The organism is Sulfuricurvum sp. (assembly GCF_028681615.1).
In the GTDB taxonomy this organism is placed as follows: Bacteria; Campylobacterota; Campylobacteria; order Campylobacterales; family Sulfurimonadaceae; genus Sulfuricurvum.
Genome location: NZ_JAQUHV010000011.1, coordinates 1 through 57,671 on the forward strand (window position 1 = coordinate 1; position 57,671 = coordinate 57,671).

The 57,671-nt window shown below is 45.4% G+C and carries 49 protein-coding genes (1 of these 49 running past the window's edge); 27 read left to right on the plus strand and 22 right to left on the minus strand.

Annotated elements, in window-relative coordinates; genetic code table 11:
* The 6 genes from PHE37_RS09990 to PHE37_RS10015 form a co-directional block, all read left to right on the plus strand.
* A partial coding sequence (locus PHE37_RS09990; RefSeq protein WP_366881163.1) for an HD domain-containing phosphohydrolase occupies positions 1-221 on the plus strand: 221 nt, incomplete at its 5' end.
* A 46-nt stretch (positions 222-267) separates the two neighbouring features.
* Positions 268-672, plus strand: a complete 405-nt coding sequence (locus PHE37_RS09995; protein ID WP_299995566.1) for an Rrf2 family transcriptional regulator — start codon at positions 268-270, stop codon at positions 670-672.
* Positions 673-726: 54 nt separating this feature from the next.
* Positions 727-2,862, plus strand: a complete 2,136-nt coding sequence (gene flhA, locus PHE37_RS10000) for a flagellar biosynthesis protein FlhA (protein WP_299995596.1) — start codon at positions 727-729, stop codon at positions 2,860-2,862.
* 7 nt (positions 2,863-2,869) lie between these two features.
* Positions 2,870-3,946: a phosphoesterase gene (locus PHE37_RS10005; protein ID WP_299995568.1), complete on the plus strand. Its 1,077-nt coding sequence runs from the start codon at positions 2,870-2,872 to the stop codon at positions 3,944-3,946.
* Positions 3,947-3,957: 11 nt separating this feature from the next.
* Positions 3,958-5,790: an ABC-F family ATP-binding cassette domain-containing protein gene (locus tag PHE37_RS10010; protein WP_299995570.1), complete on the plus strand. Its 1,833-nt coding sequence runs from the start codon at positions 3,958-3,960 to the stop codon at positions 5,788-5,790.
* The gene (locus tag PHE37_RS10015; RefSeq protein WP_299995572.1) at positions 5,780-6,484 is read left to right on the plus strand and encodes a 16S rRNA pseudouridine(516) synthase; all 705 of its coding nucleotides are present in this window, start codon (positions 5,780-5,782) and stop codon (positions 6,482-6,484) included. Before PHE37_RS10010 ends, PHE37_RS10015 begins: the two co-directional genes overlap by 11 nt.
* Here the strand turns inward: PHE37_RS10015 and PHE37_RS10020 are convergent.
* On the minus strand, positions 6,481-7,080 hold the full coding sequence (locus PHE37_RS10020) for a pentapeptide repeat-containing protein (RefSeq protein WP_299995574.1): 600 nt from the start codon (positions 7,078-7,080) through the stop codon (positions 6,481-6,483). The two genes, PHE37_RS10015 and PHE37_RS10020, sit on opposite strands and share 4 nt — an antisense overlap.
* 101 nt (positions 7,081-7,181) lie before the next feature.
* On the opposite strand from PHE37_RS10020, the gene PHE37_RS10025 reads away from it, so the two are divergent.
* A complete protein-coding gene (locus PHE37_RS10025; RefSeq protein WP_299995576.1) occupies positions 7,182-8,249 on the plus strand; it encodes a hypothetical protein in 1,068 nt (355 codons plus the stop codon).
* Between the two features lie 5 nt (positions 8,250-8,254).
* Here the strand turns inward: PHE37_RS10025 and PHE37_RS10030 are convergent, their stop codons facing one another.
* Genes PHE37_RS10030 through PHE37_RS10050 form a run of 5 tightly spaced genes read right to left on the minus strand, consistent with a single transcriptional unit; the run spans position 8,255 to position 16,277 of the window.
* A complete protein-coding gene (locus PHE37_RS10030; protein WP_300008557.1) occupies positions 8,255-10,552 on the minus strand; it encodes a heavy metal translocating P-type ATPase in 2,298 nt (765 codons plus the stop codon).
* 10 nt (positions 10,553-10,562) lie between these two features.
* On the minus strand, positions 10,563-13,682 hold the full coding sequence (locus tag PHE37_RS10035) for a CusA/CzcA family heavy metal efflux RND transporter (protein WP_299995580.1): 3,120 nt from the start codon (positions 13,680-13,682) through the stop codon (positions 10,563-10,565).
* Positions 13,683-13,691: 9 nt separating this feature from the next.
* Positions 13,692-14,690: an efflux RND transporter periplasmic adaptor subunit gene (locus PHE37_RS10040; RefSeq protein ID WP_299995582.1), complete on the minus strand. Its 999-nt coding sequence runs from the start codon at positions 14,688-14,690 to the stop codon at positions 13,692-13,694.
* A complete protein-coding gene (locus PHE37_RS10045) occupies positions 14,687-15,886 on the minus strand; it encodes a TolC family protein (protein WP_299995584.1) in 1,200 nt (399 codons plus the stop codon). The genes PHE37_RS10040 and PHE37_RS10045 overlap by 4 nt, the downstream gene beginning before the upstream one ends.
* Before the next feature lie 10 nt (positions 15,887-15,896).
* On the minus strand, positions 15,897-16,277 hold the full coding sequence (locus tag PHE37_RS10050; RefSeq protein ID WP_300008559.1) for a FixH family protein: 381 nt from the start codon (positions 16,275-16,277) through the stop codon (positions 15,897-15,899).
* 115 nt (positions 16,278-16,392) lie between these two features.
* On the opposite strand from PHE37_RS10050, the gene PHE37_RS10055 reads away from it, so the two are divergent.
* Positions 16,393-17,067: a TIGR01621 family pseudouridine synthase gene (locus PHE37_RS10055; RefSeq protein ID WP_299995588.1), complete on the plus strand. Its 675-nt coding sequence runs from the start codon at positions 16,393-16,395 to the stop codon at positions 17,065-17,067.
* The gene (locus PHE37_RS10060; protein ID WP_299995590.1) at positions 17,064-17,987 is read left to right on the plus strand and encodes a methyltransferase domain-containing protein; all 924 of its coding nucleotides are present in this window, start codon (positions 17,064-17,066) and stop codon (positions 17,985-17,987) included. The genes PHE37_RS10055 and PHE37_RS10060 overlap by 4 nt, the downstream gene beginning before the upstream one ends.
* A gap of 2 nt (positions 17,988-17,989) precedes the next feature.
* On the opposite strand, the gene PHE37_RS10065 is transcribed toward PHE37_RS10060, so the two are convergent.
* Positions 17,990-18,310, minus strand: a complete 321-nt coding sequence (locus tag PHE37_RS10065) for a hypothetical protein (protein WP_299995592.1) — start codon at positions 18,308-18,310, stop codon at positions 17,990-17,992.
* A 119-nt stretch (positions 18,311-18,429) separates the two neighbouring features.
* On the opposite strand from PHE37_RS10065, the gene PHE37_RS10070 reads away from it, so the two are divergent.
* Together PHE37_RS10070 and PHE37_RS10075 are read left to right on the plus strand one after the other, a co-directional pair.
* Positions 18,430-20,559, plus strand: coding sequence for a WD40 repeat domain-containing protein (locus PHE37_RS10070; RefSeq protein ID WP_300008561.1), 2,130 nt, complete (start codon positions 18,430-18,432; stop codon positions 20,557-20,559).
* A gap of 82 nt (positions 20,560-20,641) precedes the next feature.
* Positions 20,642-21,301: a lytic transglycosylase domain-containing protein gene (locus PHE37_RS10075; protein WP_299997192.1), complete on the plus strand. Its 660-nt coding sequence runs from the start codon at positions 20,642-20,644 to the stop codon at positions 21,299-21,301.
* A 38-nt stretch (positions 21,302-21,339) separates the two neighbouring features.
* Here PHE37_RS10075 and PHE37_RS10080 read toward each other — a convergent pair whose 3' ends face one another.
* Both PHE37_RS10080 and PHE37_RS10085 read right to left on the minus strand, forming a co-directional pair.
* Positions 21,340-21,903 carry an outer membrane beta-barrel protein gene (locus tag PHE37_RS10080; RefSeq protein ID WP_299997190.1) on the minus strand — a complete coding sequence of 188 codons (564 nt, stop codon included), beginning with the start codon at positions 21,901-21,903 and terminating at the stop codon, positions 21,340-21,342.
* Positions 21,904-22,069: 166 nt separating this feature from the next.
* Positions 22,070-22,777 carry a YebC/PmpR family DNA-binding transcriptional regulator gene (locus tag PHE37_RS10085; RefSeq protein WP_299997188.1) on the minus strand — a complete coding sequence of 236 codons (708 nt, stop codon included), beginning with the start codon at positions 22,775-22,777 and terminating at the stop codon, positions 22,070-22,072.
* A 164-nt stretch (positions 22,778-22,941) separates the two neighbouring features.
* Here PHE37_RS10085 and PHE37_RS10090 point away from each other — a divergent pair, with 164 nt between their 5' ends.
* Entirely contained in the window at positions 22,942-26,001 is a 3,060-nt protein-coding gene (locus tag PHE37_RS10090; RefSeq protein ID WP_299997186.1) for an EAL domain-containing protein, read from the plus strand.
* A gap of 18 nt (positions 26,002-26,019) precedes the next feature.
* On the opposite strand, the gene PHE37_RS10095 is transcribed toward PHE37_RS10090, so the two are convergent.
* The 10 genes from PHE37_RS10095 to PHE37_RS10140 all read right to left on the minus strand — a co-directional run bounded on the left by PHE37_RS10095 (position 26,020) and on the right by PHE37_RS10140 (position 37,297).
* Positions 26,020-26,742 carry an ATP-binding protein gene (locus PHE37_RS10095; protein WP_299997184.1) on the minus strand — a complete coding sequence of 241 codons (723 nt, stop codon included), beginning with the start codon at positions 26,740-26,742 and terminating at the stop codon, positions 26,020-26,022.
* Between the two features lie 99 nt (positions 26,743-26,841).
* A complete protein-coding gene (locus PHE37_RS10100) occupies positions 26,842-27,369 on the minus strand; it encodes a YaeQ family protein (RefSeq protein WP_299997182.1) in 528 nt (175 codons plus the stop codon).
* A 111-nt stretch (positions 27,370-27,480) separates the two neighbouring features.
* The gene (acs, locus tag PHE37_RS10105; RefSeq protein WP_300008563.1) at positions 27,481-29,439 is read right to left on the minus strand and encodes an acetate--CoA ligase; all 1,959 of its coding nucleotides are present in this window, start codon (positions 29,437-29,439) and stop codon (positions 27,481-27,483) included.
* Between the two features lie 12 nt (positions 29,440-29,451).
* Positions 29,452-30,066 carry a 3'-5' exonuclease gene (locus PHE37_RS10110; RefSeq protein WP_299993444.1) on the minus strand — a complete coding sequence of 205 codons (615 nt, stop codon included), beginning with the start codon at positions 30,064-30,066 and terminating at the stop codon, positions 29,452-29,454.
* Positions 30,066-31,889, minus strand: a complete 1,824-nt coding sequence (locus tag PHE37_RS10115; RefSeq protein ID WP_299993445.1) for a putative nucleotidyltransferase substrate binding domain-containing protein — start codon at positions 31,887-31,889, stop codon at positions 30,066-30,068. The genes PHE37_RS10110 and PHE37_RS10115 overlap by 1 nt, the downstream gene beginning before the upstream one ends.
* A gap of 102 nt (positions 31,890-31,991) precedes the next feature.
* Positions 31,992-33,650 (minus strand): cation acetate symporter, encoded by a 1,659-nt coding sequence (locus PHE37_RS10120; protein WP_299993447.1) that lies wholly within the window; start codon positions 33,648-33,650, stop codon positions 31,992-31,994.
* Entirely contained in the window at positions 33,650-33,964 is a 315-nt protein-coding gene (locus PHE37_RS10125; RefSeq protein WP_299993448.1) for a DUF485 domain-containing protein, read from the minus strand. Before PHE37_RS10125 ends, PHE37_RS10120 begins: the two co-directional genes overlap by 1 nt.
* A gap of 13 nt (positions 33,965-33,977) precedes the next feature.
* Positions 33,978-35,294, minus strand: a complete 1,317-nt coding sequence (locus tag PHE37_RS10130; RefSeq protein ID WP_299993449.1) for an OprD family outer membrane porin — start codon at positions 35,292-35,294, stop codon at positions 33,978-33,980.
* 133 nt (positions 35,295-35,427) lie between these two features.
* Complete coding sequence (locus PHE37_RS10135) at positions 35,428-36,093, minus strand: response regulator transcription factor (protein ID WP_299993451.1); 666 nt, start codon at positions 36,091-36,093, stop codon at positions 35,428-35,430.
* Positions 36,074-37,297: a HAMP domain-containing sensor histidine kinase gene (locus PHE37_RS10140; protein ID WP_299993452.1), complete on the minus strand. Its 1,224-nt coding sequence runs from the start codon at positions 37,295-37,297 to the stop codon at positions 36,074-36,076. Before PHE37_RS10140 ends, PHE37_RS10135 begins: the two co-directional genes overlap by 20 nt.
* A 116-nt stretch (positions 37,298-37,413) precedes the next feature.
* Here PHE37_RS10140 and PHE37_RS10145 point away from each other — a divergent pair, with 116 nt between their 5' ends.
* The 3 genes from PHE37_RS10145 (at position 37,414) to PHE37_RS10155 (ending at position 40,670) form a co-directional block, all read left to right on the plus strand.
* A complete protein-coding gene (locus PHE37_RS10145) occupies positions 37,414-37,920 on the plus strand; it encodes a peptidylprolyl isomerase (protein ID WP_299993453.1) in 507 nt (168 codons plus the stop codon).
* 3 nt (positions 37,921-37,923) lie between these two features.
* The gene (locus tag PHE37_RS10150) at positions 37,924-39,003 is read left to right on the plus strand and encodes an epoxyqueuosine reductase QueH (protein WP_299993454.1); all 1,080 of its coding nucleotides are present in this window, start codon (positions 37,924-37,926) and stop codon (positions 39,001-39,003) included.
* A 68-nt stretch (positions 39,004-39,071) separates the two neighbouring features.
* The gene (locus tag PHE37_RS10155; RefSeq protein ID WP_299993456.1) at positions 39,072-40,670 is read left to right on the plus strand and encodes a cation:proton antiporter; all 1,599 of its coding nucleotides are present in this window, start codon (positions 39,072-39,074) and stop codon (positions 40,668-40,670) included.
* A gap of 27 nt (positions 40,671-40,697) precedes the next feature.
* On the opposite strand, the gene PHE37_RS10160 is transcribed toward PHE37_RS10155, so the two are convergent.
* Entirely contained in the window at positions 40,698-42,011 is a 1,314-nt protein-coding gene (locus tag PHE37_RS10160) for a sensor domain-containing diguanylate cyclase (protein ID WP_299993457.1), read from the minus strand.
* 232 nt (positions 42,012-42,243) lie between these two features.
* Between PHE37_RS10160 and fabZ the strand changes: the two genes are divergently transcribed.
* The 9 genes from fabZ to PHE37_RS10205 all read left to right on the plus strand — a co-directional run bounded on the left by fabZ (position 42,244) and on the right by PHE37_RS10205 (position 52,023).
* A complete protein-coding gene (gene fabZ, locus PHE37_RS10165; protein ID WP_299993458.1) occupies positions 42,244-42,687 on the plus strand; it encodes a 3-hydroxyacyl-ACP dehydratase FabZ in 444 nt (147 codons plus the stop codon).
* Between the two features lie 5 nt (positions 42,688-42,692).
* Entirely contained in the window at positions 42,693-43,478 is a 786-nt protein-coding gene (lpxA, locus tag PHE37_RS10170; protein WP_299993459.1) for an acyl-ACP--UDP-N-acetylglucosamine O-acyltransferase, read from the plus strand.
* On the plus strand, positions 43,475-44,707 hold the full coding sequence (gene clpX / locus PHE37_RS10175) for an ATP-dependent Clp protease ATP-binding subunit ClpX (protein WP_300008565.1): 1,233 nt from the start codon (positions 43,475-43,477) through the stop codon (positions 44,705-44,707). Before lpxA ends, clpX begins: the two co-directional genes overlap by 4 nt.
* Before the next feature lie 8 nt (positions 44,708-44,715).
* Entirely contained in the window at positions 44,716-45,753 is a 1,038-nt protein-coding gene (locus PHE37_RS10180; RefSeq protein ID WP_300008567.1) for a rod shape-determining protein, read from the plus strand.
* Complete coding sequence (gene mreC, locus PHE37_RS10185; RefSeq protein WP_299993462.1) at positions 45,746-46,507, plus strand: rod shape-determining protein MreC; 762 nt, start codon at positions 45,746-45,748, stop codon at positions 46,505-46,507. The genes PHE37_RS10180 and mreC overlap by 8 nt, the downstream gene beginning before the upstream one ends.
* Before the next feature lie 66 nt (positions 46,508-46,573).
* Positions 46,574-49,822 carry a carbamoyl-phosphate synthase large subunit gene (carB, locus tag PHE37_RS10190; protein ID WP_299993463.1) on the plus strand — a complete coding sequence of 1,083 codons (3,249 nt, stop codon included), beginning with the start codon at positions 46,574-46,576 and terminating at the stop codon, positions 49,820-49,822.
* A 3-nt stretch (positions 49,823-49,825) separates the two neighbouring features.
* Positions 49,826-50,254 carry a Sua5/YciO/YrdC/YwlC family protein gene (locus PHE37_RS10195; RefSeq protein WP_299993464.1) on the plus strand — a complete coding sequence of 143 codons (429 nt, stop codon included), beginning with the start codon at positions 49,826-49,828 and terminating at the stop codon, positions 50,252-50,254.
* Between the two features lie 12 nt (positions 50,255-50,266).
* Positions 50,267-50,842, plus strand: coding sequence for a hypothetical protein (locus PHE37_RS10200; RefSeq protein WP_299993465.1), 576 nt, complete (start codon positions 50,267-50,269; stop codon positions 50,840-50,842).
* Positions 50,843-50,844: 2 nt separating this feature from the next.
* A complete protein-coding gene (locus PHE37_RS10205; protein ID WP_299993466.1) occupies positions 50,845-52,023 on the plus strand; it encodes a glutathionylspermidine synthase family protein in 1,179 nt (392 codons plus the stop codon).
* Here PHE37_RS10205 and PHE37_RS10210 read toward each other — a convergent pair.
* Entirely contained in the window at positions 52,015-53,937 is a 1,923-nt protein-coding gene (locus tag PHE37_RS10210; protein WP_299993467.1) for an EAL domain-containing protein, read from the minus strand. The two genes, PHE37_RS10205 and PHE37_RS10210, sit on opposite strands and share 9 nt — an antisense overlap.
* A gap of 173 nt (positions 53,938-54,110) precedes the next feature.
* Between PHE37_RS10210 and PHE37_RS10215 the strand changes: the two genes are divergently transcribed.
* From PHE37_RS10215 to PHE37_RS10225, 3 genes are read left to right on the plus strand one after another with little or no spacing between them, the layout of a single operon-like run.
* Positions 54,111-54,653 (plus strand): GNAT family N-acyltransferase, encoded by a 543-nt coding sequence (locus PHE37_RS10215; RefSeq protein WP_299993468.1) that lies wholly within the window; start codon positions 54,111-54,113, stop codon positions 54,651-54,653.
* 13 nt (positions 54,654-54,666) lie between these two features.
* Entirely contained in the window at positions 54,667-56,727 is a 2,061-nt protein-coding gene (locus tag PHE37_RS10220; protein ID WP_299993469.1) for a TonB-dependent receptor, read from the plus strand.
* The gene (locus PHE37_RS10225) at positions 56,724-57,257 is read left to right on the plus strand and encodes a YfiR/HmsC family protein (RefSeq protein ID WP_299993470.1); all 534 of its coding nucleotides are present in this window, start codon (positions 56,724-56,726) and stop codon (positions 57,255-57,257) included. The genes PHE37_RS10220 and PHE37_RS10225 overlap by 4 nt, the downstream gene beginning before the upstream one ends.
* Before the next feature lie 3 nt (positions 57,258-57,260).
* On the opposite strand, the gene PHE37_RS10230 is transcribed toward PHE37_RS10225, so the two are convergent.
* Positions 57,261-57,671, minus strand: partial view of an ABC transporter permease gene (locus tag PHE37_RS10230; RefSeq protein ID WP_299993471.1) — the 3' portion only. It continues 384 nt past the right edge of the window; only the last 411 of its 795 coding nucleotides appear in the window; its start codon lies beyond the right edge, outside the window — the gene reads right to left on this strand; it ends in the stop codon at positions 57,261-57,263.

The window sequence follows — 57,671 nt, forward strand, 5'->3', positions numbered from 1 at the left end:
GAGAAGCAATTCATATTTTTGGCCGTATCGTAGCATTTGCAGATGTACTCGATGCTATCAGTAGTACACGAGCTTATAAAAAAGGATGGCCACTAAATGATATATTTGCCCATATTAAATCTGAACGTGGAAAACATTTTGATCCTAAAATCGTTGATCTTTTTTTCGATAACTTTTCCCTCTTTCTGGATATCAAAGAAAAGCACGAAAATCCCCTTTAATGTAGATTTGGCTATAATATTTTCCAATGTAGAGAAGGAGTAAACCATGTTGATGACCCGTGCCAGCGAATATGCCTTATTATCGCTCATCGTTTTGGCAAAAGCGGGTCATGCTCTCGATGCAGATACCCTCTCCAAAGAGCTCAACATTTCCAAAAGCTTTTTAGCCAAAATTCTCCAGTCCCTCGCACGTCAGGGAATCCTCAACTCCTATAAAGGGGTCAACGGGGGATTTGAACTCGCCCGTAAAAGCAGCGAAATCACCGTCCTCGAAGTGATGGAGGCCGCAGAGGGAAAAAGTCCCGCCGTATTCAGCTGTTCCCCGTCTCAGGATGACTGCCCCTCCAATAAAGCGATGAGTTGCGGACTCTGGCCGTTTTTAAACCGATTACAGGGAAAAGTGGATGCGTTTTTAGGCATTCTTACCCTTGAAGCCATTTTAGAAGAGTGATGCTTGGCAAAAGCAAAAAATAAAACACCCGATGTAAAATCGGTATTATCGGCTATTTTCGCCTCACGTGACCTCAGTGTCGTCTTTTTTGTTATGGCGATTTTGGCCATCATTATCGTCCCGTTGCCCAGCGCCCTGCTCGACCTGCTTCTCGCGGTCGTTATCGCCCTTTCGGTCCTCATCTTACTGATTTCTCTTTATATCCCGAAACCGACCGATTTGACGACGTTTCCGACACTGCTACTGGTCATCACCCTCTTTAGGCTCTCGCTGAACATCGCGACAACGCGTATGATTCTCAGCCACGGGCACGAAGGGCCTCAGGCCGTCAGTGACATCATCACCAGTTTCGGAAATTTCGTCGTCGGAGGGAACTACGTTATCGGGGTGATCGTCTTTAGTATCTTGGTTTTAATCAACTTTATGGTTGTAACCAAAGGGTCAAACCGCGTCGCCGAAGTCGCGGCACGTTTTACGCTCGATGCGATGCCCGGAAAACAGATGGCCATCGATGCCGATCTCAACAGCGGTCTGATCGATGAAAAACAGGCTAAATCACGCCGTGCCGAAATTTTGCAGGATGCCAATTTCTACGGAGCGATGGACGGGTCGGGAAAATTCATCAAAGGGGATGCGATTGCAGGGATCATCATTACGATGATCAATATTATCGGCGGATTTTTAATCGGGATTTTTCAGTTCAATCTCGATGTTTCCGCAAGTGCACAGACCTATACGATTCTGACCATCGGGGACGGTCTCGTCTCCCAAATCCCGGCTCTCATAATCTCTACCGCTACCGGTATTATGATTACCCGCGCATCCAATGATGAAGGAAACTTTGCCGAAGGAAGTATCAAGCAGCTGATGGGGAATGCCCGTATCATGATTATCGTCGGATTTATCATGATCATGTTTGCGGCGGTTCCCGGTCTTCCTACCATTTCGATGGGATTTGTCGGATTGGTATTTGCCGGATTGGGATACGCTCTTCACAAATACGAAAAAGGGGACCTCGTCCTCACCTCTGCCCCTCTTGTTAAGAAAAAAGGGATACCGGGGGCCGAGGCAGACACCGAAGAGGGTGCCGCACAGAGTGCACCGCGTAAAAAATCCAACGAAGAGATCGCCAAAGAGGAAGAAGCCGCACTCGAAGATATCCTCAAAATCGAGATGCTCGAACTCACCCTCGGCTATCAGCTTATCCGTCTCGCCGACAGCGCACAGGGGGGAGATTTATTGGAACGTATCCGCAGTATGCGCCGCAAAATCGCCTCCGATTTCGGATTTTTAATGCCTCAGGTACGTATCCGTGACAATCTCCATCTCAAACCTACCCAATACGAAATCCTCTTGAAGGGAGTCAATATCGGAGACGGCATGATCCAGCCCGACCGATATCTGGCAATGGACAGCGGGATGGCCATCGGAGAGATTCAGGGAGAGCCGACGAAAGAGCCTGCCTTCGGGTTGGATGCTTTCTGGATCGCACCGGAGCTAAAAGACGATGCGATTATCAACGGGTACACCGTCGTCGACCCGGCAACGGTTATCTCGACGCATATGAGCGAACTGGTCAAAAAACACGCCGAAGAGCTCCTCACAAGGCAAGAGACTCAAACCCTTATCGAAAAGATCAAAGGAGACTATCCGGTTGTCGTGGACGACCTGCTCAAAGTCGCCAATATCGGTTTGATTCAACGGGTGTTCAAAGCATTGCTGCATGAGCGGATCCCTCTTAAGGATATGATTACGATTTTAGAGACGATGGCCGATGTCGCCGAATACACGAAAAGCGTCGATATCATCACAGAACACGTCCGTGCCAAACTTTCACGTATTATCACGCAGCTTTACACCAGTCCCGACGGGTCGATAAAACTCTTGACCTTTGATACGATGAGCGAACAGCGCATGCTGGAAAAATCCCAAGAGCGCGACGGAGTACGTCAGCTTTTACTGAATGTAGGCGAGATCAACGGACTTATCCAAGCCACCAGCTTAAAAGCAACCGAAATTCTCCAAAAAGGGATATCTCCGATCATTATTATCGTCGATCCGAAACTTCGCCGCCCGTTAGCCGAAATTTACGAGCGGTTCAGCCTCGATATCGTCACCCTCTCCCATGCCGAAATCGATTCGAACGCCAAATTCGAAGTTCTCGGTTCCATCACTTTAGACACCAAATAGGATAGACATGAAAAAAACCATTTACCACCTCTCGCATATCGATCTAGACGGCTACAGCTGTCAGCTTGTCATGGCGCAAACGCAACACACGATGATCAGCTACAACGCTAACTACGGTGCCGAAGTGATGGATCGTCTCGAAGAGATAATCGATGCCCTCAAAAAAACAAAGCAAACGGCAACCATCCTCATCAGCGACCTTAACCTCTATCCTGATGAAGCACGATGGCTTAACAATGAGGTCAACCGCCTCAATGAAGGGGGTTGGAATATCACGATCACCCTTCTCGATCATCACGGCAGCGGAAAGGATACGGCGGCACAGTATCCGTGGTATTATCTGGATACCGAGCGATGTGCGACGAAAATCGTTTACGAATACGCGATGGAGCATTACGGGTTGAGCGGCGGCGGGTGGCTTGAGGCATTCGTCAAAGTCGTCAATGCCGTCGATCTGTGGCATCAGGACGAAAAAGATGATTTTGAGTACGGAAAAGTATGTATGCGCCTCATTTCTGACGCCAAAGAGCTCAGCCGCGTTATGTTCGCGGATGAAGACCGTGCCTACAAACTCGCCATGCTCGAACATGCCGCTACCATGCGATATCTACCCAATGCCAACATCGTTCTCGATGAAGCACTCCATAAAATGAAAAAAGATTTTTTCAAAGACGGCGTAGACGACACCCTCGACAACCTCTCGACCAAATACATCGTTGAGCTGCTGGGAACCAAACGTTCTCAAATGACGATCTATTACAAAGGATGGCGCGGATTTTTGAGCTACGGCCTGGGCAATACTTCGATCATCGGAAACGGCTTTGTCACCGCATACCCGGATTATGATTTTATCGTCGATGTCGGTACGCGAGGGACCATGAGCCTTCGCGGACACGATCAGGTCGATGTTGCGATGATGGCGGGCGAATGGGTCGGCGGCGGTGGACATCCCAATGCGGCCGGAGGACGTATCAACGGCTTTAAAGAGCAGTTTCGTTACGACAAAGTAAAACGTCAAATGGAAGATTTGCTCGCAAACAAAGAGGCAATGCCCGGTAAACTTCCTCATAAAATAGAGGAATAAGCACCACTCTCATGATTCAAATCAACAATCTCACCAAAAGCTACGGGACACGTGTCCTGTTTGAAAACCTCTCGCTTAAACTGAATGCCGGAAATAAAGTCGGATTCGTCGGACGCAACGGGACGGGAAAATCGACCCTTTTTAAAATCATCCTCGGCGAAGAGCCTTATGACAGCGGCGAAATCATCATCCCGAAAAACTACCGTATCGGAACGCTGCGCCAGCACCTCCACTTCACCCATAAAACCGTCCGTGAAGAGTGTGCCTCCGTTCTCACAGGGGATATGGAGCATGAGGTCTATCGGGTCGAAAAGATCCTCTTCGGTCTGGGATTTACGCAAGACGATTTGGAAAAAGATCCTCTCAGTTTTTCGGGAGGATATCAGATACGCCTCAACCTCGTCAAACTCCTCGTCACCGAGCCAAATCTGCTCCTCCTCGATGAACCGACCAACTACCTCGATATCGTCTCTCTGCGCTGGCTGGCGTCGTTTATCCGATCTTTCGAGGGGGAGGTCATCCTCATCACCCATGATCGCGATTTCATGGACTCGGTCACGACCCATACGATGGGATTGCGCCGACGATGTGTCAGTATTATCAAAGGGGATACCCGCAAGTATTACGCCAATCAGGCGCTGGAAGATGAACTTTACGTCAAGACCAAGATCAACCACGACAAGAAACGTGCCGAGCTGGAAGATTTCGTCGCCCGCAACAAAGCCCGTGCATCCACAGCAACCCTCGCACAATCCAAGCAAAAAGAGCTGGATAAAATGGGTATCATGGAAGATTTGGAGGGGGAGAAAGACCTCTCCTTTTCATTCTCCTACAAACCCACCCCCGCCAAAGTCATCATGCAGGTCAAAGATTTATCTTTCGGATATACACCGGACGAGCTACTCTTTCGTAATATCTCCTTTGCGCTGGAGGCGAAAAAATGCCTCGCCATCATCGGGAAAAACGGTAAGGGTAAATCAACCCTTCTCAACACCCTTGCAGGGGTTTTGACACCGAGCGGCGAGATCATTTCTCACCCCTCTACCGCTATCGCCCATTTCGGTCAAACGAACATCGACCGTCTCGACAAAAACCGCACGATCACCGAAGAGATTCAAAGTGCCGACAATACCCTGCAAAATGTCCGTATCCGCGGTATCTGCGGAACGATGATGTTCAGTGGCGACGATGCCGACAAAAAGATCAGCATCCTCTCAGGGGGAGAACGCAGCCGTGTCATGCTGGGCAAAATCATCGCTACCCCTGCCAACCTCCTCTTCCTCGATGAGCCGACCAACCACCTTGATATGCAATCGATCGATTCGCTCTGCGACGCGCTGAAGCGGTTTGAGGGTTCCGTCGTCATCGTCACCCACTCCGAGATGCTGCTTCGCGAGCTTGCCGATCAGCTCATCATCTTCCGTGAGGGGAACGCGGAGTTTTTCGACGGCGGATACGATGAGTTTTTGGAGAAAATCGGATGGGACGAAGAGATCACCGACGCCCCTAAACCCGCCAAAGTGACCCAAAACGTCAATAAAAAAGAGAACAAACAGCAGCGTTCCGCATTGATTCAGGAGCGCTCCAAACTCCTCAGCCCGCTTAAAAAAGAGGTGGATCATTGTGAGGGGACGATCATGAAGCTCGAAGAGAAGCTCAAAGCCTCTCATGAACTTCTAACGACCTATTCGAATCAGGGAGAGACCTCCAAACTCCTCGAACTCTCCAAGCAGGTAGGCGAGGATGAGAAGATGATCGAAGAGCTGTTCGAGCGGCTCGAGATCGCGAGTGATGAGATCACACGGATCGAAGCCGAATATGAGGAAAAGTTGAGTGAGTTCTAAACTCCGTCTGGACAAGCTCCTCTCCTCACTGGGCTACTGCACCCGCAAGGATGTTGCGATGCTGCTGCGGGAGGGGATCATCACCCATACCCTCAACCTCCCCCTTAAAAGCAATACCAAAGTTTCCCATGACGAAATCCTCTATGAGGGCGAACCTCTCGATCCCCCCTCAGGAATGGTGATTTTGATGCACAAGCCTATTGGATATGTCTGTAGCCATGACGATGGAGAGGGTCGCCTCGTCTATGATTTATTGCCGGAACGGTGGCGTCTGCGCGATCCGAAAATCTCCACCGTCGGACGGTTAGATAAAGAGACGAGCGGTTTACTGCTCCTCACCGATGACGGCGCGCTGCTGCACCGCCTCACCTCCCCCAAACACAAAGTGCCCAAAGTCTACGAAGCCACACTTGATCGCCCTCTCAAAGGGGACGAAGGCACAATCTTCGCTTCGGGGACGTTGATGCTTAACGGTGAAAAAACGCCGTGCCTTCCCGCAAAACTCGAAGTGATCGATCCAACCCATGTGAAGCTCGAAATCGTCGAGGGACGCTACCATCAGGTACGGCGTATGTTTGCCGCGGTCGGGAACCATGTCACCGCCCTGCACCGCTCAAGCTTCGGCAACCTCACACTTGGGGATTTGAAGGCGGGAGAATACCGCCTTATCGACGCGCAATTGCTCTCAGACTAATCGACCAGCACGATCCCCATCGATTCGAGCAGAAAGAGCGCTTCGTAGCGGCTGAAAATCGCCCCTTTGAGATGGTTGGAGCGAAGATCGATAGAGGTATTGGAAGCATCGGTAAAGTTTGCCTCTTCCAGATGGGTATTGCCGAACAGCGCCCCTTTGAAATCGCTCAAGCTAAAGTCCGCTTTTTGAAACGACCCATTGCGAAAATCGACCTCTTTGGCTCGACATTCCCGCATCACTAAACCCTCCAGATTCAGACCGAAGAAATTGCTGTCATTTAGGATACATTCGCGAAAGCGGAGCGGATCGGCATTGAGAAGGCTCTTCCAATCCGCCATCGTCCAGTCTATCCCGATCATCTTGCACGAGACGAAATCGACATCGCTCATTTTGGTATTCGTCAGCTTCATGAGGCTCAGGTTGCAGTTTTCGAAACGGCATTCGGTGAATTTGCAGGAGGAGAAAAAGGTTTCGCTGAAATCGCAGGAGACGAAGGTGCAGTCGTCAAATTCGGCTTTGGTGATCTTTTTTCCGTGCAGATCGATACCCTCGAACTTCTCGGCGAATACATCCATGTTGTCGGTGATGGTGGTCATGAGAAAACCTTACGAATAAATATACTATAAATTAATTTGAATAGTTTACGCTAAGATATCCAAAAATACAAAAAGTATATACTTCATTTAGGATTTAAACGATGCAATCAATTGGTATACTTGAAGAGCACCGCTTAGCATTAATTCCCTCTAAATACTGGGCTGCACACGAGTTTTGCTTTTTTCTTCATGATAAACTTGTACACCTTCTACTCGAATATGAAAAAAGTGATGTTCATAATACCGTTATAAATGCATTTGAGAATGCAATTAATGAAAATGGAAAAGATTTTGAAGATTTTGAAATTTTAGATTTTATGAAAAAAAATGAACTTTTAGAACCTTATAAACATCATATTATAAGTCATTCTATTATGGGGCTTACATCAGATATGCTCAATTTTTTATACGAATCCTTTAGCTGTTTTGAAAAACGCAAATTTTCTGTTGCATTTTCTCTTTTACGTAAGCCATTAAAAGAACACTTACTATTTCTCTCATGGATACTTGCTGATGAAGATGATTTTATCTCACGCTTTGAAGCTAACAACCATAATAGTTTTAGCGGTATATCCAAAGAATTCAGATTAGAACTCATAAATAAAGCTATTTCAAAACTTCATGTAAAGACAGCATTTGATCCCGATTTATTATGGAATATTATATATTCAAAAAATCATGAAAATGGATTTGAACCAACTTGGCAACGTGCGACACACTTAACAACTTCTCAAGGAGAGTTACTCAAAACAGAAGATTACTCACTAAATTTTATCTTTTCAAACCCATTAAATGATGATTTTTATGAATTTCTACATGCAAAACTACCCTATATAATGCTTTATATTTCACAAGTCACATTAGAGTGCTTCAATCGAATTCAAAGTGCAAACAAAAAAACAATTGATCATTTAATACTTACTACAATGGGATGTTACGAAGCATTATTTTTAGATGGCCGATCACAAAATGTTAGTCGTATGCTTCAAAAAGAATTAGGAAATCTTCTAAATTGTATTCATTGTAATTCAAAACTAAAAATTGGAAAACACAATGCTACAGAATTTTATCTGCATGAACGTATTTATTGCAAACACTGTGGACTTCTTTCTGAATTTCCTCTCTATTGGATATTAGCAAAATCAAATATGACATTTTCTGAAGAGTAAAAATTTTATAATTTTTCACCCCTCAACCTCAATGCATTCGTAATAACCGACACCGAACTGAAACTCATCGCCGCGGCGGCGATCATCGGTGAGAGGAGTATCCCGAAATAGGGATAGAGCACTCCCGCCGCTATCGGCACCCCCAAGCTGTTATAGACAAAGGCGAAAAATAGGTTTTGGCGGATGTTGCGCATCGTGGCACGGCTGAGTCGGCGGGAGCGGACAATCCCCCGCAAATCCCCCTGAACGAGGGTGACCCCCGCACTCTCCATCGCCACATCGGTTCCGCTCCCCATCGCGATCCCTACATGCGCTTGAGCGAGGGCCGGAGCATCATTGATCCCATCCCCCGCCATCGCAACGATATGCCCCTCGCTTTGGAGCTGTTTTATGACGTCAGCTTTCTGCTGCGGAAGCACCTCTGCCTCCACCCGATCGATCCCGAGTTTGGCTCCGACCGCTTCGGCGGTAATACGGCTGTCTCCGCTGAGCATCACGACGGTGATCCCCTCTTCGTGTAAATCACGGATCGCCTGCGCGGTGGTTGCTTTGATCGGGTCGGCGACCCCGAGTATCCCGACAAGGGCGTTATCGACGGCGAGGAACATCACACTCATCCCCTCGCGGCGCAGAGTATCCGCCTCCGCAGAGAGACCTGAGCCATCAACCCCCAGCTCTTCCATAAGTCGGATATTTCCGAGGGCGACCTTCCGTCCCTCGATCACCCCCGTGACCCCTTTGCCGCTTAGGGAGGCAAACTGAGCCGTTTCGCTCAAATTCAGCCCCTGCTCCTGCGCGCCGTTCACGACCGCGCGTGCCAGAGGGTGTTCGCTCCCCCTATCCAGCGAGGCGGCGAATCGGATAACGTCACTCTCTTCCCACCCATCTATGGCAATGACCGTTGCGAGTTTGGGTTTCCCCTCGGTGAGAGTCCCCGTCTTGTCGACGACGAGGGTGTCGACCTTCTCCATCATCTCCAGCGCCTCGGCGTTTTTGATGAGGACGCCCATCGTCGCCCCTTTGCCCGTCCCCACCATGATCGATATCGGGGTGGCCAGCCCCAGAGCGCACGGACAGGCGATGATCAGCACCGCCACTGCATTGACCAGAGCATACCCCAGCGAGGGTTCGGGGCCGAAAAAGTACCAGAGGATAAAGGTGAGGAGACTGATAGCGATGACCGCGGGGACAAAATACCCCGATACCCGATCAGCTGTTTTCTGGATCGGGGCGCGGCTTCTCTGCGCCTGTGATACCATCGAGACGATCTGGGAGAGGAGCGTATCCTCACCTACCCTCTGCGCCTCCATGACGAGACCTCCGGTGGTGTTGATCGTCGCACCGACAAGGCGGTCACCCGATTTTTTGGAGAGCGGGATCGGCTCGCCGCTCACCATCGACTCGTCCACATGGCTCTCCCCCTCGATGACGATACCGTCCACCGGAATCTTCTCACCCGGTCGGATACGGAGGCGATCGCCGATCACGATCGACTCGATAGAAACCTCCTCTTCACTCCCATCAGCGTTGATACGATGGGCGCTTTTTGGGGAGAGGCCGAGGAGGAGTCGGATCGCGTCGTTGGTACGGCTGCGGGCGCGAAGCTCCAGCACCTGCCCCAGCAAGACCAATGCAGTAATGACCGATGAGGCTTCAAAATAGACGGGGATGACCCCATCCATGGATAGATTTTCCGGAAAAATCGCGGGGAATAAGACGGCAACGGCGCTGTAAAACCAGGCACTCCCCGTCCCCAGAGCGATAAGGGTGAACATGTTGAGACTGCGATTGCGGATCGACTCCCACGCGAGGACGTAAAAGATCGATCCCCCCCACCATACGACAGGAATAGAGAGGATCATCTCGACCCATTGGCGTATTTTGGGGCTGATGAATGCGGAAAACGTCTGCGGCAGGAACATTGAACCCATCGCGATGATAAAGACGGCAGAGGCGAAGAGCGTACTGAGCCAAAAACGGCGCAACATCGAATCGTATTCGGTGGTATCTTCTTCAACCTGCAGGGTTTTCGGTTCAAGCGCCATACCGCACTTCGGACAGTTTCCCGGCCCTTTTTGCTCGATTTCGGGATGCATCGGGCAGGTATAGATTGCCGTATCGATCGCGCAGCTGCCAGTGGGGCACGATGGGATGGAGGGTTCGGTGGTGAGGTAGTGTTCGGGATGTTCTTGGAATTTATGCTGACAATGCGCGGAGCAAAAAAGGTAGTGTCGGTTTTTGTAATCGCTTTTGTAGGGGGTAGAGGGTGAAACCTCCATCCCGCAGACAACGTCTTTTTCCATAGTATCTCCCTTATAAAAGCGGTTCACCTCGCTGCAGCTTTCGCTGCATCACCATTTGATACAAAATCGGGATCAAAATGAGACTGACCACCGCCGAGGTGACGATACCGCCGATCATCGGAGCGGCGATCCGCTGCATCACTTCGCTCCCCACTCCGTGGTTGTACATGATCGGCAGCAACCCCGCAAGGATCGCGAAAACCGTCATCAGTTTCGGGCGTACCCGTTTGACTGCCCCCTCGTAAATCGCCTCATTGAGGGCTGTTTTATCCATAGCGACACCGCCTCGGATACGGGTTTCGATACTCTCGTGCAGATAGACGATCATCACAATCGCCGTCTCCGCCGCAACCCCGAGCAGTGCCAAGAATCCGACGATAACGGCAACGCTGATGTTGAAAGCCAGCCACTTGAGATAGAGGACACCGCCGAGCAGCGCAAATGGGAGCATCGAGAGGACGATCAACGTCGAAACCCACTCACGCAGTGCCAGATAGATGAGGACGATGATCAGGACGAGTACGGCAGGGACGATCCACATCAGGGTATTGAGCGCCGATTCGAGATATTCGCTCTGCCCTGCCCACTCATAGGTGTACCCTTCCGGGAGTTTGAGCGATGCGAGCTGTTTTTGTGCCTCGGCTTTATACGCCGTGGCACTCACCCCCTCTTTTGGTGTGATGTAGACATAGGCGACGGGGCGCGCTTTTTCGCTCTTGATCATCGCGGCACTCTCGCGGTAATCGATACGGGCAAAGGTCGAGAGAGGTGCGTAACCCAGCGGCGTCTTGATCAGGATAGAGCGAATCGCATCCAAAGAGGTGCGCTCGTCCTCTTCGAGGCGGAGACTGACGCTGTAGCGCTCGCGTCCCTTGTACATCGTGGATAATCCCATTCCGCCGATCGCGGCGGAGGTGTAATCGAGCAACGCCTCTTTGCGGAGGTTATAGCGCGCCAATGCCGCTTCGTCGATGTCGATATCGATGTAGTACCCGCTGTCGCTGCGGTCGGCAAAAACGCTCTGGGTTGAGGGGAGCTTCTGCAGGCGGCTTTCGATCTCGCGCGCCGTTTTTTGCAAGGTCGGCAAATCATCCCCGTAGAGTTTGATCCCCAGCGGGGTGCGGATACCGCTGAGGAGCATATCGATCCGCCCACGGATCGGATAAGTCCAGGAGTTGACCAGCCCCGGAACCTGCAAGGCGCTATCAAGCTCCTGCTGCAATTTCTCGGTACCCATCCCCTCCCGCCACTGATCTTTGGGTTTGAGGGTGATAATCGTCTCGATCATTCCCAGCGGAGCGGGATCGGTCGCACTGTCCGCCCGCCCCCCTTTACCGAATACGCTCTGCACTTCAGGGAAGCTTTTGATGACCGAATCGGTATACTGGGTCAGCTGTTTGCTCTGATCGATACTGACACCGCTTTGGGTGACGGGCATGTACATCAGCGTCTGCTCATCCATCATCGGCATAAACTCCCACCCCAACGTGCGATAGACAAACACCGTATACCCTAAGGCGACAATGACCATAACCAGGAGCAGATAGCGAAATTTCATCGACGCCAGAAGGATCGGATGATAAACCCAGATGAAGAAACGGCTCACCGGATTCGCCTGCTCCGAGAGGATGCGCCCCCGCACGATCAGATAGATCAGTACCGGAACAAGGGTCACCGAGAGGAGCGCTCCGACCCCCATTGCAAAACTTTTGGTAAACGCCAGAGGGGTAAAGAGCAATCCCTCCTGCCCCTGAAGGGCAAAGATAGGCAAGAACGATACGACGACCAGCGCCAGTGCAAAAAAGATGGGACGCCCCACCATTTTCGACGAGTACAACACGGCATCAAGCCGCTGTGCCGTGGTAAGGGTCCCCGATTCACTTTCGCGCTGCAGCAGTACCTTATGGGCATTTTCGATCATGATGATCGACGCATCGACCATCGTCCCCACCGCGATAGCGATTCCCCCCAGCGACATAATGTTCGAGCCGATCCCGAAGAGTTTCATCAGCAAAAAGGTGATCGCAATGGTGAGCGGCAGGATAATCAACACGATCAGCGCGCTGCGCAGATGGAGCAAAAAGAGGGCAATAACAGCGATGACGATCAAGCTTTCATGCTCGAGCGTCGTCGTGAGGGTCGCGATAGCGGATTGGATCAGGTTGGAGCGGTCATATACGGGAACGACTTCGACCCCTGCGACATGGATTGTATCGAGTTTCTCCCGTATCCGCTGAATGACACGGTAGACGTCTTCGCCGTATCGGACGACGACGATCCCCCCGACGACTTCGCCCTGACCGTTCAGATCGACATAGCCGCGGCGGTTTTCGGGGACTTTCTCGACCCGTGCCACCTGCGAAAACAGTACAGGTACCCCGCCGCGCGTAGCGACGACGATATCCTTGATCGCGTCGATGTTTTGGAGATACCCTTTGGCCTGCACCATCCATTCATACCCGTTTTGAACGACGATCCGCCCGCCGACGTCGTTGTTGTTCCCGCGGATCGCTGCGGCGACTTCGCCGACACTGAGGTTATAGCGCACCAAAGCGTCGTTGTTCAGTGTCACCTGATAGGTCGGAACGAATCCCCCCACCGAAGCAACCTCGCTGACCCCCGAAACACCCTGCAGGGCATAGCGGTAGGTATAGTCCTGCAACGTACGCAGTTCGGCGAGATTTTTGGTTTTGGAGACCAGGGCGTACTCATACACCCACCCTACCCCCGACGCATCGGGTCCGAGGGAGACTTCAAGCGATCTTGGTAACTGCGACTGCAAGGTTGAGAGCTGCTCAAGCACCCGCGAGCGTGCCCAATACAGATCGACACCGTCTTTAAAAATGATATAAATCAGACCGTTTTCATATCCCGAAAACCCCCGAACCGTTTTGATCGCGGGGAGAGAGAGGAGTTGACGGACAATCGGATAGGTCCCCTGCGCTTCGATGATCTCGGGGCTTTGCCCTTTCCATTTGAGCTGCAAAATTACCTGCGGAGGGGAGAGATCGGGGATAGCATCCAGCGGAGTGTGCCGTATCGCCCAGACGGACAACAAGCTCAGCACGATGGCCGCCGCTATCACCCAGTAGCGAAACCGCAGACTCCACTCTATCAGACGCTCTACCATGACATAATCCTAAAAGTTCCCGTTAATCTGGGCATCCGAATCGATCATAAAGAGGGCATTCGCGACCACTTCATCCCCTTCGGCTAATCCAGAACGGATCTCGTAGCGGTCATTTCCGACCGGAACCACATTCACCTCTACCGGCTCATATTCCCCCTCGTACTCCCCTTTTTTGAAACAGAACCATTTCCCTTTTTTGCGGATTACGGCGGTGCTCGGAACGATCAAAGCAGCTTTTGAGTGCACGATCGGCGTGATCGCCGCATACATTCCCGGAAACAGTTTCCCGCTCGGGTTTGGGAGGTTGAGACGCATCGTCAATGTCGATTCGGAAGGGTTGGAATTTGGATAGATTTTTCCCCGTTTAGCATACAAAGGACGCTCGAATCCCGTCACACGGATTTCGTACGAGTCCACTTTTTGAAGCGCTTCGAGCGTTTCGGGAGGAAATTTCATCTCCAGCCAGATCGGATCGAGTCTGACAACCCGAAACAGCGGCTGCATTGCACTGAATGCCGAGCCTTTGTCTATCTTTTTCTCGAAAATATAGCCCGTAACGGGAGAGCGTACCGTCGTTGTAGAGCCTACCGTCCCCGTTTTTTCGATCGACGTTATCTCAGACATCGGGACACCCAGATAGATCAGCCGCTCTTTCGTACTCTCCACCATCCCCGGATTGGGACGGATGGCATTGTATTTGAGAGAACTGAGGTACTCATCTTTGGCCTGCAGCACTTCGGGGCTGTAGACCTCGGCGATCACCTCCCCTTTGGAAATATGCTGATAGGTCTCCGTAGCTCGAAGCTTTTCGACGTATCCGCCAAAACGGAGTGCTATGATCGACTCTTGAGATTCATCCGCTCTGATATAGCCGAAGTTTTTCCCCACATTTGCCGTGGTATCGGCACGTTTCACTTTTACCGTCGTTACGTTGAACTGCTGGATAATCGGTGCAGGTTTTGCCCACAATACCGCTCCCACCATCACTACGCCTAAAAGATATCTCATGACTCTTTCCCTACCAATAGATCAAGTTCCGCCTGAGCGCGGTAGAATGCCGCAACGGAGCGTGAAAGTTGCAGTTCAAGCTGCAGTTTTTGTTTGAGCAACTCCGTAAAACGGAACAGATCCTCGCCGTTGCGGATCGAGGCTTCGGAGAGTTCGAACATATGATTGAGCTGCGGAAGGCTCTCATCATGGATCACTTTCCATACTTCGGATGCCTTGCGCATCTCCGCATATTTTTGACGCAACGTGGATTTCAGCTGCAAATACGCCGCCTCTTTGTCACGGCTGCGCTCCAATACTTTTTCCCGATTGATTTGCTCTTTCACCGACTCCGTACCGTATATGGGGAGGGGTATATTGATACCGACATTCCAGAAATCGTAAAACGATTCCCGGCGGCTGTATCCCGCCTGCACCGTTACATCGGGATAGGCATCGAGCTGTGACTGGCGCAGCTGTACCCCTGCCGATTTGAGCTGCGCATCTTTGGCACGGTAGCCGAAATTGTTTTCCAGAGATTTTTCATACGACTCGATCGGCTCAATCTGTCCCATGTTCAAATCCACGTCTACCTTTTCAACCCGTTTTGCACACAGCTGCGAGAGATTCGCATACGAGCGCTCTTTTTCCTGAGCCAAATCGGCCTGGATAATTTTGATCTGGGAAAGATCCATCTGAGACGACATGATCCCCATGTGCCGCCCTGCAGCGGCGGAGTTAAGTGCGGTATAGAGTTCACCGTTTTGACGGACGATCGTCTCGAAATTACGGTAAATCCGCTCCTCTTCGCCAATCTGCCACACACGATAAGCCTCTTTTTTGATCTCGCTAGAGAGGAGCGCACGAGATTGGCTCAGGGATAATCCCGCATACACTTCCTGCGCCTGCGCATCCTCATACCGCAGATCCCTTTTCCCGGCAAACGGGACTTTCTGCTGCAATGTGATTCCCTCGAACTGCATCGGTTCAATCGAGCGGTTGGTGATGTCCCGCGTCTGGATATCATTGACCTGCAGCAACAAAGTGGGGTTGTCAAAATTTTTCGATATCTCTTTTTGATATCGGCTCTGCTGGAGCCGTGATTGCGCGCCGATAAGGGTGGGATTATTTTGCAATGCCTGCTGTATTAGGGCTTCTACACTCTCAGCGTAGCTTAGTGCCGCGATAACCGACAGTGCAAGTGCAACTTTGATCATCGCCCTGTTCCTAGAGGCTCAACGAGGTTTTAAGACGGTATTTTTTTCCCTCTTTCGTAGTTACGAAGATATGAAACTGCCATGTTCCGCCCATATCCAGATTCACCGATGTTTTATAGACACCATGCCCTTGCGCAACCGCTTTGCCTTTGGATTCCATAGCCGGCATTCCCGGCATTGCCGGCATAAACGCTTTGACTTCTACTCCGGCATTATCAAGCGGCATATTTTGCTGATTCAAGGTAATCATGACAGGATTGCTTCCGACGATCAGCGCCTTGTCGGAACTGACAACCGCTTTGATATTTTGCACTGAAGTACTTTGTTCCCACGCCGCACCGAATGCCAACGAAGCAAATAACATAGAGGTAAGAATTAATTTGAATTTCATAAGAGACTCCTTTGATAACATTTTATTATTGTAGCGCTCTTTTTTAACAATGCGTGTAAACGCTATATTAATACTCGGTACAATTACAAACCTAATTTTTACCGAGAGAGTCTTTTTGGAAGCTATCCGCATTGTGTTTGACAACCCCGCATTCATCATCGCCCACAAAAGTGCAGGCGTAAACTTCCACTCCGAGGAAGAAGCGGGATTTGTCGTCCAAGTCAGCCAACAGCTCGGCATCCCTCTCTTCCCCGTCCATCGCCTCGACAAGATGACCTCAGGATTGGTGATCCTCGCCAAAACAAGCGAAACGGCGGCACAGTTTGGAAAGATGTTTGAAAACAGAGAGGTCGAAAAATACTATCTCGCGATCAGCATGCGCAAACCGAAGAAAAAAATGGGGTGGATCAAAGGGGATATGAGCAGTGCCAGACGGGGAGATTACAAACTCCTCACCACGATGGACAATCCCGCCATCACCCAGTTTATCAGTTGCGCTCTGCGAACCCATGAGCGGTTTTTCCTCATCAAACCGCATACAGGAAAGACCCATCAGATCCGTGTCGCCCTCAAATCCCTCGGTTCCCCTATCGCGGGGGATGAGCGTTACGCGGCATGCGACGATGCGCGCAAAGAGGAACGGGGATATCTGCACGCTTATGCCCTACGCTTTACTCTAAATGGTGAAACATTTGAGTTTATTGCCCCGCCCGATGAGGGGGAACGGTTCCTCAGCAATGAGTGCAAAAAACAGCTCGAATTCTGGAATCAACCACGGGAGCTATTTTGAAAATATTTACAACCGAACCCATGACCGATATCCTCTCATGGGCACATAACACCCTCAAAGAAAACAATACGCTTACTTTTGAAGTCCTTAACCCCGACTTCGGCCGCGGACACTATGCGGGCGAAACTATAACCATTGGTGGAACCGACTATCTCTATCGCAGCTATAAAGCATGGAGTGATTTAGGGGAACTGCTGTTTTGCCGGATGCTGACCCCCAAAACAGTTACCGAACACACCGTCGCTATAACCTATGAGAAACTCGATCTCAGCGACTCGTTCCACGCAAGTGAAGCCAAAGAAGAAAAATACGGTACGGCATCCCGTTTCGCGGCGATCCATAAAAACGAAGAACCTGCATTTTTGAGCGCCTATTTGCGTGCCTTGCGAAGTGTCAAAGTCGGGGAGAGAAAACGGATTTTGAATCTGGGGATCAACACGGGAGACGAGTTCGACCTCATCCGTACACTCCTGCCTCATGAAGAGTATATGAATCTCTCCCTCATCGGTATCGACCACTCCGACAGTGCGATCACCGTTGCACGTGAACGGTTTAACGAGGGCAATGCCGCCTTTTATGTTCACGATATCAACGATCTCGCTTCACTGCATTTAGGACGTTTTGATCTCATCATCACAATCGGGACGTTGCAAAGCAGTACGTTGGAATTTAAATCACTTTTTGCCTCTTTAGTACAAGAGTACTTGAATAAAGAAGGGGCAATAATATTGGGATTTCCAAACTGCCGCTGGATGGGCGGAGAGATGATCTACGGTGCAAAAGCGCCGAACTACCCCTACTCGGAGATGTCGATACTGGTAAAAGACATTTACTATTGTAAAAAATATTTGCAGCAAAAGAAGTTCCGGGTAACCGTTACAGGAAAAGATTACCTCTTTCTAACCGGTACAAAAATATAGATTTATTTAAGTTTACTTCTATCCCATGGATCTACCGGATGTTCGCTATGAATCTCGTCGATAATCTCTTCAGTTTTTAAATGGTACACATCTTTATCAGGAGTAACACAAAAAACCTCAAATTGTTCCAAATGAGCATTTTGTTTGACAACTACTTCTTTTATCGATAAATCCATAGCAAATTTTCGGATAGCAACAACAGCCTTCATATCCTTGGTAGCGATTTTGACAATCAAGTCACCTTTATATCCAGAATACGTATTAATATCCTGAATATCATAGTCTAAAGCATATCGAATGATCTGTTTTCTTTCCGCTTGCATTGCCTCACCCTTTTTAACATATACTTCTTAACACCATTGTAGCGAATCTTGATTCAAATGAATATTATATTGCGTTTATGATATACTCCTTAGATACTCTATGATAAAGAAATTGAATAATGCCTCTCAAAACCCGCTTGGCGCAATTTGAATCATCTATCGCTTTCATGATGCCGTTACCATCCTCTAAGCTAGGGATCGTAACGGCCGAACATGAAATCTTTTTTTACAATATACTCACCGATACAAAAGAAAAGATACTCCATTTAAACGTCCCAAAACACTCCGAATTCCTTTATGCCTTTGATTCCAAACATATGCGGCTGGTATTCGGTTCAAAGGAAAGTAATGTTCTGCATATTGTTGACCTGAACCAAAAAAAGCTCCTCAACCGTTTTGAACTGGATCAACAATCCCCGACAGCCATCGCTTTTTCTCCCGACGGTTCTCATTTTGTGTGCGGTACGGATCAAGGCCGTGTTCTTTTATGGAGGTATGATACCAATACTCTGGTTTCCAGATTACACTCATTTCCCGAATACAGTTCGCTATACACAAAACCAAAAATAAACTTCGTTTCTGCCTTGGCATTTCATAATAATTTGCTTGCCAGTTCAGGGTATGGGGGAAACATCGTCGTCACGAATTATCGAAGTCAAACGCATACCCAACGGTTTCATCCCGGTCCGATGAAAAATCAGGCAATCGTCTTTTATAAAGATGCACTCATCAGTGGGAATCAAGACGGTGTTTTATTAAAGATTTCCCGAAATAAAAAATTTCCCAATCAAAGGGTTTCCACCTCTTTAGGCCCTATTGTCCACCTCTTGAACGTCGGGTCTACCCCCTATGTCCTGGCAGCATCTCAACAGCGTTCCCTAACCCTGATCAATATTGAAACGATGAAAGTTTTTAAAGAGCGCTATATTGAACTCGAATCTCCCATTACCTGGGTGTGTAAAGATGCCGACGAACATCTCTTTGTCGGAACACAAAACGGAGAACTCTATGAGTTTGATCTTCAACCGATCACTCAGCTGGATGCACTCATCGATTCAAATGCCTATGTGGAAGCCTATCGTTTTTGTGAAGAAGAACCGTTATTGCGGGAGAGCGAATCGTACAGGGTATTAGAATCCATCTTTGATAATGCAATGGAAAAAGCCAAATACGCATTAGAAAAGGGAAACATCGATCAGGCAAAAGAGTTTTTAGAACCTTTTAAAAGTGTCAAGTCCAAAGATATCGCACCGTTACTCAATGCATTCACTTACATTGAACGGCTCAAATTTCTGTTTGATAGCCGAAAGTTTTCCCCTTTTTACGGATTAGTTGAATCCACTCCGCTACTGCAAACAACTACCTTTTACAAACAAACGGAAAAAATTTGGACCGAGCGTTTTACAAAAGCACAAAAACTTGTTCTTCTCGGTAAAATAAAAGAGGCACAAAAGGAGCTTGAACCTTTCGCATCCGTAAACAGCAAACGCCCTATGATTCAACTTTTACTTCATCATTCAGATGTATTGAAAACCTATTCAAAAGCAATTCATGAGCGTGATTATCATCTTTTGAACCATTTGACCCAGCAGTATTCCATTTTGCGTAAACTCCCCTCATACACCCAACTGATCAACGAAGCGGGAGAGTTGGAAAACGCTATAATCGAAGCATTCAAAAATCAAGCTTTCGATCAGGCATCTTTATTGCTGCATGAACTGGGCAATATTGTCCAATACGAAGAAACATACACTCAGCTGAAAAAATTTTCAACTCAGGCATCCAATCTAAATCATGCCATTACCCATCAACAATGGCGTTCTGCCTATCATATACTCGATTCCTATCCTGAGCTGATGATTCTCCCTTGGGCACAGGAACTGGAATACAAATGGCAGGAAAAATTACTCTTGTGTGAAAAGTATGCCGTACGGGGTGATATTGTATCCATTAAAACAACGCTTGAAAATCTTATGAACCTTCCGGAGCGTTATGAGCGAATCGGAAATATTCTGCGAATGGCGTATCAAATACAGCTCAAAGTTTTGCAATCCAAAAAACAGACAACTTTTTCATCAGGAGTCGTCAATTATTGCAAATTATTCGGGGTCGACACTGAAATCCGTCATCTCTTAAAAAAGGCAAAAAAAGAGAACTTGGCAACGGAACTTGACCCTTCACAGCTGCATCTGCAAAAACGGGACGAATGGCTCCATAATCTGCAAAGTCTACCCGATCATATTGTTTGATTCATTTATTGTATACGGCAGGCAAATCTTCACTTTTTTTGGCTATTATAAAATATTCATATATTAGAGGAGAAGAGGAACAATGAAAATACGCCTGGCGATCACTATCCTATTCTCGGCCCTATGTGCATTCGGAAGAAGCGATGTTGAATCGATTGATCTCTCGCTTCAGTCGTTAGAAAGTAATGAATCCATCCTCGATACGGCGGTTTTGGACACGACATTGGATCATTATCGCGGAACCATAGCCTCTCTTTATAAACGCTATCAAGCAACACAAAATGATTTAAAGCCTATCGAAGCCAAATTCAGCGAAGCCGGAATTCCGCTCTTTTTTACAATGATCCCCTACTCAGAATCAAAATTCAACCCTCATGCTAAAGGATACAATACTGCCGGTTTGTGGCAATTCAGTAAACAAAGTGCCAAAAACTTCGGGCTTTCGGTCAAAAAAGGCAATGACGGACGACTTGATATTAATCGCTCTACCGATGCGGTCATCCGTTATATCAGAAGTCTTAAAAAAGAGTTTGGAACGTGGTATCTGGCTGATTTTGCATACGCTATGGGAGAGGGCAATCTCAAAGAACTCATCGAAAAAAATAAGAGCAAGAAAATATCGGTACTACTAAAAGATCCCCATTTTCCATCAGGGACAAAAGCCCATTTCGCGAAGACTCTTTTAATGGATGCAAAAATACATTATTCGAAAACGGATGAGGAAGTAAATAAGGATGAATAGATTTCCCGCTCTTTGAACGAGCGGAAAAAATGAAGTGATTAGAATCGATACCCGATTTTAACCTGTGCGCGATAATTATCAAGGTCTTCTTTATATCCGTCGGAGAGATCAGCTTTCTGAGTCCATTGATATCGAATATCGGCGCCCGTATACACCTCTTTGCTGATGTTATACTTCAAACCGGTTCCTGCCTGGAGAGTAAATACTGTATCGCTTTTTTGTGCTTTGGAAAAAATCACACCAAATCCCGGACCGAATCCCCACTCCACATTATTGCCTAAGCTAATGAGATAATAAGGGTTAAATTCGAGATTGGTCATCTCCAAACCGTCACTGTTAAAATGGTTCAACATGATTTGCTGTCGAAGGTTATCCCATGGAAGGGTGAACACGGGGCAGTCAAGAGAAATTTCTATCCCTACGGTAGCCCCCTCAGCATTTACATTTTTCAAGTTCATATATCCGGTAGAAAGCCCTACCTGTATGTTTGGACAAAAGTTATTGTCTAAAATCGGCAGAACCTTGAATTCTTTAGCAGTGACTGCCGATCCGAACATTAAAGACGTCATTAAAACGGCTTTTGTAACCATTGAAAACTTCATTCTCTCTCCTACTGCGGTTATTATAAGGAATTACTATAACATATAATCCATACAATAGTGGTTAAGTATGTGATAAAAGTGTGATGAAGAGAATGTAGCGTAATGATTTTTTCTAAAAAAGACTGGGAATATAGAAAAAGAGGGTGTCCCCCTCTTTGAATTCATGTTATCCGATATTGGTATAAACCGCTTGGACGTCATCGTCTTCTTCAAGCTTATCGATCAGTTTTTCGATATCCGCCATTTGCTCATCACTAAACTCTACCGGAGAGTTTGCGATACGCTCCAAGGCTGCACTATCGGGTGTGATCCCCATTTTTTCTAGTTCGGCGGATAAAGCTCCGAATGCGGTGTATTCACCGTAGACACTCACTTCGCCCTCTTCTTCTTCAATGCTTTCCAATCCAGCATCTATGAGTGCAAATTCGAGTTCTTCCAAATCCATAGCCGGTTTTGGAAATCGAAATACCGCTTTACGACTGAACATAAATTCCAATGAACCATTGTTGAGTGTTTCCCCTTTGGCACGACCGAAAATCGTTCGAACATTGGAAATAGTACGTGCATTGTTATCTGTAGCACACTCTACAAAAAACAAAGCACCGTGCGGCCCTTTGCCTTCGATATTCATTTCAGCCAATGAAATAGCATCTTTACCTGATGCCCGTTTGATTGCCGCATCGATATTGTCTTTTGGCATATTTTGCGCTTTGGCTGTCAAAATAGCAGTACGAAGTTTCGGATTCATATCGGGGTCTTCCCCACCCTCTTTTGCTGCCATCGTAATGATTTTACCCAGTTTTGGAAATACTCTCGACATATTTCCCCATCGCTTCATTTTTGCCGCTTTGCGATATTCAAACGCTCTTCCCATCCGGTATTCTCCTCTCGAAATAAACTCAAAAAATTATTGGAATTATATCTGCTTTAAATGATTAAGACAACGGCTGTTAATTACCATTATTTAACAAAACTATGTTATTCTTTCTTACTGAATAGTTCAAAATCTCAATAATACAATCAAAAGGATGGTGATTTATGAATTTGAAAAATCTGCTACGCCGTTTTTTTAAACATTTTTCATTAACACCTCTTTCACTCTCATTGATTTATATAACGGTTGGTTCATTATGGATTGTAATTTCAGGGTATTTAGTCAAATTATTCACTCAAAACCCGACTCTTATCTATGAATTGGAGTTACTAAAAGGGTTTCTCTTTGTATTTGCAACCGGTGCCGTTTTATATGTTTTGCTGAGACGCTGGCTCAATGATCTTCTTTCCATCAACACTCTCCTTACCAAAATTATCGATACCGCCCCTGTAAGAATTTTTTGGAAAAACAAAGAGCTTGAGTATTTGGGATGCAACACTGCATTCGCGAAAGATGCCGGAAAGAACTCACCTGAAGAAATAATCGGAAAAAATGATTACCAACTCAGCTGGAAAGAACAAGCCGAATTGTACCGCGCCGATGATCGCCACGTCATTGATGCGAGGGAGTTGAAACTCTCTTTTGAAGAACCTCAAACAACACCGGATGGGGGAAGGATCTGGCTTAGCACGTCGAAAGTCCCTCTCGTCAACCAATATGATGAAGTTATCGGCGTATTAGGAATCTATGACGATATCACCGAACGAAAAAATATTGAACTGGCTTTGCTAAGAGAAAAAACTGCTACGCAAAACTATCTCGATATAGTCGGCGTCATTATTCTGGTGCTCGACACCGATAAGAATGTCAAGCTTATCAACCAATACGGATGCGAAGTGATCGGATACTCAGCCGAAGAGATAATAGGGAAGAACTGGGTCGAACATTTTCTTCCGAAACGGTTCCAGACAAAAGTCGATGAAGTAGCCGATTCTCTAACGCAAGAACATAAAGAAAGAATTACCTATTTCGAAAATCCGATTCTCACCAAAAGCGGCGAAGAGAGGTTAATTGCTTGGCGTAACACATCACTTTTTGATGAGAAAGGAAATATCATCGGTCTTTTGACGTCGGGGGAAGACATTACCGAACGCAAAAAAGCCGAAATCAATCTGCGCGCAACCAAAGAACGTCTAAAATCCATTATCGCCAACGAACCTGAATGCGTCAAACTGATTTCACGCGAGGGGAAACTGCTCGAGATGAATCCGGCGGGATTAGCAATACTCGAAGCCGATACTCTTCAAGAAGCACAAAAACTTTCTATTTCCGATTATCTCCTCCCCGAATATCGCGCTGATTTTATGGCCCTTCACAACCGTATCATGCAGGGAGAAAAAGATAAATTCGAATTTGAGATCATCGGCCTCAAAGGGACACACAGATGGCTCGAAACCAATGCCGTTCCGATGCACGATTCCGAGGGGAATATCACCATGATGCTCGGAATTACCCGAGACATCACCGAACGTAAACGTAACGAAAGCGAACTCATCAAATTATCCCAAGCATTGGAACAAAGCCCGACATCTATCATTATCACCGATCTTAATGCTAATATCGAGTACGTCAACAAAGCCTTCAGTGAAATGACCGGATATACTCAATCAGAAGTGCTTGGCAAAAACCCCCGCTTTTTACAGTCTGACAAAACATCACCCGGTATTTATGTCAACATGTGGTCGAACTTAATAAAAGGAGAAATATGGAATGGAGAATTGGTTAACCGTAATAAAGACGGAAGCGAATATCTTCATTCCTTTAAAATTTCCCCGATTTTCGGAAAGGACAATCAAATCACCCATTATATGTCTTTAGCTGAAGACATAACCAAAAAAAAAGAGATCGAAAATAAAATACACTATCTGGCCAATTTTGATTCCCTAACAGGTTTACCAAATCGTGAACATATGAAAGAGCACTTTAACCACAATTTGAGTCTTTCTAAACGAAATAACCGGCACTTTGCTATCATATTTCTCGATCTTGATCATTTTAAAGAGATCAACGATTCTCTCGGGCATAGCTATGGTGATATACTGCTCCGAGACGTGAGCAAACGGCTTAAAGCTTCTATTAGAGAAGAAGACACTCTCTCCCGCTTGGGCGGTGATGAATTTATTTTACTCCTGCCTGATACCGACAGCATCGGTGCTGCTCAAGTTACCCAGAAGATTTTAGAAATCATTAGACCTGCTTTTTCTATCGAAAGTCACGAACTCTCTGTCACGGCCTCTCTCGGTATCGCCATTTACCCTGTAGACGGTACCAATATGGAACTGCTTCTGAAAAATGCCGACTCTGCTATGTATCGGGCAAAGCAAGAAGGGCGAGATACCTACTGCTTCTTTACAGAAGAAATGCAAAAGAGATCAACACGCAATCTTCTCTTGAACAATGCATTACGTCATGCTATCAATAACAACGAACTTTCTCTCGTCTATCAACCTCAATTTTCGTCTGCAAATCAAAAAATCATCGGGGCTGAAGCTCTCTTACGCTGGAATCATCCTGAATTTGGGATCATTTCCCCTATGGAATTTATCCCCATTGCCGAAAACAGCGGACTGATTTTATCGATAGGCGAATGGGTACTGCGCACTGCAATCAATCAAGCCAAACAATGGATGGATGAAGGATTGGAGCCGATTATAATGGCTGTCAATCTTTCGGCGATACAGTTTAAGTCGCCTAATTTGCCTTTTGTAATCGCCGAGATACTTCAAGATGTAGGATTAGCACCTGAATATCTCGAACTTGAATTAACTGAAAGTGTCGCGATGCACGATCCGCACAGAGCTATTACCATCATGAATGAGTTACATGAAAAAGGGATCCGAATGTCTATCGATGATTTCGGTACCGGATATTCATCCCTAAGCTATCTCAAAAAATTCAATATCTATAAACTGAAAATCGACCAATCCTTTGTTCGGGATATCAACGTCGATCCAGAAGACAAAGCAATCGTCGCAGCTATCATCAATATGGCAAAAAGTTTGGGACTTCTCACCATTGCCGAGGGAGTTGAGACGATTGCACAGCTGGAGTATCTAAGAGAGCAAGGATGCAATGAAATCCAAGGATACTATTTTTCAAAACCGCTTCCAAAAGAAGCGTTTGAACTATTTAGAGAGAAACACTCCGCATCCTCGATGATGTGAGTGATGCCAAAGAAACAACTAATCGTCGATAAAAACGATGTCGCTTTGGATATTGTTAAAGAGAAGCGAACGGTTATCGACTCGGTGCTGATACAAAAAAGTATGCGGTTTCATGTTACGCAATACGGTTGTATTGTAGTAATAGGCGTTTGAGCATCGTCCGATATACAAGAATGAAAAGAGCAGTTTAATACGCGGATTTTCGAAAATCTCATGCGGCTGAGTCAAGAAGGTAAGGCCGAATTTTTTGAGATTGACAAGGTCGAAAATATAGAAAATAAAGTCTTCGAATTTGGTATAGAACCCTTCCAAACTCGCGATTTCCTGCATGAAATAATAATAGTTTTCAAGTAACTCCCGTTTTTGCATCATTTGGGAAAGTTTACTTTTGATATCCCGTTTGCTGGCAAAAAAAGTTGGGCTTACCGCCATATAGATATTTTTACGCTCTGCAATGGCAATATCCAAAGCAGCATTGAACTCATTGCTCTCATCAAAACGCATGTAGTGAAAATCACTCCCGTGTTTAAAGCGCTCTTCAATCTGGTCGATGTCAGGATTTGAGAAATCAAGATACAGCGTCGGTAAACCGCTCGCTATGACAAACTCACGGATTTTATTGGCTAAATGCGTTTTACCCGAACCCGGTTCTGCCAAGATAAGAGTATTTTCACGCAATACGCGATCATGCAGCTCTAATTTTGCGATAGAACTTTTAAATTTTCCAATTATTCGTTTCATTGTCTAATCCAATCGTGATGTAAATCTAAGGGTCTAAGTATAGCCAATGCAAACAGATTTAGCCATAAAGCCAGAGAGTGTGTAGAGAATAGTGACGTATTATTGCCACTCTTCTTGCGTTATTGTAACATCTCCGCAATCACTGTGGATAGAGAGTTCTCCATCGCTGATATTGCACTGCAGCCGCATGGAGCGCTCGCATAGAGTCTCTATCCCCTCAGCATGCAGATGGATTACACGAAGATTTTTAAACCGCGCAAACGTAGAGCCGTATTGTTTCCACCATGCAACGGCACTTTTGGTGTTGTAGGTGTAGACGATCACCCTCTCGCTTCGTCCACATGCTTTGCGCAGCCGTTTCTCGTCCATCTGTCCCAGATCTATCCACAGCTCGATCTCACCTGCATAGTTTTTCTCCCATAATTCTGGTTCATCGTCTCCCCCGATCCCTTTGGTAATGACCATCCTATCACTCGCGTTGAGAGCAAATGCCGCAAGGCGGATCATGAGACGCTGATCGGTTTCTGAGGGGTGCTGGGCGATCGTAATTTCATGGGTTTCATAGTAGTTGCGATCCATATCGGCAATACTGAGTTGTGCTTTGTAGATCGTGGAACCTGCGGCCATAAGAACTCCCTTGTAAATGTGTGATTATGGCATAAGGGGACTTAGTTCATGGAAATGAGTGATTAAAGAAGGTTTCCCGCCGAAGCGGGGAAGAAAGGAAAAATAAGGTAATTACCCTTTGACTTTTGCTTCGATAGTAGCTACGATACTTGGATCTTCAAGCGTCGATATATCCTGAGTGATCGCATCACCTTTCGCGATTGAGCGAAGAATACGGCGCATGATTTTTCCTGAACGTGTTTTCGGCAAGCCCGGAACAAAAACGATGTCATCACAGATAGCGATGTTACCGATCTCTTTCATGATCACTTTATTGATCTCTTTGACCATCTCCATCTCTTCACCGACGGTGTCATCGCTTTTGAGGACGATGTAGGCGAAGATCCCCTCACCTTTGATATCGTGCGGTTTACCGACAACGGCAACTTCGGCGACGTTAGGGTGTTTTTTACATGCCGCTTCTACTTCTGCGGTTCCCATACGGTGACCGGAAACGTTGATAACGTCATCGGTACGTCCCGTTATCGTGATGTATCCCTCTTCGTCGTAGATCGCACCGTCACCGGTGAAGTAAACTGGTTTTCCGTCTTTTTTCACATCACCGAAGTACGATTTCACGAAACGCTCAGGATCGCCCCAGATACCGCGGATCATTGACGGCCAAGGACGGGTTACACACATATAACCGCCCTCTCCTGCCGGTACTTTCACACCCGTTTGAGGATCAAGGATCTCAGCGATGATCCCCGGTAACGGGAATGTTGCACACGCAGGTTTGATCGGAGTCGCACCCGGTAACGGAGATACGATATGTCCCCCCGTCTCAGTTTGCCAGTAGGTATCGACGATCGCACATTTACTTCCGCCGACTGCTTCGTAGTACCATTTCCACGCCGGAGGATCGATCGGTTCACCGACGGTTCCGAGGACTTTTAGGCTGCTAAGATCGTATTTTGCCGGCTCATCTTCACCCATTTTGTGCAATACGCGGATCGCAGTCGGAGCGGTGTAGAATTGGTTGATTTTGTATTCTTCGACCATTTTCCACGGACGTCCCGCGTCAGGGTACGTAGGCACCCCTTCAAACATTACCGTCGTCGCACCCATCGCCAACGGTCCGTAGACAATATAAGTATGTCCGGTAATCCAGCCGACGTCTGCCGTACACCAGTAGGTGTCGTTTTCTTTGACATCGAATACCCATTCCATCGTCATTTGTGCCCAAAGGATATATCCCGCAGAGTTATGTTGAACCCCTTTCGGTTTTCCGGTAGAACCTGATGTGTAGAGAAGGAAAAGAGGATCTTCCGCATCCATCACTTCCGCTTCACAAATGCTCGATTGTGACTTGATCAGTTCGTTGTAAGAGTAATCGCGTCCCGCTACCCATGTGATATCTTCGTTGTTTCTCTCGACTACGAGAACTTTCTCAACCGGAGATTTTTCATCGATTGCTTGATCAACAACCGGTTTGAGCATATACGGTTTATCTTTACGGAAAGCACCGTCTGCGGTGATAACCAATTTCGCTTCCGCATCTTCGATACGATCTTTTAACGCTTCAGATGAGAATCCGCCGAATACGATCGAGTGGATCGCACCGATACGGGCACATGCGAGCATTGCATACGCCGCTTCAGGGATCATCGGCATGTAGATAACAACGCGGTCACCTTTTTTGACATCGAACTCATTTTTGAGGAGATTTGCAAATTTATTAACATTGTAATAGAGCTCTAGATACGTAATGATTTGTTTATCACCACGGTCACCTTCGAAAATAATCGCCGCTTTGTTTTTACGGCTTGAGAGGTGACGGTCGATACATTGGTGAGCGACATTGAGTTTACCGTTCACAAACCATTTGTAAAACGGTGCGTTGCTTTCATCGAGAACTTGGGTATACGGTGAAAACCAGTCAATTTTTTCATTGGCAAAATGCCCCCAGAATCCTTCATAATCTTCATGTGCCCATGTTTGCAGATCATGATATTCACACATATTTTTGATACGGGCTTGCTTTGCAAACTCTCGGTTCGGGTGAAAAGTAGGTTTTACGGTATCGCTCATAGTTAAGGCTCCTTAGTGTAGTTTGTGTGTATGTTTTAGTTTTATATAGACCATTGCAGTCATAATTGCATCATTTAACGCATTGTGCTGACCCATTCTCGGGATATTTAAATCACGTAAGATTGTATCAAACCGTAAATCAATATTTCCTTGTGGGATAAGCTCAATTTTCTTATCGAAATAGAGTCCTGAAACTTCAATCTGTTTATTCGGCAAAGTTATGCCCAGCCACGGCTTGATGAGACGATTCATCATCGCCACGTCAAACTCCAGATAATAGCCCACCAGCGGGCGGTTTCCGATGAATTTCAAAAATTTTTCCACCCCTTCCAACGGCTCAATGGCATTCTCCAAATCGCACGGTCGGATATGGTGGATTTTTATACTTTCAGCACTGATTTCTCGTGAAGGTTTCATAAAAATTTCAAAACTCTCCGAGGTAAGGATGCGGTCACCTTTTATTTTAACCGCACCGATACTCAGTACTGCATCTTTTTTCGTATTAAGTCCTGTTGTTTCGGTATCAAATACCACCACTTCGTCCCCGTTATACGGGTCAAACATCCATTCATAGTTCGCATCTTTTAAAGAGCGTCGGTTCCATGAACGCTTGAGACTCTCGAACATCACACGACCATTCCCAAATGAAAATGATACGTAAGAAATTTTTTGAAGGTATTGACGATTTTAAACGAATCTTTGAGTAAATCCCGGTCTGCTTTCGTAAGCAATTTAGGATTGACGTAATTTTGAACGTCGCTAATCTGTTTTTGCGACAGAATAGAACGCAAGCGGATACTGAGCAGAGTATCATACGCTTCGATCAATTCACTGGCAAAGCGTTTATCGAACAAACCGATATTATTCAGTTCTTTGATCCGCTCAATCGTGTTAGTGGACTCAATTTTATGTTCAAGTGCCAACACACGAATACCGTGGACGATCGCAAAAATACCCCCTTTTTTGATATCGAGTTCACTTTCGTGTTCCGCTCGACCCAATACAAATCCGCCGATTAGGCTCAGAGGTGTTTCAAATGCCAAAACCACTTTTGCCAAATGAGCCATTACATCGTTACGCCCCTCAAATGAGTCAAATAGATACTCTCGACACTCGTGAAGCAATGCGGCATCTCCAGCCACACACTGAGCATCTACAAAGATCGATAAGCCCATCAAGCTCTCTTCGTTAAACGTTTCGACCCATTCGGAAATCATTTTTTTAAAGCCCGTAATAGAATGACGCCAATATGGGTTGGAAACCATAACATTACCGCTGCATTTAGGGAACCCCAACTCAAGCAGATAACGGTTTAGCTCCATCATATAAGGGATAAATAACGATTCGTCTACCCCGTCTCGGATAATCAGACCGTTATCCTGATCCGTTCGAAGCACCTGTTCACCGCGTCCTTCACTTCCCATAACGATCAAAGCACAATCGTTTTGCATCGACACGGGAACCACCATCTCAAAAACTTTTCGGTACAGCTTTGCATTAAGCTCGCTCACCAGTTTGGATACATAGCGTACGCGTACCCCCTTGGATGTCAATGACCGTACCAGATGGGTGAGCGAACGTTGTGCACTTTGAAGTTCATCGAGTGTGTTGGCACGCTCGATAGACGCTGCGATCAGATGGGTATGGTTGGCAAAATGGCTCAACAGATCGAGCTGTTCCAAAATCCCGACAATTTGATTCCCTTCCGTGACAACAAGCCGTTTTACTCCGTGCTTGGTAAAAAGGAGCAGTGCATTAAACAAAAAATCGCTTCGTTCGATCGTAAACAATCCGTACGTCGCAATTTCACCGATTGCATCTGCAGTGCTTTTCCCGCTCAAAAGGACACGTTCACGCAAATTGGTATCGGTTACGATACCGATCACTTCGTCATCACGAACCAAAATCACCTGTGCACCCTGATGGGCCATTTTCTGCAATGCCGCTATGATGCTCTCGGATGCATCTACAAAACACGGTGCATGCAGATAGATCTCATCGACACGGGAAACCATAAAGGGGGTAAGCTCATTTTGATGCTGACGCTCTTTTAGATTTTGGTGTTTGGTAATGAAATCTTGCATGAAGTAATTTTGGAACGGTTCGACGTCTTGAAGGAGGTTTAGAAAAGTTTCTTTCGGGAGTTCATAGCAGATAAGATCTTCGTCTACGATAAAGGTACTTTGAGTATTGCCGTAAATCAGGGAGTTCGCGTCAAAGCTGTCGCGCTCCCCATAAACGTTTTGGAGTTCACCATCCACGGTTTCATTGACAATACCTTTGATGATTATGTAGAGTGATTCCGCCCGTACCCTCGGAGCGATCAATACCGTCTCTTTGGGGTAATAGGCAATATCCATCTGGGTCATCAGTTTTTCGATCATCCTCTCACCTAAAAGGTCGAAAGGATGAATCGACATCAATAGTGCTTTTTGGTCAAATAGACTCAAAAGTAACTCCTGCAAAATAAGAAAACTCTGCCCCGAACGGGGCAAGCTTCAGTGCCATAGCGGCTAGCGCAGCACAAGGGATGTATTCCTTGTGCGTTCCATTTAGTGTTCAACAGCACCTTCAGCACCGATACCGGTTTGACTTCGGATGTATTGCGCTTCATATGCCTCAATTTCTCTGCGTGAATTATCACTTTTATCCGTAATCGAGAAGAACCAGATTCCGATAAATGCCGCACTTACTGAGAAGAGAGCCGGATATTTGTAAGGGAAAATAGCTTCCGCATTCCCTAAAAAGTCAACCCATACGGTCGGTCCGAGGATAACCAAAATTGCTGCTGTCAACAATCCGATTGATCCACCCAGCAATGCACCGCGAGTGGTAAGTTTTGACCAATACATAGAGAGGAACAAAATCGGGAAGTTTGCACTTGCAGCAACTGCAAACGCCAATCCGACCATGAACGCAATATTTTGCTTTTCAAATGCGATACCGAGATAGATCGCAACGATTCCCAAAACAATTGTAGCGATTTTAGAAACTTTCATTTCCATCAACCCATCTGTTTTACCTTTTTTGATAACACTTGCATAAAGGTCATGCGAAATCGCTGATGCCCCTGCCAATGTAAGACCGGAAACAACCGCAAGAATTGTTGCAAACGCTACCGCAGAGATAAATCCGAGGAAGAAGTCGCCGCCAACTGCATGCGATAGGTGAATCGCCGCCATATTATCACCGCCGAGGATTGGGAAACCGCCGTCTGTCGCTTGTTTAGCAAGATCAAGATATTGTGGATTTTTGAATACCATAACGATCGCACCGAAACCGATGATGAACGTCAAGATATAGAAATACCCGATAAATCCTGTCGCATAGAAAACCGATTTACGTGCTTCTTTTGCATCACTTACGGTGAAAAAGCGCATAAGGATATGCGGAAGTCCAGCCGTACCGAACATCAACGCAATACCGAGTGAAATCGCCGAAATCGGATCACTGACAAGTTTACCAGGAGCCATAATAGTCTGATCTTTCATACTGACCGCAGTCGAGAACAAGGTTTCAAAGTTGAAGTTATAGTGCGCCATAACCGCAACCGCCATAAACGTCGCACCTGAGAGGAGCAAGAACGCTTTGATGATTTGAACCCATGTCGTCGCCAACATCCCACCGAATGTTACGTAGAGGATCATCAATACACCGACAAGGATAACCGCCACTTCATAATCCAAACCGAAAAGAAGCTGAATCAATTTTCCTGCCCCAACCATTTGAGCGATCAAATACAAAATAACCGTTAAGATCGACCCGAATGCCGCCAAAGTACGGATAGGGGTTTGTTGGAGACGGTATGACGCAACGTCTGCAAAGGTGTATTTACCAAGGTTACGGAGCTGTTCAGCCACCATAAACAAGATAATCGGCCATCCGACCAAGAATCCGATAGAGTAGATCAAACCATCATACCCTTTACCGTAAACGAGAGCCGAAATCCCCAAAAACGATGCCGCAGACATATAGTCTCCCGCAATCGCCATACCGTTTTGAAAACCGGTAATACCGCCGCCGGCAGTATAGAAATCTTTTGCTGTTTTGGTACGTTTTGCCGCCCAATAAGTGATCCCCAATGTCGCTCCGACAAAGATAACGAACATGATAATGGCAGACATGTTAAGTGGTTGTTTTTCAACCGCGCCCGTTAATGCCTCACCGGCAAACGCAGCGACAGAGAAAAGAGCTAATAATAACGCTTTCATCACTCTCCCTTTGCTTTAGCTTTAATTTTAGCGGTCAATTCATCGAACTCACCGTTAGCACGTCGTACATAAATTCCTGTCAATACAAATGCGATAACGATTACAGCCACCCCTACCGGAATTCCGACTGTAGTGACAGCACCTGCTGAGAGCTGCGCACCCAAGATTGACGGATCAAACGCAATCGTCAATACAAAGCCAAAATAAATAACCAACATCACGATTGTCAATGTCCACGCAAATGAAGTGCGTGTTTTGACAAGATGTAAAAAATCAGGATCGTTTTTAATACGATCGACCATCTCTTGTTTCATAATTCAACCTCCTTTAAAAGTTATAGTTTGCAATAAAGCGGTATTCATCCCAACCGGTGCCGACAGTCGCAGTCTCTTTGAAATCACGCGGGAAATTTCCACGGAAACGAAGCTGAAGGTTTTTAACGGCTTCAGGAGAATAGATAAAATCAAATCCTGCTTCAGTAGCTGTCCATGCATGTCCAACTGAATAGCCGTTTAGCGCATCCATATCAAATGAGGTGTAATAAACACCTGTATTCAGATTCACGCCCATATCTTTCCAGTTATAGCTTCCTGCAACTTTCCAAGCATCGGTTCCCGCCATAAATTGATGACGTGTTACCATCCCCTGCGTATATGCCGGCATACCGCCCCATGGAGTGATGGTTCCGCCGTTGATAGCAGCTGATGAGTCCTTGCTATTTTGTGAAACCGCTGCATAAAGGTCAAAATTAGCTACTTTTACCCCTGCTTTTGCAGCTATAAAATCACTATTTACTTTAGTAGCGTAACTGCTGCCGACATCATCTTCTTTGATGTATTGAGCCGCTACATACGGTGCTACACCGCTTTTATATGACCATCCATAGTTTGCTTCAGCATAGATCGCATTAAGAATATCATGAGCATAATAATCCCAAAGCTGAAGTTTCAATCCCGGAATACCTGAATAGATTGCCGCTGCAACACTTACGCCGTCTGTATTTTTACCGATAGCATATTCACCCATATTCGTAAATGTGCCAACCATGCTGGTTGCGCCTGCTAAACCGCTGTAACCAGAAGTCAGAGACAATGCTGCCGGTTGATTATTATATGCATTAGCAAAGGTTCCCGCTGCAAATTTTGTCACATGCGCTGCGATCAAAGTGGTGTCTTTCACATCCGTGTTGCTCAACACATACGCTTCAAAAAGGTTTGGAAGCATACGAGCATCATCCGATCCCGCAAGAGGGGTATCAAGTTTTTGACGTCCGGCTTTAAATGCAGTATTGCCGTTTTTATATTGAAGATATGCTTCACCCAAATAGGTTTCATTATCTCCGTTTGAACCGAATAAAGTAGTATCGTTTTCACCCGCAACTGAACTTTTACTATCTAATTTATTGGTCGTATAAAATGCTGCTCCAGCACTGAGACCGTAGAATGAACCGGTTTCGTATTTTAAATAACCGCCAAGAGAAAGACCATCCCGATGAACACCAGGGGAATAGTCGCGATCAATATAAAAAGCACGGATTTGTCCGCTTGCTTTTCCTTCTTTAAACATTCCTGCCAAATCATCGGCTGCAAAAGCGTTCACCACCAAAGCTGACGCTAAAAGCGATAGAGATACTGTACCTCTCATTCTCACTCCTTCATAAGTTTTTCACACTGCCATTATGTAAACGAAACGTAGCAAGAACGTAGCATTTGTAAAATTAGAAAAATTTATCCGAATGAATTGCCTGAAAAAGGAGATTGTGTGTAAAAAAGTAACTTCAATAGTTACGTGGGATATCGATCATGTAACCTAACGCGCGAATATTTTGAATGAAATCTTCTTTGAGGATTTTTTTTAAACGGCTCACTTCAGCGCGGATTGTCGGGTTATCCACGTACTCTTCGTCCCATACATAGGAGCGGAATTGATCAAAATCGACCACTCTGCCGCGATTGCGTGCGAGAAGATCGATAATTTGAAGTTGACGCTTTGTTAGAGTCTGTGTTACGTTATCACACATCAATGTCGAAGTGGAAACATCGTATCCGTAACTTTTCGAAAGGCGCAAATGATTCTGAGGAGTTGCACAGCTTTGCATCACTTTATCGATACGAAGCGACAGTTCTTTAAGGTGAAACGGTTTTTTCAGATAATCGTAGCATCCTAAATCATACGCGCGGCTGATCCCCTCGATATCGACCAGTGCACTGATATAGATTGCGGGAGGGCGGATTTTAAGCATATGCAGCTGTTCGAGTAGATCTAGTCCGTCTATTCCGGGGACATTAATATCCAAAATCAGCAGATCGAATGTCTCCTGTTTGAGCGTCTCAAGGGCTTCATATCCATCAAAAAAGAGTGTGACACGATGACCCAATGCCAACAAATATTCATGAATCGCTTCACTGAGCATTTGTTCGTCTTCAAGCAGAAGTATTTTCACCGTTCCCCTTTTTAAAATGATACTCGAAACGGGTCAACTCATTGTCGGAAACAATTCTGATCTCCACTCCGTCTTCATCGCAGATCGATTTCACCAGACTCAGCCCCAACCCGAAACCGTCTGTTTTTTTACGTTCCCTATAGTATGCCTCAAAAATCTTTTGGGAATCATGAATTTTTTGGGACCGGCTCTCCACCCAAAAAAGGCACTTTGACGTATCGCATTCTACACCTACTCGAATTTCTTCACCGTTTTTAGTGTATTTGATTGCATTGGTAATATTATTATCGATAACACGCTGCAATTTGGTTTCATTAAACATGATCCAAGCCGAAAACTCAGGCCTATTGTATACGAATGTAAGGTTTGAGAAATGGGCAACCTCATCGAAAAATTCAAGCCGTTTTTCAACATATTCACCCAAATCGACAGGACGTGCAGGATAATCGATCTGATCTTTTTTGACCAAATAGCTCAAATCATCGTAAATACTGAAAATGTTTTTAACCGCGGCCTCAATCTTGGCCAAATAACGGTTACGCCCCTCGTTCATCGAAAACAGCTCGATATTTGCCATAATAACAGAGAGAGGCGTATGGGTCTCATGAATGGCATAACGGATAAACTGTTTGTGCGAATCGAGCAATCCTTGTGAAAATTTTTGCTCCGCTTCGAGGGCATCGTTTTTAATCTGCAATGCCTGAGTCTTTAGCCGTACCCGCTCTTCCAAACTGGTATTGAGCTGCTGTAAGGACTCTTTTTGCTCTTGCATGGTCGATGCCATCTCATTGGCATAACCCGCCATTTTTTTGAACTCGCTGAAATAGAGATCATTGGGATCTATCGGTTCCGTTCGATCCCGAACCGATTCAAAAAACTCTAAAAAGCGTTCCATATCCCGTGCAATCATACTGTTGACGATTTTTGAGATACCGACGATAAAACCAAACAGTATCAATGCCAGAGTCGAAATCTCCAGCACTATTTTGATCAAACGCCCTTTAATCGCACTGTGGCTTAACGCATGCGGCTTAGTAATATTCATCTCATTATTTGAATACGTTTCTAAATGAACGGTTTTTTCAAATCCCTTGTATTCATCATAAATCAGCAGTGAAGAAAAAATTACGGTGAAAAGCAAAATAAAAACGATGGTATAAAAATGAAATTCACGTAATGAAATACGTGATAAACGCCGTTGCAACCAAGATTCCACTCTGCATACACCCCAAATTAAAATGAGCTATTATAACCCATTACCATTTTATAGTTAAGATTGTTCCACTATAATTTCAAAAAATTCCCTCAAGGATCATATTCATGTTCGGACGCAAAGAACTTAAAACCTACACCCCTACAGCCGAAGAATTGGCAAGCTACCAATGGGCAAAAATGACCACTGCAAAAGGGGTTATGTGGATCAAATTGTATAACGATGAGACTCCAAACACCGTTGCAAACTTCGCTGCACTTGTAAACGACGGGTACTACAACGGCCTTAACTTTCACCGTGTAATCCCTGGATTCATGGCTCAGGGCGGATGTCCTCACGGTACAGGTACAGGCGGTCCGGGTTGGGCTATTCCGTGTGAAACATCACTCAATAAACACCGTCACGTCAAAGGAACTCTTTCTATGGCGCATGCAGGACCAAACACCGGCGGAAGCCAATTCTTCATCTGTTTCGTAAACTGCCCTCACCTTGACGGCGTGCACACCGTATTCGGCGGAATCGAAGCAGACGATGCAGAATCAATGGCAGTTCTTGACAGTATCCAAATGCGCGACATCATTGAAAAAGTCGAAATTTTGGCTGAGAAAAACTAAATTATGCTCGTACACATCTGCTGTAGCGTTGATTCCCATTTCTTTATGGAGAAACTGCAGCAGGAATTCCCCGACGAAAAACTCGTCGGGTTCTTCTATGACCCCAATATCCACCCTTACAGCGAATACAAGCTCCGTCTTCTCGATGTAGAGCGCAGCTGCAAAAAACTGGGCATTGAGCTGATAGAAGGCGAATACGACTACGAGAACTGGATGGATGCCGTCCGCGGTTTGGAAAAAGAACCTGAGAAGGGTGCACGCTGTGAAGTCTGTTTCGACAAACGTTTCGAAGTGAGTGCGCACAAAGCACTCGAGCTGGGCGAGAAATCGATGACCACCACCTTGCTGGTCAGCCCTCTCAAATCTCAAGAACAGCTCAAAAAATCCGGCGATGCATTTCACGCAACGCATGGCGTCGAGTTCATCGCGTTTGACTACCGTAAAAACGGCGGAACCAACGATCAGGGCAGAGTTAGCAAAGATCAGCAGCTTTATCGTCAAGACTATTGCGGCTGTATCTACGGGCTCACTATGCAGCGTGACCAGCAGCACCGCTTGATGGATGAGATGTTTTCCCCAATTTCGCGCCAGATCCTCCCTGCTTCGATCGAAGAGCGTTTGGAACTCTACACCCGCCGCATGGAACTCGAAGAACAATCTATCCCGTACCGTATTATTAAAGAGCGGTTTTTAAACTACCGTCTCCTACGTTCTTCGCTCAAAGTCGGTTCCGAAATCATCCCTTCTTATCCCCTCTTCTATTCAACGATTAACCGCACACAGGCGCAGGGAAATATCGATTTTGAAATCGACGGACAGTTTTTTATGAATCGTGAAGAGGTGCGATTCATTACCCTTGAAACCTTTAATACCCTCACCTCATCCGCATATAAAAATACAAAAGAATTGATGTTTTATGCACCGTCTGTTGAAACTGAAATCAACCTTCGCTCTCGTCTTACGGGAAGCCCGTTTAACACTTCGGCAATTATCGTCGTTGATCAGATACCGAGCGCTAAAATTTCTATTGTCTTAGAAACAAAAAAATATGATGATACGAGAGAGAAACTTATTACTCTATAGAATTGAATTCATCTGCTTCGCTTACTTTTTAACCACCCATAGCACAGACCTTGCACTATAATGTCTCTATGGAAAACTTACTCTTAACAATCTTTTTAACCATTGCCATTTCAACGGTATTGAACATCATCCTCAAACGGTTCGGTGTTTCCCATATATTGGGTTATATTGCCACCGGAACCATCATCAGCTATCTTTTCGGATTCAATGGAGACGGAATCGATTCGCTCAATCTTATCGGCGAATTCGGGATCGTATTTTTGATGTTCACCATCGGGCTGGAACTGAGTCTGGATAAAATCAAAAAAATGAAAGAGATTCTCCTGACCAACGGTCTGCTGCAGGTCGTCTTTAGCGTCGGAGTGATCTTTTTACTCTCTTTTTATCTTTTTCATCTCAATTTCAATACTTCGCTCATTATCTCGTTGGCATTTTCGCTCTCATCTACGGCTATCGTCCTGACATACCTCAAAGAGTCCAAGGATATCCATACGCCATATGGGCAAAAATCGATGGGGATTTTGATCTTTCAGGATTTGGCAGTTATCCCTATATTGCTCCTCATCACCTTTTTGTCCAATGATGGCGCATCGATCGGTGAAATCCTTTTAAAAACCGTTATATCCGCCATATTTGTTGTCGTATTCATGTTTACGGTCGGAGAAAAAATCGTCAATGCCCTGTTGCAATTTTCCGCAAAAACTGAGTTGGAAGAGCTCTTTTTGGGTTCGGTCTTTTCTATCCTCATCGGGGCATCGCTGCTTGCCCATTCGATGGGCTTTACCTATTCGCTGGGAGCGTTTATTGCCGGAATGATCATTGCCGATACCCGCTACAACGTTAAAGTCGAATCGGATATCGCCAGCTACAAAGACCTGCTTCTTGGAACCTTTTTCTTCGGTGTCGGGACGAAAATCGATATGGTCTACTTTATGTCCAATATCCATATCATTATTTTTGTTTTCGTCTTCGCCATGCTTTTCAAAGCACTCGTCATTTACGCTATCATCCGACGCAATTCGGATAAAAACACCTCAGCAAAAACGGCGCTTTCTCTGGCACAAATCGGAGAATTTTCGTTTGCTGTTTTTGCCCTTGCAGGCTCACAAAAACTGATCAGCGACGAGATGGCGAGTTTTTTGATTCTGGTAAGTGTTATTTCGATGATTCTTACCCCGTTTATCATCGGAAACATCTATAAACTCTCCTCCTATTTTGAGAAAGAGTTTTATGAGTCCGACGTCATTACCCCTATCGAACGCCAAGATCATATTATCGTTGCCGGGTTTGCAATGCTGGGGAAAATCGTTGCCGCTTCATTGCAATCCAAAGGGGCTAACTTTATTATCATCTCCGACAATCTCAAGCACGTTTTACATGCCAGAAAACTGGGATATATGGCCTATTTCGGGCACTTAAACAAACTCCCCGTTTTAGAGTCTCTGATGGTCAAAGAAGCCAAAGCGATCATCATTACAATGAGCAGCGAACAAAACAGACGTCTCATCAGCGAAGCCGTTTTAAATTACGATAAAGATGCCAATGTTATTATCAAAATCGACAGTGTCGATGAACGTAAAAGTATGCGGGATCTACCGGAATTAGAGTTCGTGGATGCAAGCTTTGAAGTGGCGAATCTGCTGGTCAATCATGCCCTTAAAAATTGATTTGACACCCTACTCCCTTTTTTCTGCTTAGAGAAGTTTGATAGACGCATTCACCCTGTTTTTGCCACTCTCTTTTGCACCGTACAATGCATCATCCGCATCTTTGAAAACCTGATTCAAATCTTCATAATCACTCACCTGAGCCACGCCGAAACTGCAGGTGACACGGCCGACTTTATCTATGGGCTCAGAGTCGAAAATGGTACGAATCTCTTCCGCTTTGAGTATGGCTAAATTCAAATCGGCATGCGGTAAGAGGATGATAAACTCTTCACCTCCCCATCGTGCAAAAATATCGGAATTTCTCAAACACAGTTTCGTCCGGTTGGATATGTTCACCAATACCGTGTCTCCGACATCATGTCCATACGTATCATTAATACGTTTAAAATCGTCGATATCAAATAGGATAATGGAAAGGGGATGATTGTATCGTTGTGCCCGCTTGGATTCAGAGTGAAACAGCGTATCAAAATTTTGCCGGTTGTTACTGTTGGTCAAATAATCGTGGGTTGCCATTTGATAATAACTTTCTTTCTCTTTGATGGCCTGAACCCGCTTCGTAATATCGTTGATGATTGCAACGAAACTTTCCCGCCCGCCAAAATTCATCAACTGCAAACGAATGTCCACATGATACGAAGAACCGTCTTTACGTTCATGCACGGTTTCAAAGACGATCTGCTCCTGTTCGTACTGCAAAAGAGGCGTAATCAACTCCTGAAACTGCTCTTTTGTGTAATACGGCTTAATCTCTAACGGAGTCATCTGTTTGAATTCAGCAGCAGTGTATCCGCTGTTTAGGAGCGCCCCCCGGTTGACATACGAAAAGCGCAAACTCTCTTTATCAAAAATATAGATTTCATTCAGAGAATTTTCGATGAGATTTTGAAACTCGTTTTTTTCTTCTCTCGCCTTCATAATCGTATCGGTATGCATTTGCAGCACCCCTTTGAAATTCGCATTAAAAAGATAGCAGATAGCACTGTGCAAAGTTTCTGTGAAGAGATTCTGCCGGATCATTTCATTTATCATAGACTCTCGAAAATGAATACAGATTAAATAGAGTTCAGATACCGTGATATTTTTTGCCTCAAAAAACAGAAGAAGATTATTAATCGTCGGGCAATTGCCTATTTGCTGTTTTCCTTTGATGACATCAATAAAATATTCCATAACATTACGGGCATAGTGTTCTCTAAATTCATTTATATCGATATCTTTGGACGACAATACTTGCGATACTTCAGTATTATTGACCCATTTTGTAATAATTGAATGTTTAAACGTTTCTATACTATTCAGATGTTCGTATAAAACAACTATTTCTGGCTGTATCATGAGGTGCCCCCTCTTTGATATTTTGGAGTATTACTATAATTTTTTTCTATATCTCCCTTTTTCTACTGTTTACCATATTAGCACAGATTTAATCCATAGATATCAATTTTATATATTTCTTCCTATTTCATGAGCCAAAACACATGATAAAGCGAAAGAACTACATATAATCAATTATTAACACTTTTTGCGGTAAAATTGGGCGATTTTTTACCCTAAGGTGTTCACAAATATGATAGATGTCGTTCAAATTCAAAAAATTTTACCCCACCGTTTCCCATTTCTCCTTGTAGATCGAGTAACTAATCTTACTCCCAACGAGTCACTTATCGGTTACAAAAACGTCACCATCGGTGAACAAATTTTTGAAGGCCACTTTCCGGGTCATCCGATCTATCCGGGGGTTATGATACTTGAAGGTATGGCCCAAGCCGGCGGTATCCTCGCATTTCAAAGTATGGATATGACTGAAGCCGAAGCGGCACAAAAAGTCGTCTACTTCATGAGTATCGACGGCGCAAAATTTCGCGCCCCCGTTCGCCCGGGAGATCGTTTGGAATACCGTATGAATGTAGTAAAACACAAAGGCGCTATCTGGGTACTCGAAGGTAAAGCGTATGTAGATGACGTGCTCGTATCTGAAGCCGAACTCAAAGCAATGATCGTGGATAAGTAGGCCGTATGAGTCTTATTTCACCGCACGCGATCATAGAAGAAGGTGCCGTAATCGGCAAAGATGTCGAAATCGGACCGTTTTGCTTTATCTCCGGAAAAGCTAAAATCGGACGTGGGACAAAAATTGCCGCAAGTACCTGTATCTATGGCAATACTACGATCGGCGAATACAATGAGATCTTCTCGCATGCCGTATTGGGTTCGATTCCTCAGGATTTAAAATATGCAGGGGAAGAAGTCGAACTGATCATAGGCGATTACAATAAAATCCGCGAGTTTACCCTCTTTAATCCCGGAACAGCCGGCGGCGGCGGTAAAACGATCGTGGGTTCCCATAATCTCTTTATGGGGTACGTCCATTTAGGACACGACGTTATTATCGGAGATTATTGTATACTGGCCAATGCCGCGACCTTAGCCGGGCATGTGGAAATGGGTAATTACGCCGTAATCGGCGGAATGACTCCGGTCCATCAGTTCGTCAAAATAGGCGATTATGCTATGATAGCCGGAGCTTCGGCACTTTCTCAAGATGTCCCTCCGTATTGTTTGGCCGAAGGCAATCGTGCAGTTCTACGCGGATTAAACCTCAACGGCCTGCGCCGCCATCTGGAGCGCAGCGATATCGATGCACTACGAAGTGCTTATCGCGAACTCTTCGAATCCGGTAAACCGCTCCAAGAACAAGCAGCTTCCTTACTGGAAGAAAGTGAAAGTCGATTCGTTAAAAACCTTTGTACTTTTATTGTTAACACCAAACGGGGAATCCCCTACGAAAGGAATCAATCATGATTCATCGCCATTGCAGTTTCTGTGACGCAACAGAAAGCGATCATAATCCGCTTATCGCCGGAGCCAATGTCTACATATGCAAAAACTGTGTTTTTTCTGCCTATAAAATTATGTTCGGTGATTCCGACGGTGAAAATGACACAACCCATGAACATATCAATACTGAGCTTATAACACCTAAAGAGCTTAATGCCTTTTTGGGACAGTACATTATCGGACAACAACGGGCACGCAAACTCCTCTCCGTTGCCGTATATAATCACTATAAACGTATCTTCAAACATACTCATATCGAAGACGATACGGAAATTGCCAAATCCAACGTTTTATTGATCGGACCGACCGGTAGCGGTAAAACATTGATGGCACAAACCATTGCACGCGTCCTCAATGTCCCTATCGCGATTGCGGACGCCACCAGCCTTACAGAAGCGGGATACGTCGGTGAAGATGTCGAAAACATCCTTACAAAACTCCTCCAAGCAGCTGACGGTGATGTAGAACGGGCACAGCAAGGGATCGTATTTATCGATGAGATTGATAAAATTTCCCGTATGAGCGAAAACCGCTCGATCACCCGTGACGTATCGGGTGAGGGAGTACAGCAGGCTCTTCTTAAAATCATCGAAGGTGCCGTTGTCAACATCCCTCCTAAAGGGGGACGAAAACACCCGAATCAAGATTTCATCCAAATCGATACTTCCGGAATTCTCTTCATTTGCGGCGGAGCCTTTGACGGCCTCGGTCAAATTCTTGAGCGTAAAAAGGGCAATAATGTTATGGGATTCGGTCATGACAAACGCAGTACTACCGATATCGATGACAGTTTCGAAAATGTTGAACCCGATGATCTGGTTAGTTACGGTTTGATTCCTGAATTGATCGGACGTCTTCCGATTATTGCATCGTTGAATAAAATCACCGAAGAAGAGATGGTTCGCATCCTGACCGAACCGAAAAATTCATTGGTCAAACAATACACTAAACTTTTCGCTATTGATGATGTTGAACTCTCTTTTGAAAAAGAAGCGTTAAACGCAATTGCAGCCAAAGCTTTGGCACGTAAAACCGGAGCGCGTGGACTTCGTGCCATCATGGAAGAGACGATGGGAGACATTATGTACGAGCTTCCCGAGTACAGCGGATATGAAGTGCTTATCACTAAAGACGTCGTAGACGAAAAAACACAACCTGTATACATTAAAAAACCCAATCAAAAAAGTGCATAGGAGAGACAATGCTATTTAATAAACTTATCGGAATGTTCTCAAACGATCTCTCTATCGACTTAGGAACGGCAAATACCATTGTAATTGCAAAAGGGAAAGGGATCATAATAAACGAACCTTCCGTTGTGGCGGTAAAAATGGAGAAATACGGTCAACAACGTGTTTTGGCTGTCGGTCGCGAGGCCAAAGAGATGGTCGGTAAAACACCGGGAAATATCAAAGCGATCCGTCCTATGCGTGACGGTGTTATCGCCGACTTTGATATGACCGAAAAAATGATCCGCAAATTTATCGAAAAAGCACACGGGCGCAGCAGTCTTATAAGCCCCCGTATCATCATCTGTATCCCTTACGGATTGACACAAGTCGAACGAAAAGCGGTACGTGAATCGGCCATGAGCGCCGGAGCACGTGAAGTGTATCTGATCGATGAACCGATGGCGGCAGCTATCGGTGCAGGGATCGATATCCGCGAACCGAAAGGAAATATTGTCGTCGATATCGGCGGCGGTACGACTGAAATCGGTGTTGTCTCCTTGGGTGGATTGGTATTGTGCCGTTCTATCCGTGTGGCAGGGGACAAAATTGACCGTTCCATCATGGATTATGTCAAACGAAAATACAACCTTCTTATCGGTGAACGCATCTCTGAGGACATCAAAATCAACATCGGTACGGCAATGCCTTTGGCTCAAGAGCTTAAGATGATTATCAACGGCCGTGATCAGGTCGAAGGACTACTCACATCAATCGAGCTTTCCAGCGAAGATGCGCGTGAAGCAATGCGTGAACCTCTCAAAGAGATCCTTGAAGCGATTCGTGACGTACTTGAAAATATGCCGCCGGACCTTGCAGGTGACATCGTAAATAACGGACTTATCCTTACAGGCGGCGGTGCATTGATCCGCCAATTGGATAAATACCTCTCTGAAATCATCAAAATTCCCGTTTACGTTGCTGATGAGCCGCTTTTGTGTGTTGCACGCGGAACCGGCCGTGCACTAGAAGAGATCGATCAACTCCACGAACTTTTCGATAATGAATAAACAAGCGTTGAGTCTTGCACTCACACTTGCCCTTGTGGTGGGTGGAGCGCTTTATTTTACCAATCTCCTCCAATCCCCGATTGTCCGTTTAACCCTTCTGATAAAATCCAGCTACCATGATGGAATTGAAAACATTGAACATACTTTTGAAGAACATTTCAATCAGCAGGCCACCATCATCGATTTACGCGAAAAAAATCGTTATTATGAACAGCAGCTGCTCCATTTTCATCAAATAGCCGATGATTACCAAAAACTGATTCAAGAAGAGAACAGCACGATTCAAACCGATGCAAAAGTAGAGTTGGTACGAACCCTCTCCTACGTCCGCTTCGGCGATCCGTACCGAGTATGGATCGAGATGGATAATTTTGACGTTAAAAAAGTATACGGGCTCCTTTATCGCGGTTATGCTTCAGGCATCGTCGTCTCTAACAACAACAAGGCCATGGCGCTCCTTAACGGAGATGTCAAAAGCTCATATGCCGTCAATATCGGTGCATCAATGGCACCGGGAATCGTGCGCGGCAATAATGAACGGCGGCTGATTGTGGAATTTATTCCGACATGGATCCCTATTTCCGTCGGCGATGAAGTGGTCACATCCGGATTGGATCGTATCTTTTTAGCCGGATTAAAAGTGGGAAGAGTCGTCTCGATTACCAGAGCAAGCGGATATCAAAGTGCCGTTATCGAACCCTATTTTTACGGCAAAAATCCCGCCTATTTTCATGTCATAACACAGGTACGATAGACTCTGTAATCGGATTTTAAGTGCTTCTCGTCTATAATAATAAAATTTTTATGACGAGGGGTCTCAATGCCAAAACGCGACGACATCAAAACGATATTACTCATCGGATCAGGCCCGATCGTCATCGGTCAAGCCTGTGAATTTGACTATTCAGGAACACAAGCGGTTAAAACGCTCAAAGAGCTTGGCTACCGCGTAGTTTTGATCAACTCGAATCCGGCAACGATCATGACCGACCCCGAATTTGCCGATCGTACCTACATCGAACCTATCAAACCCGAAATCATCGCCGAAATCATCAAAAAAGAAAAAGTAGACGCTATCTTGCCTACAATGGGGGGACAAACCGCCCTTAATGCCGCGATGAAAATGCACGAACTCGGGATGCTTGAGGGGATCGAATTTCTCGGTGCCAATCCAAGCGCTATCAAAAAAGGGGAAGACCGCCAAGCGTTCAAAGAGTGTATGGTTAAAATCGGAATGGACTTACCGATTTCCCGCTATGCTTACAATATGGACGAAGCGATGGCAGCAGCCGAAGCAATCGGTTTCCCGATCATCATTCGTGCTTCGTACACTCTTGCAGGGGGCGGAAGCGGTGTCGCTTACAATATCGATGAATTCAAACTTCTTGCCCAACGCGGGCTGGATGAGTCGCCGATTACCGAAATTTTGATCGAAGAATCACTTCTCGGGTGGAAAGAATACGAGATGGAAGTTATCCGCGACCGCAACGATAACTGTATCATCGTCTGTTCGATTGAAAACTTCGATCCGATGGGTGTCCATACAGGAGATTCGATCACCGTTGCCCCTGCCCTCACCCTCACCGACAAAGAGTATCAGCGTATGCGTGACGCATCGTTCGCTATTTTGCGTGAAATCGGTGTTGATACGGGCGGATCTAACGTACAGTTCTCCGTTAACCCTAAAACGGGACGTATGATCGTTATCGAGATGAACCCGCGTGTATCGCGTTCATCGGCGTTGGCATCAAAAGCGACCGGTTACCCGATCGCCAAAGTAGCAACGCTCCTTGCAGTCGGATTTACCCTCGATGAGATCACGAATGACATCACCGGAACTCCTGCGGCATTTGAACCGGTTATCGACTATATCGTGACCAAAGTTCCTCGCTTTACGTTCGAAAAGTTCCCTGAAGCGGAATCGACCCTTACCACCAGTATGAAATCGGTCGGTGAAGCGATGGCGATTGGCCGCACTTTCAAAGAATCAGTGCAAAAAGCGCTCTGTTCTCTTGAAACAGGTCTCAGCGGTTTTGATCCGATAGCAGGTGATGAAGAGTTTGTTAAACACGAAATCCGTCGTCCGAATGCGGAACGTATCCTCTATGTCGGACAAGGTTTCCGTATGGGGCTTTCCAAAGAGGAGATTTTCGAACTCTCTAAAATCGATCCGTGGTTCTTGACCCAAATCGAAGAAATCATCGCTCAAGAAAAAACCATTACAGCGGCAACGCTTACCGATGAAACACAGCTTCGCCGTCTAAAAACCGAAGGGTTCTCCGATAAAAACATCGCTCGTCTAATCGGTGGCGGCACAAAAGAAAACGATGTCTATGATGCACGCAAAGCACTCGGAATCGCCTTCGAATACAATGAAGTCGATACTTGTGCGGCAGAATTCGGATCACTCACTCCATATCTCTATTCAACAACCAATATCACACGCCTTGGGCTTCAAGCACCGCGCCAAAGTGACAAGAAAAAAGTGATGATTCTCGGCGGAGGACCGAACCGTATCGGCCAAGGGATCGAGTTTGACTACTGCTGTGTCCACGCCTCATTCGCCCTTAAAGAGATGGGAATCGAGACAATCATGGTCAATTGTAACCCGGAAACCGTTTCAACCGACTACGATACCTCTGACGTCCTTTACTTTGAACCGATCGATTTCGAACATGTCCGCTCCATCGTCGAAGCGGAACAGCCTGATGGTATCATCGTCCACTTCGGAGGGCAAACACCTCTTAAATTGGCTAACGGCCTTCATGCCATCGGCGCTAAAATCGCCGGTACATCGGCAGAGGTAATCGACTTGGCGGAAAACCGTGAGAAATTTTCGGCATTCGTCATCGAACAAGGATTGAAACAACCTGAAAACGGTCTTTCAATGACCAAAGAGGGTGCATTCGAGATCGCTGAAAAACTCGGCTATCCGGTACTGGTTCGTCCGTCGTATGTTTTGGGTGGACGTGCAATGCGTATCGTTTATAACGAAGACGAACTCCGTACCTATATGGACGTCGCCGTATCGGTGAGCAACGATTCTCCGGTTCTCGTCGACAAATTCCTCGACCAAGCGGTTGAACTGGATGTTGATGCCATCAGTGACGGCACAGAAGTCTACATCGGTTCCGTTATGCAGCACATCGAAGAGGCAGGTATTCATTCAGGAGACAGTGCATGTTCACTTCCTCCAGTAAGTCTCAGTGCCGAGATTCAAGCTCAAGTTGAACAACAAACGAAGAAAATTGCATTAGGTTTAGGCGTTATCGGTCTTTTGAATATCCAATACGCAATCTATCAAAACGAAGTCTATTTGATTGAAGTTAACCCAAGAGCATCGCGTACCGTTCCGTTTGTCTCCAAAGCGACCGGAATGCCGCTTGCAAAAGTTGCAACCCGCGTTATGCTTGGTGATACACTCCGTAATGCACTGAAATTCTACGATAACTATAATATCGTGATGGAAGCGGACGGACTTCTCAAACCGCGTCTCAAAGGACACGTAGCGATTAAAGAAGCGGTATTCCCGTTCAACAAACTCTACGGAGCCGATTTGGTTCTCTCCCCTGAAATGAAATCAACCGGAGAAGTAATGGGTATCAGTCAAAACTTCGGCGTCAGTTTCGCGAAAAGTCAGCTGGCGGCAGGTAATAAAATCCCGACATCCGGAACGTGTTTCCTCTCTTTCATCGAATCCGATAAAGTCCATGCTCCTGAAATCGCACGCGGATTGCACAATCAAGGATTCAAACTTGTAGCTACACGCGGTACCCAAAAAGCCATTGAAGCTGCCGGGATTCCGTGTGAAGCGGTTTTGAAAATCAGTGAAGGCCGTCCGAATATCGAAGACGTCATGAAAAACGGAGAAATCTCTTTGGCTATCAACACCTCCGATAACAAAACATCCAAAAAAGATGCCGAACAAATCCGCCAAATCGTATTGCGTATGGGAACCCCGTATTTCACAACCCTTAGTGCCGCGCGTGCTGCTATCGAAGCGATGGGGCATATGCACGATGACAGCTGGATGGAACCGCACGCGATCCAAGACTACCTCATTCCCTAACCCATGAAAGTTTTCCTCGCGCAAACCGACACTACCGTCGGTTTTCTATCCCAAGACTCTAAACGGTTAGAAACCATCAAAATGCGCGCCGACAATAAACCTTTTCTCAAAGTTTATTCCGATTTTAAAAATCTGAAACGCGATATTCGTATTCCAAATACCCATAAACGTCTTGTTCGACATGCCTGTAAAACGACATTCGTTGTTAAAAACCAAGCCTTTCGCCATGTTTGTGATCCATATCACGCCAGACTGATCCAACCTTTCGGTTGGCTCTATTCTACCTCAGCGAATGAAAGCGGACAATCGTATGTGAGAGAGTTTTGTCAATCCGTTAGTGACATTATTGTTGAAGATTTCAGAGGCCTCAGTGAACAGAGTGCCTCTCAAATCTTTTTGCTCACCACAAGCCAAATTAAACAGTTACGTTAGGAATCTCTATCTATGAAACATTTCAACTCTGCCAAGCATATCATGATGGGAAGCATGGGACTCATCGTCCTCAGTGCCCTCAGCGGATGCCAAAGCACACAAGAACAACAAGCTGAAGGACAAAATAAATTTCTCGTTGTTGAGCAGCAGCCTAACGGAAAATATGTTGTTATCGAAGAGGCCCCAACCACTGGCCCAAGTCATGCCATCATCCGTTCAACCGATGAAAACGGCACGGTGCATGAGCGTGTTATGAGTGAAGCAGAGATGAAAGAACTCGCCGATCAAGAATACAAAAAAATGCAAGAGGGAAAATCGGAACTCAATGCAGAACCCCAAGGTGAAGGGATGGGATTAGGCGGTACTATCCTCGCGGCGGCAGGGGGCGCATTATTAGGTAACGTCATAGGAAACATGCTGATGAACAACTCCACATTCCGTAAAAATCAAGACGCGTCAAACCGATCTGCCTATCACCGTTCGGCATCCGGCATGGGTTCTTCCGCCGTTTCCACCTCTCAGAAAAAAAGTTTCTTCGGTAATTCTGGGTCAAAAAGCACCGGTTCCGGTGGATTCTTCGGAGGATAACTATGATTAAATTACAAAAAATAAACCCGATTAGCGATGCCATTTTAGAAGAAATCGGATTCAATTGGCATACCGACAGCGACAACACCAAATACGTTGCGGATGAGCTGGTCATCGTCACGGATAAAGAGGCAGAAGCCTATTATGATGCAGTCAACGAGCTGTATGATATGTATGCGACAGCAGCCCAATATGTCATCGATAATAACCTCTTTTTTGAATTGGGTATCCCGTTTAATCTTGTAGAAATGATTAAAAAAAGCTGGGAAAACGATGTACACTGGCACCTCTACGGTCGATTTGACCTCTCGGGAGGAATCGGTGGTGCTCCGATCAAACTGATTGAGTTCAATGCAGACACCCCTACGGCACTTTTCGAAACTGTGATTTTGCAATGGGCACTCTTAAAATACAACGAAATGGATGAAGAGCGTCAATTTAATACTATTTATGAAGCGATCACTGAAAACTTTCGCCGTCTCATCACGCTCTTCGATGATACCGAGAAATTTGATTCACTGTATGAGGGGTGGAAAATTCTTTTCAGTGCGGTAAGCGGCAATGTCGAAGAGGAACAAACGGTTCGATTGCTACAACAAATGGCATCCGATGCAGGTTTTAATACAGGATTCGAACCCTTAGGGGGAGTCACATTTGATGGTGAGGGGATTTATGATAGTGAAGAATCCCCGTATGAATATTGGTTTAAACTCTTTCCGTGGGAAGATATCGCAATCGAAGAGCCTGAACTGGCCACCTTACTCACAAACATCATGAACAATCAAAAGGCCATTATTTTAAATCCGGCCTACACTCTTTTGTTTCAATCAAAAGGGATGATGAAAATACTGTGCGACCTCTTCCCGGATTCACCTTATCTTCTAAAAACGTCATTTGAGCCGCTCCAAGGGGTTCAGCAGGTCGAAAAACGGATGTTTGGACGTGAAGGTGCCAATGTACGTATTGTGGATGCTTCTCTCAACACCATTGAAGCCAATGACGGACCTTACGGTAATTTCAAACCGATCTATCAAGAGTATGTCGAGTTTCCGAAAGATACAAAAGGTAATAGATATCAGGCAGGTGTCTTTTTCGCCTATGAAGCATGCGGTTTAGGATTCCGAAGAGGCGGTAAAATTTTGGGCAATATGTCCAAATTTGTCGGGCATGTATTACAGTAGTGATGTCGGTTTACCGGTAAAATAACCCTGTGAATAATCGACGCCGATTGCCTTGATCGTGTTGTAAATTTCCTCATCCGATACAAATTCTGCAATTGTTTTCGCATCAATTTTCTTGGCGAAATCAATAATCGTTTCAACAATAATATGATGACGTGAGTTCCCTGCGATCTCCCGTATCAATGAACCGTCAATCTTGATGTAATCCACACCCAGTTTGAGTATGTTTTCAAAATTAGAATACCCCGTTCCAAAATCATCAATCGCTATTTTTGCCCCCAAAACTTTTACCTGTGAAATAAACCGTGTCACTTCTTCGTAACTTTCAATCCCCTCAGATTCTAAAATCTCAAAAACGATCCGGTCTGCCGTACCGGTTTCGGTGATCGTTTTAATAATTTCACTGACCGTATGAGGATTACGAATATCACTGTCTGATAGATTAATTGAAAATTCCTCTTTGCGTGAAGCGAAGAGTGTACAAGCCTGATAAACCACTTCAAGGGTAATACGGGGATAAAGTTTCGTTTGTTTTGCAATCGATAAAAACTTGATCGGAGGAATGATATTTCCTTCGTCATCTATCATCCGTACCAATGTTTCATATTTATGAACCATCCCCGTATTTAGATTCACTATAGGCTGATAGTGACAAATAATACGATTATCAAATAATGCTCTACGGACATTAGAAGCCATTGTCAGATTCGATCGATATTGTTCTTCAATTCCTTCTTCATGATTGTAAAAGGCTATCTGTTTTCGATTCGCTTTCGCATGATGCAAAGCAATATCAGCCCGGGTCAGTACTTTCTCATTTCCCATAGCGACACCGATACTTATTCGGATATTGAAGCTCTCTTCTTTGACCACAAATGTTTTTTCATCTAATAATTTTGCAAGTATATTTAACCGATGTTCCAATTCATTTTGGTTATATAAATTGCTAAATACCAAAGCAAATTCGTCACCTCCTAAACGGTAAGATGCACTCGATAACTCCTTGAGCCATAACGCGAATTGCTTGAGTATTTCATCACCGATTGAAATTCCGAAGAAATCATTTACTTCTTTGAAATCATCTATATTGACGATTGCCAAAGCTAAGAGATCCCCTTGTAACAATATTTCTTGAAGCTTGTATCGATTGGGTAAATTTGTCAGTTGATCCGTATAAAACTGAGTTTCCAACTCACGGGTTTTTTCATTGACCTTCATTTCAAGAGAGCTGTTCATCGTTTCCATTTGTTCCAGATAGTGTTGGGTCGTTTTTTGCATCGTATTAAATGCGGTAACTATCTGCTCGATCTCAACACTGCCGTCTTCCTCAAACATCATTTGATCACCCGGCTTGTAATAACGGACTTTTTTAGCGATCTTAGTAAGAGGAGAGAGAAGATAACGAACCCACCAGACTGCGGCAAAAAAAATCACGGCGATACTTACCCATACACCATATACGATTTTATGAATGGATTTACGCGTCTCTTCATAGGCTAAATCACTGTAACGCAATGTGACGGAACCCATCAATTCTCCGCTTGTAGGTTCTTTCAATATATGCGTGACGCTCATCGCTTCATGTCGGGATTTCAAATGTTCTTTACTGTGCGTATAAAAATAAAGTCTCTTTCCGCTCTGATCACGAATCTCCAATTCCGTTACATCGGGTACCGATACGGCAGGAGCAACTTTTTGTGAAATTTGATCGTAAAACTTTAAATAAAGAGCAATTTGAAGCGGTTTTTCAATGGTTTCCAGCAATAAATTCGCTTTTTGTTTTTCTGAAACCAAGATCGTGTTTTCAAAAACAATACTGACTATGGTTCCAATTGACATCAAAATCAAAAGGAATATTAAAATCAAAGATCCTACGATTTTATATGAAAGACGAGTCTTAGAGAGAAACATCATAGATGCACCTTAATGTATTTCAAAATTACCGCATGTTAAGTAAAGCTGAAAATTTATTCGTAAATTACGTAATTTTATCCTATAATATACCGAATAAATCATTTACTTTATTTAGCGTTGATGAATTGTTAAATATCTATCTTTCAACCAATATAGAAACGAAGGTAAAAATAGTGAAATGCACAGTAGCATCAACGGAAATGGAACGGACTGCTATATTGCGGCAACGGTATGATATTTTTGTAAAAGAGTCCGGTTATTTTGTCCCGAAAGAGAAAGATGATCGACTTGAATACGATTCATATGACGACCACTCCCTTTTATTCGGGGTGTGGGAGAACGGATCTTTGATTGCATCGTGCCGACTTGTTCTTCCAAACTCTTCATTGGGATTACCGACACTTAAAGCAATGGAAATCGATGCGGACAGAATCCAACGTGATCAGCCTACAGCCGAGATTTCACGTATTACTATTGCCCCGGAGCACAGAGTTTTTAGAAAAACGATCAAAATTTTGCAAACGATGCAAGAAGAGATAAATCGGGTCTCTTCCACGTGTGGAATAAAACAATTTATAGGAGCGGTTGAACCCAGTTTTTTACGACTTCTTAACTGTTCTAGACTCTCTTATCAGCCGATCGGTCCATTGCAACACCTTATCGGCGCAGAGCGATATCCGGTTATATTAACACATAAAAATTTGACTATACCCTGAAAGAACCCAGACTATGAATTACTCCTCACTCGCTTTATTGTTAATCCCTTTCTCTCTCTTTGCCGCTGAGTCAGAAGTAAACTCCAATCTCTTTCATAATCTCACTGATGATATGAGTACTATTGCACAAACGGCAAAAGATCAACGGGCGAATATCGATTATCTTCCGTTTATCATGACGGTATTTGACGGTGAAGAACTTGCCCATGCAGGGGCTTCATCGTTAAAAGAAGCTCTGAGTCTTGCAGCAGGTGTCAATATCGCCAGTGACAATCTCTCTTTATTTAACCCTGTTTTCCGCGGTTCCAATCCTGTCGCATACGGACAAAGCAAGCTGATCGTTGACGGCATCGAAGTCAATGACCTTTTTTTCGACGGTTATACCGCCTATCTAAGTATGCCGATTGACATGATCAAACGGATCGAAATCGTCCGTGGCCCGGGCAGCTACAGTGACGGTCATTCAGGCTATGCGGGATCCATCGTCGTCACCACCTATAAAGGGGAAGCTCCAGCTGATGGAGTCAGTCGTTGGTTTGCCTCTGCAGGTACGTACGGTACTAAAAAAGCCGGAGTTTCCTATGCAACAAGAGATGATGATTTTTCTTTTGCGGCAGATCTGTATACCGTCCATGATAGTCTCTCCCTAACATATGGGTTGGATGGCCTTTCGAATAATCTTCTCGGCGCTCCTAATGCCCACCTCGCACGCTCAGGCGATGCCCCGGCAGCTACCGATGCAACTATGCTTTCTGCATCGCTCTCCAAGGGAGCCTTTTTTGCTGACGGCCGTCTCTCTACCTATCGCCACGGTTCCGGAGGCGGTATAAACTATGCATTAGCTTCTGAAGGAGACCACTACAATATCGACCAGTGGCAAATCAGAGCAGGTGCCCACTATAACATAAATAGTTTTTCCGGAACCCTCCAAGCCGCGGTGATTCAAGACAGCTTCACGAGTCACCAGCTCCTTGCACCTGCAGGACTGAGACTTCCCTCTCTTACACCGCCTACAACAATCGTAACCTATCCGGACGGTTTTTATGGGATTCATGAAGCATTTATACGGACATATCGAATTAACAATACCCTTGCAGGAAGTTTACTAGGTGGTGACACCACTTTTGGGATCAGCGGTTCATGGAGCAATGTTACCTCAGAAAAAACCATCACTACCGACCGAGACAGCGGAACGGGAATGACCGATTATTCGACGACGCTTCCTTTTTTCAATCCAAAAGGCTCCATCAATAATCTGACAGCCTATATGACCTATGAAAAGGTCATCTCCCCCTCTCTCACCGGGTATGGCTCACTTACGATCGATCGAAGAAATGGCATTAGCCCCCAGGTTGATCCGAGGATTGCAGCTGTCTATGCGATCGATCCTGCAAACCTGATCAAATTTTCAATCTCCCGTGCCCACAGAAATCCTTCATGGCAGGAGATGTTTACCCTTAATAATAAAGCACGTTGGGGAAATCCGGATTTGTTGCCTGAAACCGTCATGGCATATGAAACGCAATTTATTCATCAATTCGAAACAGATCATACCCTTTCGGTTAACCTCTTTCACCTAAACAATAACAATCAGATTTATCTGCAATACAATACTTCATTGGCTCGTTATGAGTACGTTAACGGGTCTAAAAGTACAATTCAGGGGATCGAAGGGGAGTGGCGGAAACGATATGATGCAACCACGTTCTATGCCGCATATACACATATATGGGCTGAAGACGGCAATGGTGTGACATTGGCAAATGCTCCGTCTGATACAGCACGAGGATTTATTACACACAGTTTGAACGAAAACTGGTTCGGTTCTTTAGCCGGTCGATGGCAAAATAAAATCCCAAGAGCAGCAACCGATACTCGCAATGATATGAAAGCAATCGGAATCGTCGATACTTCTATCGGATATAAACTTCCATACCTCAACAGCGAAATTCAATTTACGCTCAAAAATATATTTGATGAGAAAGAACTTTATCCAAGCCCTCCAAATACATATGACGGGGATTATCCGTCAACCGGACGCGCGTTTATGGCAACACTACGGGGTACATTTTGAAACGAATATTTTTGTTCCTTACCCTAAGCATAGCCGGATGGTGTGCATCGTATGATCCATTTTTATTGGATACACAGCTCACATTGCTGCCAAAAATTGCAATGCTCGATAAAAATATTGCTTTTGCACACAATAAATCTCCGATAAAAATTTTGATCGCCTATGAATCCGATGATGAAGATACTGCCCTCAACTGCAGTAAAATTTTGATGAATAAATTCAATGGAATACTAAACGGACATCCGATTATTGTCACGACCCTCTCTTTCGATAAGCTCGATAATGCCGCATCGTATCATCTTGTTTATGCACTAAAAACGAATACGGCACAGCTTAAAAAGGTCCGTAATGCCATCGCTTCAACCGGTACACTTACCGCTCTTTATGATGCGGATAAACTCAGCGACGGCGGTATCTTACTCTCCATTCGTATGGAACGAGCTCCGGTCATTTTGATCAATGCAAAAATCTTACGGGAAAATCGAATCTCTTTTCCCGACAGCCTGCTCGAGATTGCTAGAATTATCTAATTCTCAGCGAATCTCTTTTTGATTCATACGCGCCTGTAATGCATTGGATATATTCATCAATGCAAAGGTGACGATAAAGATCATTAACCCAGGAAAAAAACTCACCCACCACGCGATATCAATCACCTCTTTACCGCCGCTGAGGATACTCCCCCAGCTCATTTGCGGAGCAACAATCCCAAGCCCTAAAAAGGAGAGTCCGGATTCCGCTAAAATAGCGCCCCCTACCCCAAATGTGAAACTCACCAACACAATCGGGGCCAACAATGGAGCATAATATTTGAGCATAATTTTTAGAGGATGGACATGCCCAATATGCAGTATCCGGATAAACGGCTTAGAGGCAATGGCAAAGCTCTCTGATCGAATCAAGCGGGCTGTCCCCATCCATCCTGTCACGGAGATTATGAAGAT

Bases quoted from the DNA above. Each gene is read 5' to 3' on its own strand.
- PHE37_RS09995 (WP_299995566.1), top strand. From the start codon at position 268: ATGTTGATGACCCGTGCCAGCGAATATGCCTTATTATCGCTCATCGTT.
- PHE37_RS10005 (WP_299995568.1), top strand. From the start codon at position 2,870: ATGAAAAAAACCATTTACCACCTCTCGCATATCGATCTAGACGGCTAC.
- PHE37_RS10010 (WP_299995570.1), top strand. From the start codon at position 3,958: ATGATTCAAATCAACAATCTCACCAAAAGCTACGGGACACGTGTCCTG.
- PHE37_RS10020 (WP_299995574.1), bottom strand. From the start codon at position 7,080: ATGACCACCATCACCGACAACATGGATGTATTCGCCGAGAAGTTCGAG.
- PHE37_RS10025 (WP_299995576.1), top strand. From the start codon at position 7,182: ATGCAATCAATTGGTATACTTGAAGAGCACCGCTTAGCATTAATTCCC.
- PHE37_RS10030 (WP_300008557.1), bottom strand. From the start codon at position 10,552: ATGGAAAAAGACGTTGTCTGCGGGATGGAGGTTTCACCCTCTACCCCC.
- PHE37_RS10035 (WP_299995580.1), bottom strand. From the start codon at position 13,682: ATGGTAGAGCGTCTGATAGAGTGGAGTCTGCGGTTTCGCTACTGGGTG.
- PHE37_RS10040 (WP_299995582.1), bottom strand. From the start codon at position 14,690: ATGAGATATCTTTTAGGCGTAGTGATGGTGGGAGCGGTATTGTGGGCA.
- PHE37_RS10045 (WP_299995584.1), bottom strand. From the start codon at position 15,886: ATGATCAAAGTTGCACTTGCACTGTCGGTTATCGCGGCACTAAGCTAC.
- PHE37_RS10050 (WP_300008559.1), bottom strand. From the start codon at position 16,277: ATGAAATTCAAATTAATTCTTACCTCTATGTTATTTGCTTCGTTGGCA.
- PHE37_RS10065 (WP_299995592.1), bottom strand. From the start codon at position 18,310: ATGCAAGCGGAAAGAAAACAGATCATTCGATATGCTTTAGACTATGAT.
- PHE37_RS10070 (WP_300008561.1), top strand. From the start codon at position 18,430: ATGCCTCTCAAAACCCGCTTGGCGCAATTTGAATCATCTATCGCTTTC.
- PHE37_RS10075 (WP_299997192.1), top strand. From the start codon at position 20,642: ATGAAAATACGCCTGGCGATCACTATCCTATTCTCGGCCCTATGTGCA.
- PHE37_RS10080 (WP_299997190.1), bottom strand. From the start codon at position 21,903: ATGAAGTTTTCAATGGTTACAAAAGCCGTTTTAATGACGTCTTTAATG.
- PHE37_RS10085 (WP_299997188.1), bottom strand. From the start codon at position 22,777: ATGGGAAGAGCGTTTGAATATCGCAAAGCGGCAAAAATGAAGCGATGG.
- PHE37_RS10090 (WP_299997186.1), top strand. From the start codon at position 22,942: ATGAATTTGAAAAATCTGCTACGCCGTTTTTTTAAACATTTTTCATTA.
- PHE37_RS10095 (WP_299997184.1), bottom strand. From the start codon at position 26,742: ATGAAACGAATAATTGGAAAATTTAAAAGTTCTATCGCAAAATTAGAG.
- PHE37_RS10100 (WP_299997182.1), bottom strand. From the start codon at position 27,369: ATGGCCGCAGGTTCCACGATCTACAAAGCACAACTCAGTATTGCCGAT.
- acs (WP_300008563.1), bottom strand. From the start codon at position 29,439: ATGAGCGATACCGTAAAACCTACTTTTCACCCGAACCGAGAGTTTGCA.
- PHE37_RS10110 (WP_299993444.1), bottom strand. From the start codon at position 30,066: ATGTTCGAGAGTCTCAAGCGTTCATGGAACCGACGCTCTTTAAAAGAT.
- PHE37_RS10120 (WP_299993447.1), bottom strand. From the start codon at position 33,650: ATGAAAGCGTTATTATTAGCTCTTTTCTCTGTCGCTGCGTTTGCCGGT.
- PHE37_RS10125 (WP_299993448.1), bottom strand. From the start codon at position 33,964: ATGAAACAAGAGATGGTCGATCGTATTAAAAACGATCCTGATTTTTTA.
- PHE37_RS10130 (WP_299993449.1), bottom strand. From the start codon at position 35,294: ATGAGAGGTACAGTATCTCTATCGCTTTTAGCGTCAGCTTTGGTGGTG.
- PHE37_RS10145 (WP_299993453.1), top strand. From the start codon at position 37,414: ATGTTCGGACGCAAAGAACTTAAAACCTACACCCCTACAGCCGAAGAA.
- PHE37_RS10150 (WP_299993454.1), top strand. From the start codon at position 37,924: ATGCTCGTACACATCTGCTGTAGCGTTGATTCCCATTTCTTTATGGAG.
- PHE37_RS10155 (WP_299993456.1), top strand. From the start codon at position 39,072: ATGGAAAACTTACTCTTAACAATCTTTTTAACCATTGCCATTTCAACG.
- PHE37_RS10160 (WP_299993457.1), bottom strand. From the start codon at position 42,011: ATGATACAGCCAGAAATAGTTGTTTTATACGAACATCTGAATAGTATA.
- fabZ (WP_299993458.1), top strand. From the start codon at position 42,244: ATGATAGATGTCGTTCAAATTCAAAAAATTTTACCCCACCGTTTCCCA.
- lpxA (WP_299993459.1), top strand. From the start codon at position 42,693: ATGAGTCTTATTTCACCGCACGCGATCATAGAAGAAGGTGCCGTAATC.
- clpX (WP_300008565.1), top strand. From the start codon at position 43,475: ATGATTCATCGCCATTGCAGTTTCTGTGACGCAACAGAAAGCGATCAT.
- PHE37_RS10180 (WP_300008567.1), top strand. From the start codon at position 44,716: ATGCTATTTAATAAACTTATCGGAATGTTCTCAAACGATCTCTCTATC.
- mreC (WP_299993462.1), top strand. From the start codon at position 45,746: ATGAATAAACAAGCGTTGAGTCTTGCACTCACACTTGCCCTTGTGGTG.
- carB (WP_299993463.1), top strand. From the start codon at position 46,574: ATGCCAAAACGCGACGACATCAAAACGATATTACTCATCGGATCAGGC.
- PHE37_RS10195 (WP_299993464.1), top strand. From the start codon at position 49,826: ATGAAAGTTTTCCTCGCGCAAACCGACACTACCGTCGGTTTTCTATCC.
- PHE37_RS10200 (WP_299993465.1), top strand. From the start codon at position 50,267: ATGAAACATTTCAACTCTGCCAAGCATATCATGATGGGAAGCATGGGA.
- PHE37_RS10205 (WP_299993466.1), top strand. From the start codon at position 50,845: ATGATTAAATTACAAAAAATAAACCCGATTAGCGATGCCATTTTAGAA.
- PHE37_RS10210 (WP_299993467.1), bottom strand. From the start codon at position 53,937: ATGATGTTTCTCTCTAAGACTCGTCTTTCATATAAAATCGTAGGATCT.
- PHE37_RS10220 (WP_299993469.1), top strand. From the start codon at position 54,667: ATGAATTACTCCTCACTCGCTTTATTGTTAATCCCTTTCTCTCTCTTT.